The following is a 57,671-nucleotide window of genomic DNA, read 5'->3' as shown; positions in this document are numbered from 1 at the left end:
TTTAATGATTGTTAGTCCTGAAGGGAATGCAATTAAATATTTTAATGGCTATACAATGACAGATGAACAAATTAATGAATTAGTGCAATTTATTAAACCTATGCTATAAAGGAGTCTATTATAGACTCTTTTTTTACACCAACTAAGGGGATGTAATTTACTTTCTAATTTTTTATTGAAAGTGTGCAAGCTTTAAGATACTATGAATTTAAAGATACTTTGTAAGAAAGGAGGAATGAAAATGACAAACACAGACACCCTGTCACTGCAGGAAATAGCAAAAGCACTATATACAGTGAATCGTCATGCAAAAACTGCACCAGAACCACAGCATCTATACTATATAAAAAAAGAAACGATAAAGCGTTTATTACTTGAAAAACGGGCAAAAAAAATCGGTTTACATTTCTCTGAGCATCCAAAGTTAAGCAATCAACATTCTACCCTGTTAGTTCAGGTGGATAATTATTACTTTCATATTCCTCCATCAAAAGAAGACTTCCAGGAACTTAAACATTTAGGAGCACTCGATCAAAATTATCGAAATCCCCAAACGAAAATGTCTTTATCACTCGCAAAGAAAATTATTTATCAATATATAGATTATAAACCAGATCATAAGAAGCCAAGAAAGAGACAATTCAACTCTTCCTATTACACCCCTTCTTCACTTGGTAAAATGGATTGGCCCCCCCGTAAAACTTATCGCTAACTAAAAAGTTGCACCCAATTGTTGGACAAATTCTTATACAAGGGTGCAATTTTTTATGCTTTTTTTATCATTCTAATTACATATTCAATCAATTGAATTACACATAACAATAGACCAAACAAGGCTAATCCTTGTAATGCAACTTTTAGCAGTTGATACGTAAGGTACTGAATTTCCCCAAAAATCATAACGAATAAAAAAAATAAAACAATAAAAACTAATCCACTTAATAAGTAACTGATTAATCTTTCAGATTGTATTGACAGTAATATAGAAGTCACTGGTCGTAACAAACAATAACTACCAACTATCCCAATAAAGATTATTATAATAAATAAAGCCTCTTTTGATATTCCAATAGACTCCAATTGTAAGAGTCTTATATTTTCAATAAAATAGATCATCGCCTTCAAAACCGCCCCTTTAATGACATATATTATCCATCTTAAACAGTAAAACGACAACCTATACTTTAAATATAAATTTAACTTATTTTTCGTTATATTTGCTATAATTAATAAAGGTAATTAGAGGGGGGTTTTGAAATGAACCGTTCATTTCTATTGATAATGCTTGGAGCAGCACTATGGGGGACAATCGGTTGGTTTGTTAAAAATTTATATTATTACGGATTTACACCAATGGAGGTAGTAACACTCCGAGTTACCTTTACTTCTATTATTATGATAACTTATCTATTATTTACTTCACCTAAAACTTTAAAATTAATACGATTTATCGATGTGAGGTATTTCATAGGAACTGGAATTCTAAGTATCATTTTTTTTAATTTTTGTATGTTTACTACAATAGAATTATCGACCATTCCAATCGCAACCGCGTTATTATATACTGCACCTGCATTCGTATCCATATTATCGTACTTCTTGTTTAAAGAATCGTTCACTAAGATAAAAGTAATTGCACTAGGCGGAACACTTATTGGCTCTTGTTTAGTTGTTGGCATAATTCCATTAGATCTAAACAATATACCAACCGTGAGTATTATTTTTGGATTAGGTTCTGGACTCGGCTATGCTTTATATAGTATCTTTAGTAAATATGCATTACGAAAATATAACAGTATGAGTATCACTGCTTTTACTTTTATTGTAGCTACTGTGACTTTATTACCTTTCTTTCCATATTCGGAAAAATTATCTTTACTCTTCAATATTGAAGTATTATTTTATGCAGTAGGATTAGGGCTGTTTCCTACTGCTATCGCATATATTGTTTATACATATGGATTAAAACATACAGAAGCCTCCAAAGCTTCCATATTGTCCACTATCGAGCCTGTTGTAGCAACAATAATTGGTATTTTTGTTTTTCATGAAGCATTTACGATAATACAAATGATAGGAATGGCATTAATTATTAGTGCAGTTATATTAATGCAGTATAAAAAGAAAGAAAGTATTCCAAGAAAAATGGCTGTGAATGATTAAATATCCTATGGAATATTTATAACAACTGATTTAATGAATATCAAATTTATGCTTATAATAAATTAGTATTTCCATCATTAATTAAATCTTAAGTTTAACCTAGTTATCATTTGGGCTAAACTGAAGAATATCAAACAAATTATTAAATTGAGATGAGAAAAAGTTTAAGTTTAAAAAATGTAATAGTGACTGGGACATATTCATTCAATAGCATTTTACCGACTTTAACAATAAAGAAATAACCTAATTTGAATACGGCTAGAGGATTTGTTATGTCCCACTCTACTATTACTATTGAAACTTATCTAAATAGCCTATTACTATGTGATTTTATTTATCTTTTTTGATTCTCATATATATTTAATAATCGATCTAATTCCTGACTCAATAATATAGATTCTGGACTAGTTATCCCTTCAGACAATGCAATAGAACTCATTTTTTTACGTAAGTATTCTATCTCTTTAAGGAGCTTGTCAGTATCATTCATAAATGTATAAGGTTACCCCCTTTTTTATATTTCTATTAATTTAGCATAAATTAAAGTTTTTTGACAAATATTCTACTAATATTATTATTAAAATTTCACCTTATCAATTCCTATTATTGATATAATATAATTACCTTATGAACTTACTCGAAGAAAGGAATGTCTTCTTTGACTAAAGCAAAAGAAAAAAATGAATGGGTAGAATGGGGAAAAGCAATTGTTATCGCCATCATTCTAGCATATCTATTACGAACTTTTATATTCGCGACATCGATAGTTGAAGGTGACAGTATGGACCCTACTCTTCAAGATGGAGAACGTGTAATCTTTAATAAGATTGTATATTTAATTGATAAACCAGAAAGAGGAGACATTGTCATTATTCACCGACCTGAAAAAAACTTTGTCAAACGAGTAATTGGTCTTCCTGGAGAAACAATTGAAATAAAAAATCATCAATTGTACATTAACAACTCACTATATGATCAAAACTTTTTGACTGAAGATGCTAAAAATCACACTGGAAACTTTGGTCCTATATCGATACCAAAGGGAAGGTATTTTGTAATGGGAGATAATCGCTCCATTAGCAAGGACTCTAGAAACGGACTTGGATTTATCATGGAGGATGAAATTATTGGTAGGTCTGAATTCATTTTCTACCCCTTTAGTGAAGTAGGTAAAACTAGGTAAAGAATGGTTGTCTTTTTTATATATAAAAGACAACCATTTTTTTATTGGATAGATTATTTTTCATTATCTAAAACTAAACTACCAATAAAGTATATAAGTATGACAAAACAAAGAACCCCTAGTGCTGTTTCCATTAAACTACACCTCCTGAGAACTATTATATGTATGAAGTTATCATTTTAATAAAAACCTCTAACCATAAATCATCATACCATATCCCCCACCCAAATGAAGAGAAATATGTTAAGATATAGTTAAATTTATTGGAGAATTTCATCGAATATTAGGGAAGTAGGTGGTGAATTGTTACACTGTCCTTATTGTGGATCAATTGTTAAAGTAGAAGAGAAATATTGTGTAAGTTGTGGTGAAGTACTTCCAGAAGACATACACTTACGTTCACATATAAAGAAAAAATTTAATCGGTATTGGATATACCCTTTTGTTACATTCATTTTGATACTGTTTTTAGTTATTTTATTTGATAAGTTTCTCGAAAACCAAACGAGTAAAGCTTTAAAGAATTATACCTTGGGAGAACAGCAAATAGAGGACGGTAATTATGAGGCAGCTGAAGAGTATTTTCTAACAGCACTAAACCAAAAACCAAATTTCAATCAAGCAGAGACTGGTCTTGAATTTACAAAAATAACGGTCATGATAAATGAGTTAATTGAAAAATCCAATACAGAGTTAAACCAAAATAACTTTCAGCCAGCTCTATCCCTTATAAAAGAGGCAGAAAATTTATTGAATAACTTTGATGGAGCAGCAACATCAACATTAGTCGATAAAATCGTATCACAGCAAGATAAAGTAAAAATTGAACAATTAAAGAGTCTATTGACAGAAAGCCCATCTATTGAAGAACTAAAGGTATTACTCTGGGAAGCAGATGCAATTAAAAATAATGAGGCTGATGATATTACCAATAATATACGTAGTCAAATTGTTGATTTCATATTTTCAAAAGCTAGTGAGCAATTATCAAAAAAACAATTTAATGATGCTTTGCTCATTGTGGAAGATGGTTTAAAGTATGCCCCACAATCGGAAAAGCTTCAAAGCTTGAAAACTACTATTGAAAAGGAGAAAGTATCCTTTGAAATAACTCAAGAACAACGTATTCAACAAGCAATCGATACTGCTTTAGAAGAACAAGAACTAAATGAAACTGATGCAATTGAGGTTGTTTCTGTCAAACTAGAGAATGATAAGCAAGGAAATTTAGTCGTCAAAGGAGAAGTTAAGAGCGTTGCAACTATACCTATAAGTTCTGTTCTTATTGAATATTCATTGTTAATGAATGACACTGAGTTTCTAACAAATGATATTTATGTTTATCCTGATACTCTCTATCCAAATGAAAAAGGTAATTTTGAGTTTACTCATTATGATATCGATCAAGTAGAAAAAGATATAGAGATTGTCATCAATAGAGTTACCTGGTATACAAATTATTAAGTATTATATCGGAGTGAAAGCATGGTAAAAACAAAAAGAAAAATCCCGTTATTTATTACTGTTGTTATAATTATTTTGGGATTAGTCAGTATGATATATCTATATTTTGCTTGGAAATCTGAAAGTATAACTGTTAGCAATCCAATAATTAAAAAAATTGAAACAGATAATACAGCTGTAAATTTAAAAACAATCATTCATGAAACAGAAAAATTTGTTGTTCAAATTGAAACTCAAAATGAGTATGAAACATTGACCGGATCAGGTTTCCTATATAATGATAAAGGGGATATTATTACTAATGCACATGTTGTAAAAGATGCAGAAACTATTTACGTCCGTACAGCAAATGCACAAGTGTACCCTGCTGCAATTATCGGTATTGGAGAAGAGACAGATGTAGCAGTTATACGAGTTCCCCAACTCGCAGGTGAAGGTGGACTTCAAATAGACAAAGAATCTTTTGCAGAAATTGGCGATGAAGTAATTGCATTAGGAAGTCCCCATGGATTTCAAAATACAGTAACTTTAGGGATTATTTCTGGGACCGAAAGAGACTTTTCAGTCAATACTTATAACTATAACAATGTTTATCAAATATCTGCTCTTATCACCCACGGAAATAGTGGTGGGCCGCTAATTAATCGAGAAACTGGATTAGTAATCGGAATAAATTCTGTTGGAACTAATGATGGAACCATTGGTTTCAGTATTCCGATTCTAGACGTTCTTCAAGAAGTAGAAACTTGGTCAAAGGAAGCTCAAAATAGTCAATTAACATTTACTAATACCGATCACATACTCAATTCCATTGACTCTGAACAATTTACATTGGATGCAGAATATGTAATGGAATATTTCTTAGATAGCATCATCATTCGAGATTATGTTGCTGCATACTCTTTATTTGGTGATTCTATACAGTCTGAAGTATCTTATACCAATTTTAGAGAGAATTATATTCAAGTGGTTGATATTATATATGACCATCACTCAACTTCTATAGTAAATAATAATCATGCATCAATCTTAGTCGATGTACAATTGACGAAAAATAATCCAAACAAGGAAGAAAATATCGAAGAAAAAATCCAATATGAATTTCTAGTTGGCTATGAGAATGACCAGCTTAAGATTATTGGTATAGAATATTTAGAGGATTAATGAAGAAGGGACTTACCTACAATATATGGTAAGTCCCTTCTATATCATTTATTAATACAATCATTTTACACTAAAAACTTTAATAGTCTATCAGCTGGTAATGGTTTGCTAAATAAAAATCCTTGCATTTCATCACATTGTTCCCTCGTTAGGAAAGCTAATTGCTCATCTGTTTCTACACCTTCTGCAATTACTTTTAGATTAAGTGAATGTGACATGTGAATAATTGACTTAACAATTGCTCTATTTTCTTTTTGCATATCATCTAAAAACATTTTATCTATTTTTAATTTGGTGACTGGAAATACACTCAAATATTTAAACGATGAATACCCTGTACCAAAATCATCAATGGAAACTAACACTCCTAGACTCCTTAATTCATATAACGTTTTTAATATTTCTTCTTCATTGGACATTGCCATACTTTCTGTAATTTCTAATTCTAAGAAACGTGCTTGCAACCCAGTTTTCTGTAAAACATTCTTAATTTTCTCTACTAAATTTGGTTGGTAAAATTGCCTAGCTGATAAATTGACACTTACGGTTAGAGGCTTTAGCCCCCTCTCCTGCCATTCCTTGTTTTGCCTACAAGCTTCTAATAATACCCAATCACCTATTTCAATAATTAGTCCTGTCTTTTCAGCTAGTGGAATGAATTCAGCAGGACTTATATATCCTTTTTCTGGATGCTTCCACCTTAGTAATGCTTCTAAACCTACCACTCTACCATTTGCTAAATCTTTTTGTGGTTGATAATGTAATTCAAAATGATTTTCTCTTAATGCCTTTCTCAATTCAGCTTCCATCGTCAACATAATCTTAAAGTTCTCAGAAATGGATGATTCAAACAAATTATAGTAATTTCGATGTTTCCCTTTAATTACATACATTGCAGAATCTGCATGTTTAATTAAATCAGAAGCACTTTTGCCGTTTTCCGGATACATACTTATCCCAATACTAATCGTCGTATATATTTCATAATCTTTTATACTAAATGGTTTTTCGAATTCAGAAATAAGATTTTCTGCTAATGTAATAGCCTCTTCTTTTGTAGTTTGACGCTGAAGTATTAAAAATTCATCTCCGCTCATTCTTGCAATAAACGTATCCATTTGTTGGAATGATTTTAATCGATCAGCACAGGCCTTTAATAACTTATCTCCAAATGCGTATCCCATCGTATCGTTTATCTCTTTAAAATAATCTATATCGAGGAAAAATACTGCAAGTTTTTCATTTGACTCATCTGCTTGTTCAATTGCATTACTTAGGACTTTACTAAAGAAATTACGGTTTGGTAAATCAGTTAATTCATCATAATAAGCCATATATTCAATCTTATTTTCATTTTCTATACGTGCAGAAATATCCTTTATACTTGCAGCTCGTATAACTTTACCACTTTTATAGTAAGGATACACAACCATCTCTATAAAAAATAATGATCCATCTTTTCTAATACCTTTTAATTCTAATACACCAGAGAATGTATCTTGTTCCATTATTTTTTTTATACTTTTAGAATCAAACAGCCGCTCAAATACGAGATCCTTTACTTCATCTCTCGTGTAGCCAAACATTGTACTAAACGTATCATCACAGTCAATGATTTTAGTTTTTTCAAACAAAACAATACCTTCTGACAAACCATTTGAAAACTTGTGAATGGAACGCCGTATTTTTTCTGCTTTATTTTGAATAGTAAGTTCACTAAAATGCAGACAATATAAATTATCATTAATTTTTAAAGATTTAACTTCCAAAAGGTAACCTTGTTTTTGTTTCACTTCCATTAGTTGATGGGCCAGTTCAGCTTCTTTTATTAAATTAAGATCAAGCAAATGAACGATGGAATTACCTATTGATGTTTGTAATAATTGGAACGCCTCTTCACTCCCTTGAATAATTAACCCATCATTACGAACAAACAACACAGGTTCATTAATAAAATCCATCAGTTGACTACTTAACGGTAAGGTTATAATAGGATCACTATTCATAATGTTTCTCCTCACTTAGATATCTGCTTTATCCAATACTAATTCGTTCTTTTGGATAACGATAATCCCCGGATCTCTTTGTTTTTTTAAACATAAATAGGAACGTAATAATTCCAACTCTTCCAATAAACATTAAAAACATTAGAATTATCTTCGTAGTTGTTGATAGTTCTGGTGTAATTCCTAAAGATAATCCAACAGTTCCAAAAGCAGAAGTAACTTCAAATAATATCTCTGTTATCGAAAAAGGCTCGTAAGTAGTAATAAACAAAATAGAGATGAAGACCATTAGCAATGCCATTAACGTAACTGTCACAGCCTTCATCAAATCTTCCTCATGTACTTCCCTTCTAAATATTCGGATACTATTTCCACCACGAGCATATGTAATAATAAAAATAACAACTAGAGCAAATGTTGTCGTTCTAATTCCACCACCTGCGCTACTAGGAGAAGCACCAATAAACATTAAAAACGATAACCATAGATGGTTTGGCTCTGTTAGTTGGCTAACATCCATCGTTGATAATCCTCCACTTCTTGTAGTTACAGAATGAAATAAAGAATAAAATATACGTTCATGCCAACTTTTCTCTACAAAAAAATGCATCATATCTAATAAATAAATTCCTATAGCACCTACAACAATTAATACAAAAAATGTAAACGATGTAACTTTAGTAAACAAGCTAAAGTGCATAAACATCCGCTTATTCTTTTTTGAAAATAAATAATTTTTCACTTCAATTAAGACTGGAAAACCAATTGCACCGAAAATGATTAGGAGCATATTTACAAATTGGATAAAATAGTCATGCTTATATGGAATTAGCGACTCTCCAGTAATATCAAAGCCACCATTTGTAACCGCACTTATCGTACTAAAGAATCCATGAAAGAATGCTTCTTTCGGAGTATCAAAGTACTTAAGAAAATATGTTCCAAGAATTAATATAGAAATTATTTCTACGGTCAACAATACGATAAATATTTGCTTAATTAAACGAACCATACCTTCAAAATTTGTTTGGTTTTGATCAGTCATTATTAATTGACGTTCTTTAAGCCCTATTTTCTTTCCAATAAGTAACCAAATAAAGGTACCAATTGCCATTACCCCAACTGCACCAAGTTGTAAAATAAATGCCAAGATAATAATTCCGATCGGACTTAATGTTTCAGATATAGTAATAGTACTTAATCCTGTTACACTTAACGCACTCACAGCAGTGAACACGACGTCAACTAACGGTATACTAACCCCTTCTTGATATGCAGCTGGTATGCATAATAAGATAGTTGAAATTACCGCAGCTATAAAATAAAAAAATAAAATAATTCGAACTGGGGATAACGAATTAATCCACCGTAATATAGACTTTCTTATCGTCATAGTCAAAAACTCCTTAGACTACCTAATTATGGTAATCATTCTTAATTATTATAGCACGACTCCATTCCTTTTCCTCTTTTTTCGACAACTTTTCATAATCCCTTTACAATATAGACATGAATGTTCAAAAAATTATATCGAAAATATACATATTTGAAAAGTACTATTAATTATATGGAGGCAATTACAATGAAACTAACGAAAGATTTAGGTCAAAAGATCATTAAAGAAACGACCAAACTAATTAATGAACACATTATTATTGTAAATGAAAATGCAATAATAATTGCAAGTACAGATTCGTCTAGAATTGGTGATTTTCATGAAGGAGCACTTCTTACAATTAAAAATAATTGTACTACAGTACTAACGACAGAACATGTTCCTAAAATGCAAGGAATCAAGCCAGGGGTAAATTTACCGATAACAATTAATGATAATGTTATTGGAGTAATCGGAATAACAGGTAATCCTGATGAGATAATTCCCTTTGCGTCGTTGATGAAAAAAATGACAGAATTACTAATTAATGAAAGCATATACATTCAACAAAAGGAATGGCACCGAAGAGCGATAGAGGCATATTTTTTCGACTGGGTGCAAAAGAAGGAAATATCAGAAGAATTCTCTAATCGAGCTGAAATATTAGGAATTAATCTCTCTCCACCACTACGATGCTCAATCATCGAAATAAAACATGTAAATAACAATCTTGAGACGATAGATCAAATTATTCAATTACTATCATTAAAGATGGATTGTATACCTATCCGCTGGGGTGACAAGCGGATATTGTTTCTAACAGAAGATATTAAATATAACTTATCCCAACTAAAAATAGAGATGCAATCATTGCAAAATTATATACTAACTAAATTAAGTATTCCACTTACAATTGGAATAGGAACAATTACTAATACATATTGCATTAAAGAATCGTATGAGAACGGAGTTAATGCACTCACAATTGGTGAGAAAGATGGAATTAATGTATATGAAGACCTTTTATTGGAAGTATGTTTCAGTGCGATAGATAAGAATATTAGCAAAGATTTCATTTCGAAAGTGTTCAGAAACCTTCCATTCGAGGAGGAGTTATTTCATACATTAAGAATTTATTTAATTAACAATATGAACGTCAAAAAAACTTCTGAGGAACTACATATCCATATTAATACACTCCATTATCGTTTAAATCGTATTGAAACAATAACAGGTCACAATCCAAGAAACGCTTATTCGATTGCAATATTTTATATCGCTCTTTACTTATTAGATAAAGATACAAATTAACAGCAATATTTCTATCTTTTTTTGGATAAAAACACATAGAATTAAAGTGATTTCTTTCCTAAAATAATATTAAAAACTAGGAGAATGCCAATGTTAGATGAACATTTGAAAAATACTTTAATTGAAATTGTCGGGAATGAAAACTATCAAGATTCTAAGACTAGTCTACTAACCTATTCATATGATGCTACACCCGGCTTCCAGTCACTTCCAGAAGCAGTAATCTCACCAAGAAATACTTCTGAAGTATCACAAATTGTTAAACTATGTAACCAACATCGTATCCCTATTGTACCAAGAGGGTCAGGTACGAATTTAAGTGCTGGTACTACTCCACTCCACGGGGGAATTGTTCTGTTAATGAAACATTTTAATAGTATATTAGAAATTGATGAAGAAAATCTAACTGTACGTGCACAACCAGGTGTCATAACCCAAACACTAATCGAAGCAATAGAAGAAAAAGGGCTGTTTTATCCCCCAGACCCTAGTTCCATGAAAATTTCACAAATTGGAGGAAATATAAATGAAAATTCTGGAGGACTAAGGGGACTAAAGTATGGAGTTACTCGTGACTATGTTCTTGGATTAGAAGTTGTATTACCAAACGGAGAAATAATAAAAACCGGTGGGAAATTAGCAAAAGATGTTGCAGGTTACGATTTAACTAGATTATTCGTCGGTTCGGAAGGAACTCTTGGAATCATAACAGAAGCGTTATTAAAACTAATTCCAAAACCTGAAACAAAGCAAACGATTCTAGCACTCTATCAAAATTTAGAGGCTGCTGCAAAATCAGTTTCTGCAATTATTGCTAATCACATTATACCGGCAACACTTGAATTTTTAGATCAACCAACATTAAAAGCTGTTGAGGATTTCGCTCAAATAGGATTACCGACAAATGTTAAAGCCGTATTATTAATTGAACAAGACGGACCAGAAGATATCGTTAAGAAGGATATTGAAAAAATCACGAAAATTTGTCTAGCTAATAATGCAATTAGTGTTAATTCAGCTAATACAGAAGAAGAAAAAGAGGCTCTAACAGCTGCAAGAAGAGCCGCACTATCAGCATTAGCGCGACTAAGACCAACAACTATTCTCGAAGACGCAACAGTTCCACGCTCTGAAATAGCAAACATGGTTAATGCAATCCAAGAGATTGCCAAAAAATATGATGTAACTATTTGTACCTTTGGACACGCTGGTGATGGCAACCTCCACCCTACTTGTTTAACTGATATACGAAATCAAGAAGAAATGAGTAGAGTAGAAAAAGCGTTTGAAGAAATCTTCCATAAAGCAATTGAACTCGGTGGAACAATAACTGGAGAGCATGGTGTAGGAGCTATGAAGCTTCCCTATCTTCATTTAAAAGTTGGTGAAGCAGGAATGGACATTATGCAAAATATTAAAGAAGCCTTTGATCCAAACAATATTATGAATCCTGGTAAAATGTTTCCAATAGAGCGAAAAAGAGTGGTGGTTGAAGAATGACAAGTACACTCAAAAAAGATAGAATTGCTGAAAATTTCCGAGAAAAAATGGATTATGATGAATTATTAAACTGTATGCGCTGTGGATTCTGTTTACCTAGTTGTCCTACCTATATTGAATCTGGTATGGATGAATCCCAATCACCAAGAGGTAGAATTGCTTTGATGAAGGCCGTAGTTGATGGTGAAATAGAACCAGATGACGATGTAAAACGTTCACTTGATTTATGCTTAGGATGTCGTGCATGTGAACCAGTTTGTCCATCTGGCGTTAACTATGGCCATCTATTAGAACAAGCTAGAGATATTATTTATCAAAACAAGAAAAAATCTGTAGGAGAAAAGGTAGTTCGTGGCGTCGTATTTAAGCAACTATTTCCTCACCAAGATCGAATGATTAATGCTGCAAGTTTACTTGGCTTTTACCAACGGTCTGGTTTACAAAAAGTTGCCAGATATAGCGGAATAATGAACTTTTTCCCTGATACACTTAGAACAATGGAAAAAGTATTACCAACTGTACCAAAAAGAAGAAGTATGAAAAATCGAGCAGAATATATGCCAGCGATTGGTATACAAAAGAAAAAAGTTGCCTTCTTCTCTGGTTGTTTAATGGATACGGTATTTATGAAGACAAATGATGCCACTATTAAACTTCTTCAATATGCAGGCTGTGAAATTGTTATACCAAAAACGCAAAACTGTTGTGGAGCATTACACGGCCATAGTGGTGAAAGAGAAAAAGCAAAAGAAATGGCAAAAAGAAATATCGAAGCTTTTGAAAATATTGGTGCGGATTATATTATTTCTAATGCAGGTGGCTGTGGCGCATTTCTAGTGGATTATAATTATTTATTGAAAGATGACCCTGTATGGTCTGAACGTGCACTACAATTTTCTAAGAAGATTAAAGATATTAGTAGTATCCTTGTTGACTTACGATTTCATAAGAAGGAAATGAAATTAGAAAATCAGATCGTTACCTATCAAGATTCTTGTCATTTGAAGAACGGTCAAAAGACATTCATGGAACCTCGTGTACTACTTGAATCATTACAAGGAATTAAGTATGTAGAGATGAAAGATGCAGGGAGGTGCTGTGGGTCTGCAGGGATATATAATATTGTTGAGTCAGAGATGTCCATGCAAATATTAGATTATAAAATGAAACAAACGAAAAACACGAATGCAAAAACAATTGTTACAGCAAATCCAGGTTGCTTACTTCAAATGCAACTTGGTATTGAAAGAGAAGGCCTCACGGGCAAAATGCAAGCCGTTCATATCGTTGACTTACTTTTAGAAGCATACGAGAACGCAAATAAAACAAATTAATAATCTGAAGGCTAGCCAGCTTTTTCGGTCTAGCCTTCTTTATATGAGCTTCTTAAATGTCTCTAATAACTCTTCACCCTCATACCCCTTCTCAATCAACTTTTCAAGCATCTCTTCAATTTTACTTTTTCTTTTATCAACGATTGTTCCTGTAAAAATAACATTAATATGTTCCCCTACATTATTAATACTATCGATAGATGTAATAAATGTAGCTGGTGCATTTGAATCTTTTGTTATTTTCACTTCAATCATAATTTGATCCTGTTGTTGGCTAATCTTATCAAAGTAATTAAAATAACTATTATTAACATATGCCTCAATTAACCATGTATTTTTGTCATCTTCACGATTAATAATAAGACCATCTAATAATTCTATATCAGTCTTAACGATTTCTTCATTGTTACTTTCTATAATTTGTAATGCTTTTAGTACAAATGTCTTCATAATTCTTCCCCCCCTTAAATAATATTGTTACGTTCAGTTTACCAAAATATTGAATCAATTGATAACTATTTATAAAATGTTATATTTTCTAATTACGATTAATGGAGGAAGACACTATGGTAAGTGTGTTTATTACAATAATTACCTTATTAATTCTCATTATTTTATTAGCGATTCGTGCCAATTCATTAAATGATGGTATCCAATATGAAGAAATACAGAAAACAGATGATAATGACATAAACTAAATCCAAGTAATAAGTTATAATAGTGGTAGTTACACAATTAGTTAACAGGAGTGTCCATATCCAATGAAAAAATTACTTGGAATCATTTTATTCTTAATCTTACTTGCAGCTTGTTCCAACAGTGAACCGGTAATAGTAAAGGTCGATCGACAACCAAATGAAGAACAAAGTGAACCCGAACTAGTGGAGGAGATTCGGGATGAGGAAGTAGATGAATTTATTGAATTCTCATTAGAAGATGAATTACTTCGAGTTAATCTGAAACAAATCCCCATATTAGATGCTTTTTTACAAGGAAGTGAGAATCGCCAAGAAATTATTGAAGAGATGAACCTAGAACGTATTCTTAATCGAGAGGATAATGATGTCTATTTGCTGGAGTTTTCTTGTAACAATGACCAATGTTCCTATTTATTATTAAGTCAGAATACCGATAATACTGGTCATCTTGTAGCAGACTTAGCAACTTTTGCAAATTTTAGTATATCTCCAGATGAATCTAAATTGTTACTAAGATTTACAAGAAATTCCAAGGAACAGTATCCACTATCTAATATTATTGTAATCGATATTGATAAATGGACGATACTTACATTACATAATGAAACGATAACAAACAACATATTTGACTTCAATTGGCCCATTATCTCTGCAAGCTGGATAGATGAGGAAACAATTACTATCTCTGTACCTGACGGAATACATTTTGAATCAAATAATCAGGAGACTGACAATGTGAATGAAGTACAAGAAATACAATTTTATGTAAAATAAATAATTACCACTTTTTAACGTCGTATTTACTTTCTCAATTGTAAAATACTACAGTTGAGGCTGACGATTCAGATAGGTCAGACCCCCTTTAGCATGTGAGCCAAATAAGGAGTCTGGCCTTTTATAGTTACCTCGACTTTTCTTAATTGGCAACACCTTACAAGTATATTTCATCTCTATTTCAAGATGATAATATTGAGAGTTTATTTCTAGGGAGGAAAAAACGATGACAGTAGGTACCCAAGTTAAACAAGCTGTAGCAGGATTGAAAAGTGTTCAAGCTAGCTTCGAGCAATTTGCATTACAAACTCAAAACAAACAGGCAAAACAAATGTATGAACAAGCTGCTCAAGATGCGCTTAATATATTACAAACAATTGAACCTCGTGTACAACAACTTGAGCAAGAAGAACCACAATATAAAGGTTTTTAAAATAAGGGGAGGTCCTCTCCCCTATTTATAAATTTAGAATTAGGTGATGAATATGGGTATTAATAAGCTTGTAGTTCTAATTAGCATCTCAGCAATAATTTTACTAACTGGATGTAATAAAAATGACGACAGCGCTATTTCCAACAACGACTCATTCATTAACATAACTCAAATTTCATCTGAACAAATTTATGATCAAAAATATGCAAATGAAGCAAAACAATTGTTGTCACAAAAAGATAGTATTAAAAAAGTTCTAGCAGTAAATTCAGATGATCTACTTATCATTGGTATTGAAATTCCACACCACGAGCGATTTAACTTAGCAAAGATCAATAAGGAACTTTCAAAAGAAATGGATGAACATTTTAAGGATGACGAGCTTAATGTAGAGTTAGCTACAGATAAAAAAATAATTCTTGAACTTGAAAAATTAGAAAACAAATTAATGAATAACAATATTACACGTGAAAAACTAAATAAGGAACTTAAACATATCAGTAAGCTACTAAAAGAACAAACATAACAGAAAGTAGGAATGGAAATGGCAGATAAGAAGAAAAAAAATCTACCACCAATTGCGCAAAATTATCAAGCGTTTCAAGATAAAAGAGAAGTAAAACGACCTATTGTAAAAAATTGTATAAAAGCATTTTTAGTCGGTGGATTTATTTGTTTTATCGGTCAGCTTATTTCCACATTTTATATTTATTTCTTTGATTTTACGGAGCAAACAGCTGGTAACCCAACGACCGCCACTTTAATTTTTATTACGATGCTACTAACTGGTTTTGGTGTATATGATCGAATTGGCCAATTTGCAGGTGCTGGTTCCGCAGTACCCGTAACCGGATTTGGGAATGCAGTTATTTCTGCGGCTATTGAGCATCGGACAGAAGGGTTTGTTCTTGGAGTAGGCGGTAATATGTTTAAATTAGCTGGATCTGTTATCCTATTTGGTGTCTTTTCTGCATTTGTCGTTGCTTTAATAAAAACAATAATAATTACTTGGGGTGGATTCTAAATGTTGACCGGTCATCGCACTTGGATATTCGAAAATAACCCTGTTATCATCTCTACAGGAACTGTTGGAGGACCTTTTGAAGCAAACGGAAAAATTCCACATGCTTTTAATATCTTACATGATGATATGTGGTTAGAACAAGCATCCTTTGAAAAAGCACAACAGATGATGATGGAAGAAGCAAGTCAATATGCCATTAAAAATAGTCCTATAGATAAAGAACAAGTCTCCTTCTTTATTAGTGGAGATTTAATAAATCAGATTACCCCATCTACATTTGCAGCAAAGACGATTGGGTCACCCTATTTTGGTTTATTTAGTGCTTGTGCAACATCCATGGAAAGCCTGGCACTTGCAGCATTCATTATTAACGGAAATGGTGCAGACTACATTTTAAGTGGTACATCTAGTCATAATGCAGCAGCAGAAAAACAATTTCGATATCCAACAGAATATGGTGGTCAAAAACCTCCAACAGCACAATGGACTGTAACTGGTGCAGGTTGTGCTTTAGTTGCTAAGGAGGGTAATGGACCAAGAGTAACATCTGCTACTATTGGAAAAATAGTAGATATGGGAATGACTGATCCTTTTAATATGGGTGGCGCAATGGCTCCAGCAGCAGTTGATACGATTATGACACACCTAAAGGAACGAAATATAGACATTTCTTATTACGACCTTGTTATAACAGGAGATTTAGCACATATTGGACGAGAAGTTGCATTAGATTTATTACACAAAAATGATATTAATCTTCCAGAAGAAAAATTTGTTGACTGTGGACTAGAGATTTATCGCGAGGACCAACCTGTGCTTGCAGGTGGTAGTGGACCGGCTTGTTCCGCAGTTGTAACATATGGTCATTTTTTAGATTTAATGAAAAAGGAAGAACTGGACAAAATATTAGTTGTAGCAACAGGAGCACTTCACTCCCCACTAAGTGTAAACCAAAAAGATCCAATTCCATGTATTGCCCATGCAGTATCAATTGAAGCTGGGAGTGAGATGAAATGATATTTTTCTGGGCTTTTGTTGTTGGTGGTATCATTTGTGTCATTGGACAAATTATGTTTGATGTTTTTAAATTAAGTCCCGGCCACACACTAAGTATTCTTGTCGTGTCTGGTGCAATATTAGACGGACTAGGCTTGTATGAGCCATTAATTGATTTTGCCGGTGCGGGAGCAACTGTACCCATTACTAGTTTCGGAAATTCTTTAGTACATGGTGCAATGCAAGAAGCAGAAAAACATGGAATTATTGGAGTAATAACAGGGATGTTTGAAGTGACTAGCTCCGGCATATCTGCAGCTATTATTTTTGGTATGATAGGTGCATTAATATTTAAACCTAAAGGATAATGTTCTAAGGAGGTTGTCAAAATTGACCGTCGGATCTCAAGTAAGAACATGTTATGCAAGTATTAAAAGTATTGAGGCTACGTTATCTATACTTAGTAATCAAACTAATGAATTAACAGCTAGAGAAGCATATAAAGAAGTAGAGAGTATAATTAAAGAAATTAAAGAAGATCTTAATAAGCAATTGCTCTTATTAGCAAGAGAAGAACCACAATATAATCAATAGAGAGGATTTTAACTATGCCAGATTGGATTCAAATAACTATTCGTGCTGTTTCATTACTAGTTATTTTATTTTTCTTCACCAAATGGCTAGGTATGAAACAATTATCACAGCTTAACATTTTTGAATATATAACTGGCATTGTTCTAGGAGGAATTGTTGCTATACATGTAAGCACTCTCGACAGTCCGATATATTTTGCGGTTATTTCAATGTTTATATGGTTCATTATTCCCTATCTTGTTGAACAACTCTCTTTAAAGAGCAAAACCTTCCGCGATTTCACACAAGGGAAAAGCAGAGTTGTCATTCAGAACGGGAAAATATTAGAAGACAATCTAAAGAAAGAGCATTTCAATACAGATGACCTGTTAGAAAGTCTCAGGGAAAAGAATATCTTTAAAGTAGCAGACGTAGAATTTGCTGTCTTAGAACCGAACGGAAAACTAAACGTGCTTCCTAAAAGAGAGAACAGGCCAATTACAGCTAAAGATTTAGGATTAGATATAGCACCTGATCGTGAAACTCAAACAGTGATAATGGATGGAAAACCACTACTTGAACCACTGGCAAATATCTCTTTAAATCCGACGTGGCTCGAGGCAGAACTAGATAAAATGAATGTTAGTATAGAAAATGTATTTTTAGGTCAAGTCGATAGCGACGGACAATTAACGGTCGATTTATACGATGATACATTGGCTGTACCTAGCCCTACTCAAAAACCATTATTATTAGCTACGATGAAAAAGTGCCAAGCAGATTTAGAATTATTTGCTCTCTCTACAGAAAATGAACAATCCAAACAATTATATAAACGAAATAGTGAAAAATTGCAAAAGGCGATTGACCAAATTTCTCCATATTTACGTTAAAATCCTACTTCAATAAAGTAGGATTTTACGTATTATACATAATTTCACCAATCCCATGGAAACGTAAGAAATGAAGGGTTGTGCTAATTATATGCTAAGGAGTAGATTTCAAAAAGTAATTAAGGACAATACATCTATTAAAGAACAATCATCTCAGAAGGATATAAGTATTAAGGAATCGCCTATTCTTCCTGATTTGAACAAGACGATTGAAACCTTTAAATCGATATATTCCTATACAATTAATCAAGACGTAATCATTAGACACATACATATTTCTGGACTTAATAAACAAGCTGCAATCTTATTTATTGATACAATTACAAAGACCCAACATATTGAAGATGTAATTATTAAGCCTTTACTTTCTAACAAAGATGCTAATAGACAGATTATTGATATTATCTCAAATAATTCTATAAAAACAAAAAAAGTAATCAAGGATGTTCTTGTAGAAATCAATAAAGGAAATGTTGCCTTATTCATTCATGGTGAAAGTGAAGTTTATGTATTAAATGCTGCCCAATTTGAAGGACGAAATTAGAAAAAGCTGAAAATGAAACAGTTGTAAAAGGGCCAAAGGAAGCATTTAATGAAAAGGCCTCTACAAATATATCACTTATAAGAAAAAAGATAAGAAACGAAAATCTGGTAGTTGAGTCTGTAACGGTTTCTAAACGTTCACATAATGAATTATATATACTTTATCAACAAGATTTAGTGAGCGATAAACTATTAAATAACATTCGAAATCGACTCAAATCCCTTGATGTTGATGCAATCCAAAACCTTGGACTATTGGAACAACAAATAGAAGTACGAAAATATTCCATATTTCCTACTATTTTATATACGGAGCGTCCAGACCGAGCTTCCTCTTTTATAGAAGATGGTCATATTGTCTTACTTATGGATAATTCACCAGCTTCTTTAGTTCTTCCAGCAACATTTTGGTCATTTTATCACAATTCAGAAGACCATTATTTACGATTTCCTTATGGAAATTTCACTAGGATTTTACGGTTTTTGGCGTTATTTACAACATTGTTTACATCAGCAATGTATGTTGCTGTTGTTACATTCCATTCAGAGATGATCCCACCAGATCTTTTATTAGCTATAGCTGCTACTCGAGAAAAAGTACCTTTCCCAGCTGCAATTGAGGTATTTATTATGGAAATTGCATTTGAGTTGATACGAGAAGCAGGATTAAGGGTGCCGAGTCCAATTGGACCAACAATAGGTATTGTTGGTCCACTTATCCTAGGACAAGCAGCAGTCCAAGCAAATATAGTAAGTCCTATTGTTGTTATTATAGTTGCGTTAGGTGGATTAAGTTCCTTTGCAATCGGGGATATTAGTTTAAATTTTTCTATTCGAATAAGCAGATTCTTATTGCTATTAAGTGCAAGTCTCTTTGGACTTTATGGCATTAGTGCATTCTTTACAGCTGGAATGTTTTATCTTGTTTCTATAAAGTCATTTGGGGTACCGTATCTTTCACCAATGACACCTAGTTATGTATCTTCAGGTGATACAGTTTTCCGAAAGCTACTAAAACATGTAGTCTTTAGACCTGGCTATTTAAAACCTAAAGATATGAAAAAAAGATAGGAAGATTTGAATGGAGCAATCTGCGGGGAAAATTGGATTAAAAGAATATATTGCACTAGCGATCATCATGATTAGTCCAAAAGTAGTTGACGATACTCCAGCAATTTTATTTGAATCACTATTTAATGCTGCGTGGATGACACCATTACTTAATGGGATTTTCGTTATCTTACCAATATATTTGTTAATTCGTGTAGTAACAAACTCAAAACAAAATAATTTATTTGATATCTTCGACTCCTTATTTGGAAGTTTTTAAGCTGGATTATATTATTCATACTATGGATCTTTTTAATATCTGCTTTAATAATCGATACCGCAATTTATGCAGATATCATTGGAACCATGTATTTTACTAAAACTCCAACTATAATTGTATACGGAATTTTAATGGTCATTTGTGCATATGGAGCAAAAAGAGGGCTTGAACAAATAGGTTCTGTCGCTTGGTTATCCTTTCCTTATATTCAGTTCTCCTTTTTTGTTGCTTTATTACTAACTATGGGACAAGGTAATGCTAACTTTCTATTTCCGATTTTTGGTCCTGGAGCATGGGAAATAGTTAAAGAAAGTTCATTAAAGTTATCGATATTTGGGGACTTTGTATTTTTGTTTTTTATAATCCCCTATGTAAAAAATACAAATGTTTTCAAAAAAGGTACATGGATTGCTCTATTCGTTATTGTGGCTAATATGGTAATAGGTATGATTAGTTACGTGTTTTTATTTGATTACACTACTGTAATGCAATTAAATTATCCATTTCATGAGGTGATCCGAACGATATCGGTAGGATTTTTAGCTAACTTGGAAACATTTTTCTTTCCCTTTTGGATTATTGAGTCTATCGTCCGATTCGCTGCCTATCTTTTCCTAACTGCACTACTTTTTGGACATCTTTTTCACATTAAACATTTTGAATATATTATCCCATCGCTAGCGACTATAGTAGTATTTATTGGAATTTTACCAGAAACGCCATCAGATACAATATTTGTTTTGAGGGAAGGACTACTATGGGGGGCATCTCCTATATTATTCCTTTTACCTTTCTTAATATGGGTTATTGCAAAGGTTAAAGGAGTACTCAAAAATGAATAAGATAAAAGCTATCCATTTACTTATTATGCTATTATCTCTTCTCTTCCTTCTTGCTGGCTGCTGGGATCAAAGAGAGAGTGAAGAACAGGCCTATGTCATTGCAATTGGATTAGATAAAGCGGAAGAAGATGAACAGCGAGTGAAAGTTTCCTATCTTATTGCAAATCCGGAAGCCGGCTCAGCAGCTCAAGGTGGAAATACAGATGAGCCGCCCCGAGAGATTATTTCATTTATTGCAGATGATTTCGTCACGTCACGAAATTTAGCTAATGTAGTTATAGCTAAACAAGTGACATATGATATTTTGAAACTAATTATAGTTTCAGAGGAATTTGCCCGTGATGAGAAATTTATTAGATGGATTTACGATGCGACAAAAGAAATGGAAATAAGAAGAGATACGAAATTTTTGATTACGAAGGAGAGTACTGCAACCTTTTTACAAAATAATCAACCGAGGCTTGAAACAAGACCTCATCGCTATTTTGATCTAATGTTCGAACGTGGAAAAGAAACTGGTATGTTACCTCCTTCTGATTTAAATACATTTTTTCGAATTACAGAAGCTGATGCTGATTTATATCTCGGTATTTATGGTACAACTGAAAAAAGTGACAAAACACGAAAAGGGACAGAAATTGATCAAATTGTTGCAGGTGAATTTGACTATGAAGGAGAAACTAATCCAACTCAATTTGCTGGTTCTGCCGTATTTAAAGAAGGAAAAATGATTGATACACTAACTATTGAAGAAACTCAACTAGCATTTTTATTAAATCCCACATTAGACGCACAACAAATACTAGCTACCTTTCCGGACCCATTTGACGAAAATTACCGGGTAACAACTAAGGTGATGTTAGATGGCAAAGTTGATGTTAAGATGAAGCTAAAAAAAGACCCTCCACAGATAGATGTTATAGTGCCATTACTAATAGAAGTTCTTTCAAATCACTCTATGACAGATTATCAGTTAAATCCGGAGAAGAAAGTGGAACTAAAGAATCAATTTAAAAAAGTACTACAAGAAAAAATAGATGCATTAGTAACAAAAACACAAGAAGAATATGAAACAGAGCCTTTTGGATGGTCCACGATTGCGCGTAAAAAATTTCTTACGATACCACAGTGGGTGGAATTTGATTGGATGAAAACATATCCAGATATGAAAATAGATGTTTCAGTAGACATCAAACTCGGAAAGTTTGGAAGGCAGGGTGATTTACCGAGTTTTGAGGAGGTTAGGGATTAAGGTGACAATTGTTATCGTGACTGTCATATTAATCATGTTCTTTTACACACTTGGGTTTTCCATCACACTTTGGAATGAGAAAAATAAAATTGGGTCGATTACTGTCTTTATTTTAGCGGTTGCTATAATGGTTATCCCCTTCTCTACTTTTCTAAAGTTTTAAAAGATGAGGTTTTGACATAATTCGATCGAGGATAATATAAGACGAACAAGCTCTACATTAGCCCCCGGAAATATACAGAGACTCCTGCAGGAAGAAAGGCATAGGTGAGACCCCGAGAATGCACCTGCGTCTGCGAGTAAAGCTACGCAGAAGGCTTCCTCGGTGCAAGGCAGCAAGGAAGCAAACTCGTTGTAGTAGCCTGGCTCACCAGCCGCCCGCGGCAAGGTAGACACTGCGACGGTTTTGTCGAGCAGATGTCGCCCCTGTACTCGAAAGTGAAAGCGAAGTATATTTCCGGGGGCGGGTTATATGCACATTCAATAATGTTCGGTTTTACCTTTGATAGAACTACTTTTGTCCTAACATCATCGTTATTTAATATAGTTTCCCTTGTCTATATAAAATCGTGGATAGCTTCATCACAGCATGAATATAACAATTTGCTCGTAATGGAAAATCATCACCAAAGAACTGCGGGTATACGGAGTCAAATGTATGCTTCATTTTTTCAAATTGCTTTTTAAATACTTGTTCTTCACTATAAAATTGTGTCTCTCTACCTTGAAGCCATTCTAAATATGAAACAATAACCCCTCCAGCATTCGCTAAAATATCTGGTATGATGATAATGCCTTTTTCGCTTAAATAACGATCCGCATCAGTGGTTACAGGTGCATTGGCCCCTTCTACAATAATTTTTGCTTGGATTTCTTTCATATTCTCTTGGTGAACTTGATTTTCAAGGGCAGCTAGAAACAGTACATCCACTTCTAAAGTGAGGATTTCCTCTCGACTTAAAATAGTGGCCTTTATATCTGCATCAAGTAATTGTTCTTCTGATGTCGGAAGGTCACCTTTATTGTTAGCTACAAAGCTTACCAATCCAGGTATATCCAGTCCATCTGAATTATATAATGTGACATTCCGATCACTAACAGCAACAACTTTATTATTTAAATGGTTGCATTGGTAAGCAGACAAAGCCGCAACAGATCCTACGTTACCAAATCCCTGAACAGCTAGCTTTAATGACTTATCCTTTAAGGATAGTGCTGTTTTAGCAAATATATTATTTCTATCTGTTAACCATTTCTCCTGTGTTCGCATGAAATCATATAGAAGATACCGGAATGTATAATATACCCCTTTTCCTGTAGCTTCCCTTCTTCCAAGAGACCCACCATTGATAACACTTTTCCCTGTGAAACTACCACGATATGATTCTCCCGGACGAATACTCTTATATTCAGCCATCATCCAATCCATTTCTCTTTCACCAGTTCCTACATCAGGTGCGGGGATGTCTTTATCAGGACCAAGTATATCACTAAAATATTGGACATATTTTTTACAAATGACATATAGGTCCCTCTCACTATATTCTCTTGGATTAATGACAACGCCACCCTTTCCGCCCCCAAAAGGTACTTCATGTAATGCATTTTTTAGCGTCATTAACGCAGCTAAATTTACTACTTCATCTTCATTGACCGATTCGTGGAATCGTATCCCTCCCTTATAAGGGCCCAGAACATTATTATGTTGTACCCGAAAAGAAGGAACTCGGACAACCTGACCATTCTCAAGAGCAATCCTCAAATATGATTTGTTCACATGATCAGGAGTAGAGAGAATAGAAAGCAATGACGTAAATGCTTTTTTTCTCCCCTCTCCATTTAACTCAGGTAAAAATGATTTGTCTTCAATCAATGCTTTTAATGAATTTTTAACGATATCAACAGTTTGATTTGCCAAAACATTACCCCCAATATTTACTCATTAGTAATATTGTAACAAACTCAACGTATGATACCAATGAATAATTTTCTAAATTTACAGAATAAACACTACTGCCAACGTCATGACGATTAACCCTACAATAACTGGGATGAAGTTTTTCCGTACTAAATCCATTACCGATACCCCACAAAAACCTGCAATCGCAATTAAAGAAGACCATGCTATAATAGTTCCTCCACCTGTCCATATAGCTCCCATTTGCCCAATTGCTGCAAGAGTTGCAGCGTCCATCCCTGTTGTTTCTAAGGAAGCAGCAAGGGCACCAGTTAATGGAAGGCCAGAGAATCCTGAACCATCTAATCCGGTAATGATCCCAATGATAAGAAGACTAAATGCGGATAATAATGCACTCTGTGGTAAAAATTCTTGCGTAGCTTCTACTAGCCCAAATAATAAGGATGGTCCTTCTTCAACCCCTAAAATGCTTCCAGCAAAATCGCCACTACCTAAAAAGAAAAATCCAGCAATTGGTATCACAGGCCCCATCGCTTTAAACGCAAATACAAAACCGTCAGTAATATGATTCGTAATATAATCAAGGGCGTGATGTTTCCCAAATGCTACAGTGGATAGTAGTAATAAAATTACTGCAACACCGCCAACAAATGCAGCGCCATCCCCTCCTACTAAGCCACCGCTACTTGTAAACAATTTATTATACATCATATAAATAACAACTATTAATAAGGAGAGTGGAACAAAAACTGCAAATATTTTACTCCATCTTGTTAGATTACTAGTTTTCGCCTTATTATCACTACTTTCAGCAGCATTTAACGTCTTCAGTTCTGTAATATTTTTCGGATCATCTTTAGAACGAATGGATTTTCGATACATAAAATAAGCAAGTACTATAGCAACTCCACCAGCAATTATTGACATGATTAATGCTTTATCTGCAACTAAACCTGCATCTACGCCCACAGATGTTGCCGATAATCCTGGGGCTACTTGAACAATATAATCGGAAGATAAAGCCATTCCTTGACCAGCTAGTGCAATTGCTACCGCTGCCGTTATTGGTGGGAGACCCGCTCTTACTGCTGCTGGGACAAGTAGTGCACAAATTAATGGTACAGCTGGCGTTGGCCAAAAGAATAAAGAAATGACATAGGTAGTAGCTACTAAAACAAAGAATGATATATGACCATTTACCATTACCTTTTGAATTGGCTGAATCATTCTGACATCAGCACCTAAATCCTTCAAAGAATTGAGTAAAGCTAACATAAAGGTGATGATTAAGAATATATTAAATAACTCTTGTGCTGCAATAAGATTGGCATTAAAAATAGCTGTAAATCCATCTACTATATTCCCCTTATACACCCATGCGATTACAAACGTACCGAGTAAAGTTGGAAGGACAACCCCTTTTCGGAATATCATCGTAATAATAATCGCAAGGGTAAAAAACCCATATAACCAATGTGCAAACGTCAGTTCCACATTCATCTTCCTTTCATCCGTTGTGCTATAGCCTATGCCGACTTAAACCATGCGGTGAAGGAAGAATAACAAAAAATAGGAATAAAGTTCTAATTGCTTTTAAACCCAAAAAAAGAGTAACCTCCAATGAGATTACTCTTTTGTGAGCGGAATAAACTCTTTTTATGCAGATTGTAATAACGTTCTTGGTTGCTTGATAAACAAGAAAAATACGACTATGGATGATAATATAAATGATGGTAACATATAAGAACCGTTATAGATTAATGAATATAGCCATACCGGTTGACCTTCTGGTGCATAACTACCCCAGAATACAATTCCAGCATAAAAATGTGCAAGGAAACGTAGAGCAGAACCGATAAATACGCCTAGTGTAATATACGTAAATCTTTTGAACAATTTTCCATCCTTAAGAGTTTGTTGAATCGGTTTTGCAAAGATTCCTGCAACCCCAAGAACTGTAAAAGCAAATCCATATTCAATAAGTGCCTGAAAAAGGTTAAAAATGGATGGTCCAAAAGCTAATTGAAGTAATCCCCATAACAACCCCGATAGTAGACCTCCTTTTAACCCCCATCTAAAAGCAACAATAAATACAGGTATCATTGCAAATGAGATTGATCCACCATTAGGCATCTTAAAAGCTGGTAGAAGATCTAAGACTAAAGCTAAGGCTGTGAATATAGCTACTTCAACCATAAATAACGTTTTTTTCGAACTCATGTTTTACTTCCTCCCCAAATGTATTCAAAAACCTAATTAAATAGATTTTTAGATACAAAAAAAGCAGTGCCAAGGGGAAGCTTCCTGATGGGGAATTCCGCTCACACTACTTTTAATTCCATCAAAAAAGCCACCATCCCTACGCTAGTACTAACTAACAGGTTCAAAGGGTCAGAACAAATTGTTCACTCTCAGCAATACGCTCCCCTTGTGGACTTAATATTCGCTTTTTTTGTTACTTGTATTGTAGCCCATGAAGCAATTTTTAGCAAATAATACTAATTAGAGAGAAATAAACTCTTCCACATCTTTTACACAAAGTGCAATTGCTTCTTCCCAAAAGTCAGGCTTTGTAAGATCAACTTGTAAATGTTTCATTGCTAATTCTTCGACATCCATCCGGCCTGTATCTTGTAACAAAGCAATATATTCATCTTCAAAACCACTCTCACTCTTTTTCGCATAAGCATAGATTCCCAAACTAAACAAATAGCCAAATGTATATGGGAAATTATAGAAAGGAGTTCCCGTAATATGGAAGTGTAGTTTAGATGACCAGAAATTCGGATCATATTCATCTAATGCATTACAATACGCTTCCTTTTGAGCCTCAACTATTAATTCATTCAAACGATTTACTGATACCATACCACTTTTTCTTTCCTCATAGAACCTTGTTTCAAAGAGAAATCTTGCATGAATATTCATAAAGAATGCTACACTTCGTTGGATTTTATCTTCCAACAGCTCCAATTTTTCCTCTTTAGTTTCTGCACTTTTAACAGATGCATCGGCAACAATCATTTCCGCAAATGTTGATGCAGTCTCTGCTACGTTCATTGCATATCCTTGATTCATCCCGTGAACATTATTCATGACATGTTGATGATAGGCATGTCCTAATTCATGTGCCAGTGTTGATATGTTTGATGCAGTTCCAGAATAAGTCATAAAAATACGGGTTTGTTCACTATCCGGAAAACTAGTACAAAATCCACCAGGTCGTTTGCCTGCCCGATCCTCTGCTTCAATCCATCTCTTTTCAAAAGCCATTTGGGCAAATGATGCCATTTTGGGACTAAATTTCTCAAAGTTTTGAATGATAAATTGTGCGCCTTCCGAATAAGGTACTGTTTTTACTGATTTAGATAATGGAGCACCAATATCATACATACTTAATTTTTCTTTACCGAGTAGTTCTGCTTTTTTATTCAAGTATCTCACAAAATGTTTTTTATTATTTGTAATAGCATTCCACATCGCATCTAATGTTTCCTGCTTCATACGGTTAATTTTTAATGGCTCTTTTAATACATTTTCCCAACCTCGATGCTTATATTTCTGCAAGCGAAAACCTGCTAAATGATTTAATGTTTGACCAAATAAGTCAGCATTTTCAGCCCATGCTTTCGATAGTTGTTCGAAGACATATTTACGATAGTTTGCATTAGGATTACTTAGTTTATTTGCAGCTTGACCAACTGAGTAATACTTTACTTCACCGTCTTCCTCAATTTCCACAGACATCTTACCTACAACAGTTTGATACATCTGTCCCCATGCATGATATCCATCTACCGCAAGGTCATTAATTAGAATTTCTTGTTCCGTTGATAGCAGTTCTCTTGCTGAATTTCTCGTTTCATTTAAAACAAAGGCAACCTCTTTAAGTGGCTCACTTTTAATAATTTCCTGCCATTTTTCATCGGGAACAGATACTAATTTCTCATTTAGGACTGTACGTATTCCACCCATTTTAGCACCTAAAGAGCTCCGGCGACCAACTAATAGATTTGCATCTTCATCCTTCACATTTTGTGCGCTTAAACAACTTATAAAAGCAAAAGATTCACGAAGTTTTTTTGTAGTTGTTTCTAATGTATTAATAATCATAGTTAATGGTTTAACTAGATTTTGTTGTTCATTCGGATTAAAACTGTGAACTAATTGTGATAGTCCTTCCATTTCTTTTTCTACATTTGTAAGATAGTCTTGAAAAACTTTTGATTTGCTTCCTCCTGGAAAAATAACGTTCAAATCCCATGTTTTTTCATATTCTGTAAGATGCTGCATCCAATCTCTCCCTTTATTTAAAAATTAAAATATATTCCTATTTTATCAATAATCACTACAGATTTCATCAAAAATATTTTGATATCCGAAATATTCTAATACCGAAATAAAATACAAGGAAAATTTATTAGTAAATTTTCCTCGTATTTCGATAGTTTACTAGCTATTAGAGATAGTAGCTCCTGTATTCGGGTGTGCATATATTTGCACTCGGCCAAAGTCTTGGGTTTCAATAATATATACGTGAGATTGGGTATTACCTTGTATCTTATATTTTAATCCACCAAATTTCTTTGGATTTAAAAATCCACTTTCATTTCCTTTTATTGGAGCTTTATTTAACGGATAAACCCTCCATGAACTTGATGATGCAGGTAAATTTAAGAATTTATCCCCAGTACCTTGTAATGTGGAAGGAGATACTCGGCGATCATCATCACTAATAGTAGCACCCGTATTTGGATGGGCATAGATTTGCACTCTGCCAAAATCGCTTGTTTGGATAATATAAACATGGGATTGCGTACTCCCTAACACTTCATATGTTAATCCACCAAACTTTTTAGGGTTTAAAAAACCTACTTCATTTCCTTTAACAGGCGATACACCTAATGGATAAACTCTCCACGAACTCGCTGAAGATGGAAGATGAAGATGTTTATTTGTAGGATCTGCCGTTCCACTAGAGGGCTTTGGGTTACTATTATTGTTTCCACTATTCTTATTTATCTTCGCACCAGTGCTTGGATGGCCATAAATTTGTACTCTCCCGAAATCACTTGTTTTTATAATATACACATGAGATTGTGGGTTTCCTAATATTTCATATGTTAACCCACCAAACTTTGCTGGATTTAAAAACCCTTTTTCATTTCCCTTAACAGGTGCTACGTTTAGCGGATATACTCGCCAAGAATTCTCCGTAGCCGGTAAATGAATATATTGCCCTGTAGAATTATCTTCGTTATTTGTTGGTGGGTTGATTGGATTATCGACATTTCCAGCTCCACCGTCTGTCGATCGATACGTATAGCCAGCAAAATCACAAAATGCTTTAACAACCACTTCTGCATACAGTAAATGATTAGTACGTAATTGTTCTACATCATCCCCTGGTGAATCTGCAAATCCATATTCGATAATGTTCGTTATGACGGTACCTGTTTCACGAATCATAAAATAATAATCCAATCCACTATTACCAGGTAATGTCCTTGTAAATATTCTTCTTACATTTTGCCCTACTCTCCTAAATTCTTGGGCGATACGTTCAGCCATATCTTTACCATCATAAATAGAATGGATTACTTCTGCACCATCTCCACCACCAGCATTAATATGATTCGAATGGCAATATCTCGCTCCACTTTCTCTTACAATTCTCGTCCTTTCATCAGGAGACAGAGTAATATCCGTTGTTCTAGTAATTGCAACTGGTACTCCTAATTCCTTATAGCGATTATATTGATATAAAGAAATTTTTAATACTAGGTCTTTTTCCTTCCAAAATCGATTACTACCACCGCCAGGATCATTCCCTCCATGACCGGGATCAATGATTAAGATTGGTTTTACCATTTGATTTTCGCTCCTTCACTTTAATTAATCCCTTTTCTCGTAAAGCTTCCCTCTGGTCTTTTCCTCTCTTAGTTATATAATTATTTTTAAACCACGTAATTAGTGCAGTAATTGTTGTAAAAATTGCTGATACTACTTGTTCAATAATTTCGCTATCAATTGGTAATGGTGATTTACCAAAAATGACCAGTAATTGATTTATTAATGCAACAAACAAAATGGAAGTCCGTATAACTGTACCTTTGTCCATTCTTTCTTCACCTCCAAATTAGGGGTATATAATAATATGTGTATTAAACACTGCGTACGTAACGGCATTTATCCGTAAAACATCCTCATTCTATAACTACAATCGATAAATACCACTAGTAAGGGTTACTTAAAATTATCTCGAATTTGAAATTATTTAATTTAAGTATATTGACTTACATATAATTTAACGCTATAATGGTTACGTAAAGTAAGTTGAATATGAATCATAACTAATTGGAGGAGAATTTTATGACAAAAGCAGTTTGGCAAGTTGATAAAAGTCACAGTGCATTAGAATTTACTGTAAAACATATGATGATTTCTAAAGTAAGAGGAGCATTCAATAATTTTGATGCAACTGTAGAGGCAGATCCAAATGATTTAACTGATGCAAAGATTGAATTTTCAGTAGAGCTAAATAGTATTGATACAAGAAATGAAGATAGAGATAATCATTTACGTTCCAATGATTTCTTTGATATTGCCAATCATCCTAAGATGACATTTGTTGCAACTGACATTAAGAAAAAATCTGATGACAATTATGATGTTACAGGGGACTTTACACTTCGAGGTGTAACTAAACCAGTTACTTTCGATGTTACTGTTGAAGGTGTTGGAAAAGACCCTTGGGGAAATGAAGTTGCTGGTTTTAGTGGTTCAACTAAACTTAACCGTAAAGATTTCGGCCTTGTATGGAATGCTGCACTAGAAACTGGCGGTGTACTTGTAGGAGAAGAAGTTAAAATTAACATTGAATTAGAAGCACATAAACAAGCATAAGAAAAAAGAGGAGCTCTACGATTTGAGCTCCTCTTTTTTTTGAACAGAATCTGATGTAAAAATTCTAATAATCATTTTACCTTCCATTGCTTGCGCACGAATTAATATCGGATGACTTAACTCGTTTCTAAAAACAAAATCTGGCCCCCACCAACTCACCGTCGCATCTTTCCCAGGTGGTACATAAGGAACATCACGGCTATGGGAATATCTTTCGACAATTTTGATACCATTGAATAATAGGGCATTAAATAACGTTGAGGATACTTGACATATTCCTCCACCAATATCTTCAGATAGTTCTCCTTTTACAATTACTGGTGCACGTTTATATCCTTTTTCAATTGTACGTTTTCCTACAACATGATTAAATGAAAATGTTTCTCCTGGAAAAACTACATGATTATCAATAGCATCTGCTGCCAATTTAATATTATGTGATCGCTCCTTATTAGCTTGTCGATAATAGGTAACATAATTACCAATTTCATTCATTCGAATATCTGCTAATAATTCACTATCCACCTTTGGGTATTCCTCTTTCATTGGCAACTTTATCTGGAATGATACATCACTATAAAAATAATTATAAAAGAATTGCTTAAATCTCTTCTTATCCAAAGCTTGTCCATTTTTCCCTGGAATAATAGACCACGATTCATCTAGCTTTGCATTTATTGGAGGCTCATATACCTGTTCCTCTATTCTCTTCATTAATAAATCTAATTTATCTTCATTAATAAACAACGGGGTGCTTGTATGTAGTGCAAAATCTTCTCGTATAATCGTTTCATTTACATTGTTATGAGATATGATTAGTTGATTAGCGTTTACAGTGATTAAAGGAATTAATAAAAATAATATAAATAGCACAAATTTCTTCATCATAACACCTCTTTCCATTAGTATTGGAAGAATAACTACTTTTCATGTAAAGTAGAAAAAGCCACCTTACTTTATTTAGCAAGGTGGCAACTATTACCGAAAATCTCTTTTATCTTCCATTGCACGACTAGCAAGCATATAACCAACCATGGCGGAAAAAATAATAATGAACCATTTAAGTAAACTTCTCACAAAATACCCCTCTCTTCAACAATTTAAAAAGGACGTACTTTCCCTTTCTTTAATAATAACTTCAATCCACCAAGTAGAAATAAGTAACGATCATCGACAACCTTTTTCATAGCAGCTGCTGGTTTCCCGAATAATTTTGTATCTTTAATAACTTTGCCCATCCCATCTGTGACTCCTAAACTTGCCACAGTACCTTTGTCACTAAATACAAATTCTTCTAAAGGTTCATTATGAAGAATTGCTCGTATGTTATTCGCACATGTAGATGCATGCTGCATAGCAGCTTGTGCGGTTGGAGGATATGGACGATTATCTTCCTTATTCATCACCCAAGCACAATCACCTAAGATAAATATATTGTCATGACCAGCTACACGCAAATCATTATTTACCGTAACTCTTCCTTTAGTAATTTCAAAACCTGCTTTTCCTAATATGGAACTTCCTTTTACTCCACCTGTCCAAACGATAGTACCAGCCTTAATTAGTTCATTATTATCCCCAACTAGAAATCCTTCTTCTGTACACTCATTAATTCTTGTTCCTTCAAGTATTTCTGCACCACGTTCCTGTAATGACTTTCTACCATAATCCACTAAATCTTTATCAAAGGTTGGCAATATTGATGGAGCTGCTTCAACATTAATTATCTTCGCTTTTCCTCTGTCTATATCATATTTTTTACATAGTTTAGGTACTTTTTCTACTAGTTCACCAACAAACTCGATTCCTGTAAAACCTCCACCACCTACAAGAATGGTCAGACTGGATTCGTCCGCTTCAGGGTCATTTTTAAACTTCGCAAATTGATATTCAATATGTTCACGAATTAGTTGACAGGACTCAAAATCCTCAATAAAGAAGGCATGTTTCTCCATCCCTTTAATACCAAATGTGTTCGTCTCATACCCTAATGCTATAACTAAATAATCATACGTTAATTCGCTATTCTCTAAAATAACTGTTTTATTTTCTTTATCAATATTCACTACAGTATCGTATATTAAACGAACTCGATTGGGATTTATAATATCTTTAATCATAATCCTTACTTGGTTTTGATTAATTGTTCCAGCTGCTACTTCGTGTAACCATGTTGTTTGATAATGATAGTTATGTTTATTAACTAGAATAATTTCTGCTTCCTCTGGTGACAATTTTTTCATTAACTTTTTCGTCGTCATCATACCAGCGTATCCTGCGCCTAATACTACAATTCTAGGTTTCGTACTCAAGCTAGTTCACCCTTTTCACTAAGATTCATTCTCATTCTTTTTAGTAATATGCCTAATTAGGTTTTTATATCCTATATACCGAAATATGTAATATATTTTGTAACATCAAAAATTTTTTAGTGAAATAATACTAATTGGACTTGCATATATTGGTTTAGGGGGGAATATTTATGCCTTTTGAAACTATTAACAATCTGTCAGCAGATACTACCAACCTTTTAAAAGAAGGAATAAAGAAAAAAGGAAAAAAAGATTATTATGAAGGGATGCGTAATAAATCTGTTATTACGGGATTCATTGTGTTAAGTATTTTAGTGATTTCTATCTACATAGAAGGAATTGTTTCCACACCAGATCCATTTTTAGCATTATCAAAAATGTTGTCTAATAAGTTTCATTTAACATTAATCTTGGTGGCTGCAGTTTTGTTTGGATACTTTTTTTATTTTCAGAAGAAATTTAAAAAGGAAAAAGATAAGTTAAATAATCTACGTAAAGAAATAATTGACCATTTGAATGATACAACAAATATCAATTTACAAGATAAAGCCCCCATTATTAAAGAAGAAATGAAGGAAAAGTATGATATAAATCTATATATTAAAAATAAATAAGAGGCTAGTAATTAATCACCTCTTATAAAGAGGTAAACCAATTACAAAAACCACAGATATGATAAGCCCTGGAACTTTAAACGCTTTACTATGGATTCAGGAGCGATTCGTAGTATTGCATACAAATATAAAGTGGTTTTCGTTCTCACTTTATTCCAGGGCTACATTGGTGGTTGTTCTTAATTGTAGTTTACTAACTTTTTATTTTAACGTTTCATGAGATACATCCATTATTTTAGTACCTGGATAGTAGAACTCAATTATCTCTCGATATGTTTTTCCTTGTTCGCCCATGAAGTGTGCACCCCACTGGCTCATCCCTACTCCGTGGCCAAAACCTCGTCCCTTCATTGTATATACTTCGTTTTCTAACTTTAAAGAATCAATTAAGTAACTCTTAAATATCGTGCCACCAATCATCGGGCGAATTCGATTCAGATTTACGTCTATTAATTCTACTTGTTCAAAAAGGACCAATCCTTCAATTAATCGCCTCATGAAAGTGACGGTAATAGATCCTTGAACACTTCTCTCTGAAGCAAGCTTATCCCCTTTTAACTCGAAAACAGGAATTGATAATATTTTTATATCTCCAGGATAACCATTTCGATTAAGCCAGCTTTTAATCGTTTGTATAATTTCTGTATCCTTTTCAACTGTATCTTCCCACCAATTTGGATTATTAAAATTAATGGAATCGTAATCAATTTGGGTTCGATTCAACTTATATTCCCATGGATGGGTTGGATCAAATGGGTCATTTTTTATTGGAAAATATTGTAGCGGTTGCCCTCCCCAAACATTGGCATTGTTTTCGGTTTTTCCACCATTACTAGCAGAATAAAATGTTTCAACAAGGCGATTATTAAATGTAATTACCTCTCCCTTTGTTTCTTCCACTGCTTTCGTCGTATTTACATCCCACTCATAACCTCCATAGACTTGGTAACTAACCGTATCATCTATCACTTGATCTATTTTAGAAACTGCATAAGTTCTTGCAGCTAATGTTTGAGCTTTTAATGTTTCCGGTCCCCAAGAAGAAAATACCTCAAATGGGACAACTCCTTTTAAATAGTCTTCTAATGGTAATTGATTAATTGGACGAATTACTCGACCATCTTCAATAACAAACTCCATTGCACCTAAATATGGGCGCTCATTAATATAAATAGTATGGTTGTAATCATACTGTTTTGGAACTAAAACTAATCCACCTTGTAGTTCTTGTTTTTCTTCTCCTTTCTGTATATGTAATATACCTTTTTCTAATATTAATTCGTATTTCACCCCTTCTTGTAGCTCCAGCGTAGGATCAAAACTTAGAAAGTCTCCTTTTATCTGGATAGTAATATTATCCGAATGTCCGACATAATTTTTCAGTTTAACCGTTACCATGTTTTCTGCATAAATACTTGTAGGTACTAGTAATATAACGAGTAGTGGTAGTAGAAAAGTTATATATCTCATGGGTATATTTTTTCATTGTCTACACGGAATATACATAATATATTTCTTCCTTTACATAAAAATAGATTGACTAATTTATGTATTTTGTGTACTATCATAATAAGTTCATACGGTTACCTTTAATTCAGTCCCGTGAGACTGGCAAGGTGTTATTAGACAGAATGTTTGTCTATTAATGTGGAAATGGTGTGTCCATTTCTATATTTCTATGCGTTAAGCACCTTGCCTTATTAGGCAAGGTGCTTTTTCTATTAATCTCTCGGTAACTGTTGAACAATTTACAAAAGGGAGAGATTCATTATGGCAAAGTATGACGAGATACAAGTCGACCAACGATTACCATTTTTACAAAGTTTACCATTAAGCTTCCAGCACTTATTCGCAATGTTTGGTTCTACCGTTTTAGTACCAATAATTTTTGGGGTAAACCCAGCTACAATTCTTTTAATGAATGGTATCGGAACTTTATTATACATCTTTATTACAAAAGGAAAAATTCCAGCTTATTTAGGCTCTAGTTTTGCATTTCTTGCACCAGTCGGAATTGTCATTGATCAATTCGGATACGGATATGCATTAGGGGGATTTCTTGCAGTAGGTATTATCCTTACGCTAGTAGGTTTAATTGTAAGAGTAGCTGGTACAGGCTGGATTGATGTATTATTCCCACCTGCAGCAATGGGAGCAATTGTAGCAGTTATCGGTCTAGAGTTAGTACCAGTTGCTGCCGGTAATGCTGGGTTAATTGGAACAGATGCCGATTGGTCAATGGACTCAACAACTGTAACAGTAGCTTTACTAACACTAGGTATAACGGTTATCGGATGGGTAACGTTCCGTGGTTTCTTTAAAATTATTCCTATATTGATTGGGTTTGTTGCTGGCTATATTATTGCCGCTTTCTACGGACTAGTTGATTTTGAACCAGTCAAAGAAGCACCGTGGTTTCAAGTACCAACATTCTATACGATGCAATTTGATTGGACAGCAATTCTAATCATTATTCCTGCGGCATTGGTACTTATACCAGAACATATTGGACATTTATTCGTAACTTCTAATATTGTAAAAAAAGATTTAGCAAAAGATCCAGGTCTTGATCGTTCTCTAATGGGGAATGGTATTTCAACTATTCTTTCCAGTTTCGTAGGTTCTACACCAAATACAACGTACGGAGAAAACATTGGTGTACTCGCGATTACACGAGTTTATTCTACATGGATCATTGGTGGAGCAGCAATCATCTCCATATTGCTTTCCTTTATCGGTAAGTTATCCGCGCTGATTAACTCTGTACCTCCTGCAGTTCTTGGAGGAATTTCATTACTATTATTTGGGATCATCGCAGCAAGTGGTATTCGTATGTTAGTGGAAGCTAATGTTGATTATAATAAATCTCAAAATCTGATCCTAACGTGTGTCATCTTAGTAATTGGGATCAGTGGCGCATCCATTGAACTTGGGAATAGTGGAGTTGGCCTTTCAGGAATGGGGCTAGCAACTGTTGTCGGAATCCTACTTAGTATATTGTTTAAACTGTTCGACATTCTAAAATTATCCAATGAGAAAGATGATAAAAAAGAAAAGCTAGCCTCATGAGCTAGCTTTTCTTTTTTCAAATTCCATTGACCAAGAATAATAATCATTATTTGGATTTTTTTCATAGCTAAGGTATGCATTAAACTTTTTACCTTGTTTACTTGTTAATCCTTTGACAAATGCTTTCTGATTTTTAAGGATAGCCTTTACCATCGTTTTTGTTGGCTTTTTCTTTAAGGCTGCTAAATACTTATCATTTTTCCAAATAACAAATTTACAGCCTTTTTTCCAATTACTACAGCCGAATCCTTTCCGTCCTTCTATAATTTTTCCACCACAATTAGGGCATGCTCCCAACACTTCATTGGAGGACTTAGAAGAAGTACTTGAAACCTCATGGATGATTATATCTTTGTCTGCTTTAATCGTTTCGACAGCGTCGCTAGTAAAATTAAAGATTGTATTCAGAAACGAACTTTTTCTCTCTAACCCTTTTTGGATATCGGAAAGTGTCTTTTCTAAACGACCAGTAAACTCTAAATCAAATAATGGCTTGACTGGAAAAGTCTCTACTAACCTTCGACCTAGTTCCGTACTCGTAAGATTTTTTCCAGATGACGTGATATAACCAATGTCCTTAAGTTTCTTAATTGTTTCTGCACGAGTTGCTGGAGTACCAATACTAAATCCTGTTAATATACTTCCAATTATTTCTTCATTATCTTCTTCTTTCATACTTTTACCACAAGTCTCCATTACCCTTAGCAACGTCTTCTCTGTATGAGGTTTAGGCGGTTGGGTTTTATGACTTGATACTTCGGTCTTTTCTACAGTAACGACATCTTTTTCTTGTACAATGGGAAGGAACTTGTCCTTTGAGGTAATCTTTTCAACCTTTTTCCAACCTTCCACTAATTGTACCCTTCCTTTAGATTCAAATATTCCTTTTAAATCAACATCGAGAACTTTTGTCTTAATTTTTGTTTCTTCATATTCGGCAATAGGCATAAATTGTGCTATGAAACGATTTTTCACTGTTTCATATACAATTTGTTCATCTGCTGAAAGACGCTTCGGTTTCATGTAAGTTGGAATAATTGCACTATGACTTTCCACTTTTGCATTATTAAATAGTCGTTTCGTTTTAGTAAATTTGATTTCATTATTATATGGATGATCTTCAGAAAGAGTTTTTAATACTTTAGCAGTTTTTCCTACTAAACTCTCTTCGAGTGCTGTGCTTGATGTTCTTGGATACGTAATAAATTTCTTTTCATATAAAGATTGAGCAACCTTTAGAACTTTGTCTGAAGTCCACCCTCTGAATTTACTTGTAATGTACCCCTGCAAGTTTGATAGATTAAATAGAAAAGGTGGGAATTCTTTTTTCTTTTCTACTTTTTTATCAATTATTACTGCTTCTTTTTGAAGAATAATCTCTTGTATCTTGTCCAATTGATTTCTTTCTTTAAACTTATCTTCCTTATTTTCTACATAGATACCTTCATATGTTTCATTATTAGTAGTATTAAAACTTGCCGTTAGTTTAAAATAATCTTCTGGTACAAATTCTTCTATTTCTTTATCTCGATCATAAATAATCTTTAATGTCGGTAGTAATACTCGACCAATGTTTAATGCCTTCCCCTTCCCTTTTTGATATTTTAAAGTAGCAACTGATGTTAAATTTATACCTATTACCCAATCTGCCCACTGTCTGCTAACACCTGCATCTTGCAGTGGTCGTAGTTGCTCATTTGGCTTTAATGAATCTAATCCTCTTAATACCTCGTCTTTCGTCCATTCATTTAATAATAGTCGATAAACTGGTTTATTGGGCTTCGCTCTATAGATGATACTATCACCTATTAACTGCCCTTCCCGATCATAATCACAAGCAGAGATAATACTTTTGACATCCGTTCTTTTCATCAACGTATGTATCACCATTAGTTGCTTTTTTGCACCTTGGTCAGCCCATTGTCTATTTTTAGGATTACTTTTCACTTTATATTCAAACTTTTCGGGGATGAACGGAAAGTTCTCCATTTTCCATCTCGTCATTTTAGAATCATAATCTTTTGCATCAAATAATTGTAATAAGTGCCCGAAAGCCCATGTAACAATATATTGATTCCCTTCAAAATATCCATCTTTTTTATTCTTAATACCTAATGCATCAGCAATATTCTTAGCCACTGATGGTTTTTCGGCAATAATTAATTTCAAGTCTCACACCTGCTTTCATAATTGAAAAATTAGGAAAGAAAAATACGGTAATTAGTAGAGGAGAAAATGTGGGTGAATCTATTATACAATGAAATATACTTTTTTATAAGAGAGTTAACTGATAAAAAAACAAAACAATCAAGAAACGATTGTTTTGTTTTTAGCACTACATATAAATCGTACTATTTTATCAATTATTTTAGCACCATCTTCTTCATCTAACAAATTATTTAACATAATAGAGAAAATCAAATCTTCTCCTTCTTCTGTTTTGAAATACCCTGACAACGTACTTACTCCTTTAATTGTACCTGTTTTGGCATACACCTCTAAGCCATCAAGGCGATCATTTAATGTACCTCCAATCATCCTATCTAGTTCACCACCAACTGGAAGTGAACGATAAAAGCTATCAAACCATTTTTCCTTTTGTATTCGAAATAAGAATTTTGTAATTTCATTAGGAGGTATTAGTGTAACGTGGGAGATTCCAGACCCATCTCTAATGACAGTTTTAGATATATCTACACCTAATTTTTGGAGAGTTTCCTCTAAGACTAAGAGCCCTTCTTCCCAACTCCCTTCTCCATTAACTACTCTTCCTAACTCTTTAACTATAATTTCACCATGTCCATTATTACTTAACTTCATAAACGGGATGCATAAATCTTTAAGGGGAATGGAGTCTCTAATAAATAATTGCTTTGCATTTTCAGGTGTTTTACCAGTTAGAATCCTTCCTTTATACTGTACATCGTACTGTTTTAATGAACGACCAAATAGTTCCAACACAAATTCGGTCGGTTCCCATACAGCAACCCATTCATGTACTACAGGAGAGGACAATGGGATAGTACCTTCGACAATTACATTATTATTTCCATGCTCTCTAATCACGACAATATTAGTATCATCTTCTATGCTATTTGATTCAACGGTTCTAATTTTATTCGTTATGTTTATATAATTTGTAGTTGGTGTTAAAGCAATTGTTGCCTTCTCACCTAATTTCTTTCCAGGAGTAATGGTTAACATAATAGTTCCTGAATCGTAATCTTCATTTGGTGAAACAGTTAATGCAGATACTTGTGACCCGTAATAATAATGTTCATCATTCCAATTTAAATCTTGGGAGAGCCGGACATTATCATACCACGTATCATCGCCAACAACATTACCATTAATTATATTTATTCCTTCATTCTTGATTACTTTAGCTAATCTATCTATATCCGATTGTAATAGTGTCGGATCTCCTTTCCCTTTTAAATATAAATTTCCATGTAATATATTTTCCTCGATAATACCGTCAATCCACAATTCTGTTGAAAACCGATATTCCTCTCCTAACACAGCAAGTCCTACACTACTAGTAAAAATTTTCATGTTTGATGCGGGGTGTAGTCTAGTGTCTCCTAAATTATGAAATAATAATTTTCCAGAATCTCTCGAGCGTATACTGATACCTGCTAAAGCCCCCTTTAACTCTTTTTCCTCGTTTAATAATTTCTCCAAGCTCTCCCATCTTCCTGCCATATAACAAACTCCTTTACTTAATATTAATTAAATCTATTCACTAATGTTGATAATAATTAAGAAATATAACTTAATATATAGTTAGTTTCTCATTTTTAAATAAATTACTTCATTGAATATTTATACTTTATGTAGTATTCTAACTTGTTTTTATTTATAAGGAAAGCGACATCGAATTTTTAAATTAAAAAAGGATAAACCATTAACCGGTTTATCCTGAATTCTTTATAGTTTAAATTTATTGACGAGTTTATTTAAGTCAACAGCTACTTTTGCTAGATCGTTCGAACGTTTTGCCATTTCTTCCATTGAACTACTTGTTTGCTGTGTGGAGGCTGATGTTTCTTCAATACCTGCAGCAGATTCTTCAGATATAGCAGCAATCTCTTCTATTGATATATCCATTTCTTGTGTTGTTACTGCTATTTCCTTTAGATTCTGTTTGACAACTTGAATAGCATTAGCCATTTCCTTAATTGTTTGATTAATATCAGAAAATCTTTCTCTTGTGTAGGTAATTTGTTCTGTTCCCTTTCGTACTTCTTGGTACCCAGTTTCTAATGATTCTGTTACAGAATTTGTTTCCGTTTGAATCTGCTTCACAATATCAGATATATCTATTACTGATGCCGCTACTTGCTCAGAGAGCCTCCTAACTTCCGCGGCAACAACCGCAAAACCTTTTCCATGCTCTCCAGCACGTGCCGCTTCGATTGCAGCATTTAATGAAAGTAAATTAGTTTGATCAGCAATTTCACGAATAACTGATACAAGCTTTCCTATCTCTTTTGAATTATCATTTAATGTACGAACTTTGTTAACTGATTCCTTTACAATACTATTAATTTCTTCCATTTGCTTGCCTGATACATGCATTGCTTGATTTCCTCGACTAGCTAATTCTAATATGGAATCCGAAGTCTCTTTAATATGTTCGCCATTTTTATTTGCTTCTTGAACTTTATTGAAGAAGCTATGCATTTTTCTGGTTAATTCACTCGCACTATCTGCTTGCTTTTCTGACCCTGTTGACAATTCTTGCATTGTTAATGCTACTTGTTCTGCACCTGCTCGAACTTCATTTGCAGATTGTAATAATTCTTCACTTTGATAGGTGACTGTAGTTGATACATTAGATACTTGTCTAATAATGTCTTTTAAATAGTTATTCATCTTGCTTATTGAATGTGCAAGTTGTCCAATTTCATCATTACCTCTATATTGAATTTCAGATATAGACAAGTTTCCATCTGCAATTTCATTACTTACTCGGACTACTTTCCTTAAGTTTGAAGAAATAATTCTACTAATAATTGTTACTAATGTAATACCAGCAACAATAGAAATCAACAAGAAAACAATTTGTGTAATTAATGTTTGTTTTTGACTTTCACTTGCTCTATCAATTGCTTTCTTTCGTTCCATATCTACAGTTACTACTAAATCATCTAATAGATCAATTGTCTCGTCTCTCAGTGAACTTGCTTGTTCCAAAAAGGTCTCTGCAACCTCTATATTCCCATTATTCATTGCAGAAACAATGTAATTCATAAAAATACGATATAGCTCCTGATTATTTTTGACTACTTTATCAAAAATTTCTTTCTGCTCGTCTGAATTTAAGTTTATTTGTACTGTACTTGCTAACGTGTTGTATTCTCTTTGATTTTCTCTAAAAGATTCTATAAATCTATCATCTTGTTTTTGGTAAAAGGAGACCATGAAAATACTCATATTACGAGTTAATGAACCCATTTCTGATATATTCATTGCAATATCACCTTTTGCATCCAATTCATCAATATCTTTTCCAATACCTAGAATTGAAGTAGATACAAGTGTAGAAGAAATAATAAAAATGATTATAACAACTGCTAAAGTTAACCCATATTTCCAACCGATTCTAATGTTTCGAAATGTAAATTTTTTCCCCCGAGATAGTATTTTCATGCTTATCCTCCATCTTTGTATCAAAAAAGAGAATATTATATTTAAAAAAGTTTAATTATCTATACTCTCACATTTGTTTTGTCTATTAAATATAATAATCTATGAACCACCAAAATACAACAAATCTCGCAGTTTATACACACATAAGCAAACTGCCAGTCAGCTTATTACGACTGGCAGTTTCGCTTATATTTATTTCCATCTTAATGCTACGGTTTATGTAATTTGAATAATATTCCATTGCTAAACATGATTAAACGTCATATAATAAGAACAAACGTTCTATCGGTGGTGAATGTAAATGGATTATTCACAATTTCCACGTCATGATGTGCTTTGTATTGATATGCGTTCTTTTTATGCTAGTGTAGAAGCGGTTAAATTAGGGCTTGATCCAATGGAAACAATGCTTGCAGTTGTTGGGGATCCAAATCGTTCTGGCAGTATTGTTTTAGCCGCTTCACCAGCACTAAAAGAAAAATACGGAATTAGTAATGTTAGTCGATTCTTTGAATTGCCAAATGACCCTTCCATTCATATCGTACCAGCACATATGGCTGACTATCTTCAAGTTTCCGTTGAAATTACCCGCTTAATTAATCAATACGCACCTAAAGAAGCTATTCATCAATACTCGGTTGATGAAGTATGGGTTACATTGGATGGACTAGAAAAATTATTTGGAAAGCCTCTAGAAATTGCTAGACAAATCAAACAAGATATTATGGATAATTTTGGGATTACTTGCTCAATTGGGCTTGGAGATAACAAGTTTTTAGCAAAAGTTGTTATGGACTTGCACGCTAAGAAGGTTGGTATTGCTGAATGTCGCTATGAAGATGTAAAAGAAAAGCTTTGGCCTTTTCCCGTTGAAAAAATTTGGGGTATTGGAAGTAGGATGAAGAAAAATTTAAATCGAATGGGTATTGTGACTTTAGGTCAACTAGCAAGATTTGACTTAAATCATTTGAAAAAAAGATTTGGAGTTATGGGAGAACAACTCTATTGGCATGCTTGGGGAGTTGATTTGAGTCCTGTAATTGGTAACTTCGTTAAACATGAACAAAAAGGTTTTGGACATGGTATTGCCCTACTTCGAGACTATACAAAAGATGAAGTGGCTGTTTGTATTTTAGACCTTTGTGAAGAGGTTTGTCGAAGAGCACGTACAGCTGGAAAAACCGGAAAAACAATTCACCTTGGAATTGCTTATTCCAAAGAAACTGGTGGTGGATTTTCCCGCTCAAGATCCATCACAATTCCCACAAACGTTACAATGGATATGTACCATATTTGTATGCAACTTTTCTATGAATTTTATGATGGACACAGTAATGTCCGACATGTTTATGTAACACTCGGTAACTTATATGATAAAGCTGAAACGCAATTAAATTTATTTGAGAACCAAGCAAAGAAAACAGATATCGGCTATGTAATGGATGCTATTCGCGACAAATATGGCACCACTGCTATCCTCCGTGCAAGTAGCTTTACAAATGCTGGTATCACATTAGATAGAAGTAAAAAAATTGGCGGACATTATGCTTAAATTAGGCGAAGCAGAACCAACCTGCTTCGCTAATTATTTTTCTAATAATGCTCCAATTGCCCCAGCATGACTACCTTTTTCAAGAAAAATCGGGGTATATGTCATAATGTTCTGAAATCGTTCGAAAACATTCTTCAAAGTGGGATTATTTGTTACTGTACCTCCAACAAAAACGATTGTTGGCACTTGCTTACTTGTAGCAACTTGGTTTGCTAATAATAAAATAGTTTCACCTATTAATTGCATAACACTAGCAAGGTGGTCATCACTTGAAGCTTCTTTATTCAAATGTGCTTTTCCGAGATTTGCAGCAGTCAAATCGCCATAAATCGGTGGCTCTTTCGGATAATAAATGTCACGTACTAATAAATCACTATTACGTGCATCACCACGAGCAGCCATAGAAGTTAAGTTTTGAAAATCATGTGTTTTTGATATAAGGTAACCTAATCCCATTAAAGTTCCTCCACCAATTCCACTACCTAATACCCGTTCATAAGCATTTTCAGTCACATGAAAAATAGAAGTACCTGTCCCAATATTAACTAAAATAAATTCATCATTGTTTAGTTTGTTATCTTTTAATAAATATTTTGTACCAGTAGTAACTGCTTGAAACTCATCGATATAATGAACCTTCTGATTAGTCACATTTTCTAACATACTTGCTTTACCACCAGTAACAAATAATTCCGTATCCATTGACAAAACGGACAACCAATTTCCAATCTCAGCCAAATGTTGATTAGAAAAAGTTTTTGTATGTAATCTTCCTTGTTCAAAATATGCAAGTTTCACTAATGATCCCCCTGCATCAATACCAATTTTGTTAACCAACGTACTCCCCCCTATTCATTAAACATATCTACAATTTACATGAATAGGACTAAAATGAAAAGCATGTATACTTCTCATCCATAATAAAAGGTTGGGATAAAAACATACCCCAACCTCAATTATTATTAACAACAATTAATACTGTACAGAAGCATTCACATTGATTAATCCATGCTCCACTAAGTAACCTACACCATTCATATAGACGGCTGTATTTTCTATTGCTGAACGAACTTGTGAATTGCTTCTACCTTGACCAGTAAGTAATGCGGCCTGACCAGCGACATAAGGAGCAGCCATTGATGTACCTGACATGTAAACATAACGATTTCCAGGGTACGTAGAGGCAATATCAACCCCTGGAGCCATTACATCTACCCATGTACCCCAGTTTGAAAAGTTCGCCTTACGATTATTTGAATCCACAGCACCCACTGCAATAACATTCGGATAAGAAGCAGGTTCAAATGTTGTACTTACACCATCATTCCCGGCAGCAGCAATGACAACAACACCACGGTTCCAGGCGTAATTAACAGCATTTTCTAATGTTTGTGTTGCACAATCACAACCTAATGAAAGATTAATCACTTCTGCACCAGCATCTGTAGCATAAATAATGCCATCAGCAATATTTGCTAAAGAGCCACTTCCATTTGCATCAAGTACACGAACTGCTAAAATTTTAGTGTTTGGAGCCATACCTGCAATACCTACTCCATTATTAGTTTCAGCCGCAGCAATACCTGCTACGTGTGTACCGTGACCATTCGCATCACTAGGATACCAATCATTTTGTACAAAATCATATCCACGAATCACTTTTCCATCTAAGTCTGGATGATTATAATCTACTCCAGTATCAAGAACCGCAATCTCTTGACTCGAACTTCCTCTTGCAATATTCCATGCTAAATCAGCATCTGTATTAAAAAGTCCATATTGGTAGCTAGGGCTAAAATACGTATCATTTGGAGTCCAAGTAGCATTTAAAATGTAATTTGGTTCAGCATATTCAACATTAGGATTATTCTCTAATGCTTTCACAACCGCATCCACATTTCCAACTTCTAGTACTAAAAAAGGAGACTTTACTGCATCCACATCAGCTTTTATTTTTGCATTCAGATTCGCTAAAAGATTATTTTGTTGGTTAAGAGAAACTTTATCCTTAAATTTAACAATAACTTCCCCTTTAACATAGTTTGCTTGTGATGCAGATACAGAACTACTGGAAACCTCCTCTAGATCCCCTTTCTCCGCAGCAATCCCAAGCATTGGAAAAAGTAAAACAAATGCTGCACTAAGAAAAGTAATTACCCATGTTTTCTTCTTCATTCAAACTCCTCCTCTCGAATATACAATCAATTATATTGCGAGAAAAGAAGTTTCAGCCTAAGCTCTTTATCCCAAAAAAGTTGGGAAAGTAAACTGAGTCTATAAATAAAGTAGTGCGACTTTCATCTTAAAATAAAAACAGGGGTTTAATTTAACTTTATGTAAAGATTTGTCTATACTTTAACTATAAATTTATGGTGGTGAACAATTTTACCGATGGAATACAATCAAAAACATCTACAGCTTATGAATACAAATGTTTATTGTGAATATGTTCTACATGAAGATAAACCAACTATCTTTCTTATTCACGGTTTCGTTGCTTCTATGTATACATTTAATCGTTTAAAACCTTTACTTGCCAAAGATTATTCAGTAATAGCCATTGATTTACCTGGATTTGGGAAAAGTGAAAAGTCCATATCTTTTACCTATTCATTTGAGAACTACGCAAATCTTGTTATTGAATGCTTGGATTATTTTAAAATTGACAAAGCATCAATTGCAGGTCATTCAATGGGTGGACAAATTGCATTGTATACTGCAAAAAATGCACCAGATAGAATAAATAAATTAGTGTTATTCTGTAGCTCAGGTTACTTGCCTCGAGCGAAGAATTATCTAATATATTCTTCTTATATTCCGTTCTTCCACTTAATAGCAAGAAGAAAAATAAATTCACAAAGTGTTGTAAGGAACTTAAGAAATGTTTTCTACGACCATTCATTAATTACAAGTGATCAGATAGAGGAATATGGAAAGCCACTTGAAGATAAAAACTTTGCTAAATCATTAGTGAGATTACTTCGCCATCGGGAAGGTGATTTGCGGAGCGAACAATTAAAGGAAATTCTAACTCCCACATTAATACTCTGGGGTGAAGAAGACAAAGTAGTCCCATTAATAATTGGGAAAAGATTAGCTAACGATCTTCCAAATGCCAAGCTCATTAGTTTTGAAAAGGCTGGACATTTAATAACGGAAGAGAAACCAAAAGAATTGTTTTCGTATATGAAAGACTTTATAAATAGTTGAGTTTTGTTATTTGTATCCATAAGAGCCCACGACATATAACTAAGTGAATCATATTCTAATAATAAGAATTTAGTGATATGGAGTGAGCTAACATGTCTTTTAGAAAAAAAATACCTAGCCGCTTCGATATTGATATGAGCCCACTACATGATTTTATGAAAAATATGGACTCCTTTTTCAATCAATCCTTTAAACAAATGAACGAACATTTTCATCTTAAACCGTTCTGGATTGATGTTACAGAAGATGAAACTCAATTTCTAATTAGGGCAGAGCTACCAGATTATAATAAAGAACAAATCTTTATTGAAGTGGTTGGTAACAGAATTCGAATAAGTATTGAAGATCACCGTATTATTAATCAGGAAGATTTAGAAAAAGGTTATAAACAAAACAAACAAAGCTTGACTAAGAAAGAGAGAATTGTCACGTTACCTTTTGAAATTCCTAAGAGAAAAATAAAAGCCTCCTTCAAAGATGGGCTACTTTCAATAACAGTACCTAAACCTAAGGTAGACTACCATTATATTGAAATTGAAAATTCCTAGATTAATTGGATTCGGCGTGCTGTTTAGTCGAATCCAATTTTATCTTATTGGAAGGAGCTGATGAAATTGGCAGTACTACCAACAAACAAATGGCTTGAAGTCGCATATGATTCACCAGAGAAGATATACAATAAATTAGCCAAATATTTCCACAATCAAAGCACAAGAAAAATTGCAGACATATTAATAAGTAATGGAATGTATCAAAAATCAGAAAAAAATGGAGATAAACTTGTAAAACTTCTTCTCGAGAAAAATGTGTGGGGAATTATAAAACAAGAAGAGAATTATTTAAAACAAAAATGGAATGGAATAAATATCCCAATTTTTATATTTCCTTCCAATCCTTATAATAGAAAAATCACGGAACAGTACAACGGTAGGAATGGGCTTGCATTTTATGACAAGATTTTTTTATTTGTTTCTGAAACAACAACAGAAGAAGAGCTGAAAGCCCTCTTTACCCATGAATATAACCATGCGTGTCGACTCAAACATCATGGTAAAAAAGAAGATGAGTACACATTATTGGATCTTGTTGTTTTAGAAGGTCTAGCAGAGAATGCAGTCCAAGAGAGATTTGGTAAAGAGCAGCTTGCACCATGGACTAAATATTATTCAGAAAAAGAACTTAAAAACATTTGGAATAAATTCATATATCCAAATAAGGATTTATCTAAGTTTGATCAAAAGACTTCAAAGTTACTGTATGGAAATAGCTTTATTCCAAATATGGCAGGTTATTCAACAGGTTATTATATAGTTCGACAATTTATTATTCAAACTAGACTAAAAAGTCATGAATTACTAACACTCCCAACTGAGAATTTCACAGATATTAATTTATAGGCGAACACACAGTTTTCAATAAATCTAGGTATCTATCCCAGTCAATCTATCCCTATCTTCATATAGTATTAACAAACACTAATACAAAGTGTTTTTGGCAAGGAGTTCTCTCCTTGGTAATCTTGACAATGTGCGTTAGGAGGGATGTAGAATGTCATTCGGATACGGCTGTGGTGGTTATGGCTACGGCGGAGGAGGATATAGCAATAGCTTTGCTTTAATTGTTGTGTTATTTATCCTTCTAATCATCGTAGGTGCTGCTTGGCTATAATTAGGAATTTACAAACAAAACTACGAATAAGACGGGGCAATTTCCCCGTCCTAGGTAGTTTACTTGTTTAAAAACAACTATATTTCTTCTAGTTTGATGGCCATGAGGTGGGTCTAATTATAATAAAGAAAGAGGCTAATAATTTTTAGCCTCTTTTCTTTTTTGTGTAAATTGTAAAAACAACCACTAAATGGTAGTAATACCAGTAATATTTTTTCAACTTACATAGATATCCATGAAATCGACAAATCTTCTTGAACATTTTGTGAAGAGTCTCGCAAATGATTGTAATAAATTTCACAGCGTAATAAGATATGATAGCGGCACTTTGTGAACAAAAACACATGTTTGTCCAAATATAAATAGAGATAAGAAAGGAGTTCAAACATGAAAGTTAAGTTAGGTTTAATTCTAATAATGATGTTTATTTCGTCCATATTAGCTGGCTGTGAGCCATTGCTAGTTTTAAATCCAAAAGGTCCACAAGCAGAAACAACTGCAAATGTAATATGGATTTCCATTTTTACGATGGCTGTAATTGTTATTGTTGTCATCACACTACTAATCATTATGGTTTATAAATATCGTGCTTCAAAACAGTCTGAGGATTATGAGCCTCCTCATATTGAAGGGAATCCACTAGTTGAAACAATTATCGTTGCTATCCCAGTGATAATTGTAATCTTTCTTTCTATTGTTTCTGTAAAATCTACCTATGAAGTAGAAAGCGTTCCTGAAGGTTATGAAAACGAGGATCCACTAGTTATTTATGCTTCCTCCTCTAACTGGAAATGGCACTTCAGTTATCCTGAACAAGATATCGAAACTGTAAACTATGTAATTATGCCAACAAATCGTCCAATAGAATTTCGCTTATATTCTTACGGACCTATTACAAGCTTTTGGATACCACAACTTGCTGGTCAAAAATATGCGATGGCAGATATGGTAACAAAAATTAACTTGGTTGCTGAAACTCCTGGTGATTATCCAGGTAGAAACGCAAACTTTAGTGGTGAAGGTTTTGCAAAGAACTCATTTGTTGCAACAGCTTTAACTCCAGAGGAATTTGATAAGTGGATTGATGAAATTCATTCTACTGCCGAACCATTAACAGAAGAGGAATTTGATCAATTACTTGAACCAGGACATCTTGGTCAATTGACATTTACTGGAACACACTTAGAATTTGCACCAGCTCCAGAAGGTGAACATGCTGGACATCATCATGGAACGTCTGAAGATGATAATGATAATGAAAATCATTCTAATTCATTAATAATTAAGTAAAACAAATTAACTATTTATCCTTGAAAGGAGTCATATATATGGAGTTTTTTGAACGATTTGCTATCCCCCATCCAAGCCCATTGATTTATGCATCAATGGTTGGAATAGGACTTACTGTAATTGCAATCGTTATTGGGTTAACCTATTTTAAAAAATGGGGTTACTTATGGCGTGAATGGTTAACTACTGTCGATCATAAAAGAATCGGCTTAATGTATATAATTTCCGCAATCTTAATGCTTTTCCGCGGTGGCGTTGATGGCATTATGATGCGATTACAAACAGCAGTACCCGACAATACATTTTTAGATGCACAGCATTATAATGAGGTATTTACAACTCACGGAATAGTCATGATTATCTTCATGGCGATGGCTTTTATTATCGGGATGATGAACTTTGTCGTTCCATTACAAATCGGAGCACGCGATGTTGCATTTCCACGACTTAATGCTATAAGCTTCTGGCTTTATTTTGCAGGTGCAATGTTATTTAATATTTCATTTGTAATCGGTGGATCTCCTGATGCAGGTTGGACCAACTACTTCCCTCTTGCAGGAACAGATTTTAGTCAATCGGTTGGTGTGAACTATTATATGTGGGCACTCCAAATATCTGGTCTTGGAACATTAATGACTGGAATTAACTTTATTGTAACGATTTTAAAAATGCGTGCACCAGGTATGACCTTAATGAAAATGCCAATGTTTACTTGGTCTGCACTAATTACAAACGTAATTATTGTATTTGCTTTTCCTGTCTTAACTATCGCACTATTAATGGGGACATTTGACCGCCAATTCGGAACACATTTCTTCGCTTCGACAAACGGTGGAATGGATATGCTTTGGGCAAACCTATTCTGGGTTTGGGGACATCCAGAAGTATATATATTAATTCTCCCTGCATTCGGTGTTTATAGTGAAGTAATTGCTACTTTCTCCAGCCGTAATCTATATGGTTATAAATCAATGGTCGGTTCTATGGTTCTAATTTCATTTATGTCATTCTTAGTATGGGTACACCACTTCTTTACAATGGGACACGGCCCACTAGTAAATGGAATTTTCTCTGTTACTACAATGGCAATAGCTGTACCAACTGGGATAAAAATATTCAACTGGTTACTCACGATGTGGAAAGGAAAAATTCGATTTACCGTACCAATGCTTTATTCAATCGGATTTATTCCGTTATTTACTATAGGTGGGGTAACTGGGGTAATGCTTGCTATCGCAAGTGCAGACTATCAGTATCACAATACAATGTTCCTTGTGGCACATTTCCATAATGTAATTATCCCTGGTGTCGTATTTGCTATGCTTGCAGGATTGACATACTGGTGGCCGAAAATGTTTGGCTTTATGCTTAATGAACGTATCGGTAAATGGGGATTCTGGTTCTTATCCATTGGATTCTGTTTAGCATTCTTCCCAATGTATATTACTGGACTAGATGGGCAAGCACGTCGTATGTTTACGTACTCTGCAGAAACTGGATTCGGTCCATTAAATATGGTTTCATTTATCGGTGCAGCATTAATGGCAATAGCCTTTATTCTAATTGTGTATAACGTATATTATAGTTTCCGTTATGCTCCTAGAAATGTAGGTCAAGATCCATGGGATGCTCGTTCATTAGAGTGGGCTACTCATAATCCTGTTCCAGAATACAACTTTGCTGTAACACCAGAAGTAAATTCATCACAAGCATTCTGGGATTCTAAGAAAAATAATCATCAATTATTTAAAGAAAAACGTAGTAAGATTCATATGCCTAATAATAGTGGTGTTCCAGTCATTATGGCCGGATTCTTCTTTGTATTTGGCTTCAGCTTTGTCTTTAGCATATGGATTGGTGTAATTATTGCAGCACTAGGTATTTTCGCTTGTATGGCATATCGAACATTCGAAAATGACCATGGTCGTTATATATCCTTAAAGGAAATAGAAGAAACTGAGAAAAAATATGGAGGTGCTAAGTAATGAAACTAGATAAAACTGGACCTCTTGAATATAGCACACAACAAAATCAAATGAATATCCTAGGTTTTTGGATATTCTTAGGTGCAGAAATCATGCTTTTCGGAACATTATTTGCTTCCTATTTCACTCTGGAAAATGGTGTTGGAAATGGTCCCACCGGAGCTGAGATATTTGAAATAGCACCGGTAATTTGGGAAACTATTATTCTCTTAACTAGTAGTTTCACCATTGGGTTAGCAGTTCATGCAATGCGAATCAACCGTAAGAATGCTACCCTTACTTTCCTTGCAATCACATTAGTATTAGGTCTTGCCTTTTTAGGTATAGAAATATATGAATTTACTCATTACTATCATGTTGGAGCAACCTTACAAACAAGTGCATTTACAGCAATTTTATTAACTACACTTGGAACCCATGGTGCCCACGTTACATTTGGTTTATTCTGGGGAGCATTTATCTTCCTTCAAATTAAGAAGCGTGGATTTACACCAGAAACAACTAATAAATCCTTTATCTTTTCTCTTTACTGGCACTTTCTAGATGTTGTTTGGATCTTTATCTTTAGCTTCATCTACTTGAAAGGACTGATGTAATGATGAAAGAATTATTTCCAATAAAACAAGTAATGGGATTTGTATTTTCACTAGTTCTTACTGCGGTTGCATTAGCAGTATACTTTCTTGATATGTCGTTTCAATTAGGAATGACGATTCTTTTAGTAACAGCTTTTATTCAAGCAGCACTACAACTTGTCTTTTTTATGCATGCTGGTGAATCAAACGATAAAAATGCAATTTATACTAATGTCTATTATGCTATAGCCATCGCATTAGTAACTGTCTTTGGTACGTTGCTAACGTTAATTTGGGGTTATATGTAATATAAAAGACGAAGCTGATTAATCCAGCTTCGTCTTTTTTTTCTCAATCAATTCGTCTATTTTTATCAACTATCTCTTCCGTTGCAACTAAGAATATCCCCATAATAAAAATGAATACTCCCCCAATGATTACACCAATGCCAATCCCTGTGATTACACTATATTCCATACTAAAATACCCGTATAAAAAGAATATTGTCCCAATTAAGATTAACATACTGCAAAGAATACTCACTGCCCTGATCAACTTTACAGAATAAGGCATAATATCCCCTCCTTTGTTATTTATATTATTCTATTCGTTCACAAATTTGTCAAACTTTCCGCATTACTAATCATATTTCTTTAACTTTATAAATAGTATTTTAATTTAAGTTTTTCAGAAAATGTTTGTATTTTGTGAAACCTACGATACAATAGATACGTAGAATAGGTAATCGGAATTATTAAGTCTTTAGATAGGATGATGCTTATGACAATTTTTGGGATTGATATTCAGACAATTTATTTAACAACACTTATAATCTCTGGATGTCTTATCGTGCTTTACCTATTTTTCGGAGATGTATTAGATGCAGTTGGTGAGGGTGTTCCATTTCTAAATCCAACACTAATATTAGCTTTTATTGTATTCTTATCATCATCTGGCTACGTATTAGAATTGGTAACTCCACTTTCTAGTCTATTCATTCTTCTAATTTCAATTGGATTTGCCCTAGTAATGGATGTTTTATTAAATTTCTTTATATTAATTCCATTATCTTCAGCAGAGGAGTCATTAGCCTTTACCGAAGAATCTCTAAAGGGAAGAGTTGGAAAGATAATTATTTCTATCCCTAAAGATGGATTCGGTGAGATTGTTATTGACGGGAAAAGCGGAATGATTTCAAGACCTGCAAAAAGTTATGAGAACGTATCCATCTCTGAAGGAACAGAAGTATTAGTCTTAGAAATTATTGACGGTGTAATGTATGTCATCCCATATGATTTAGATTCCGAGATGTCATATTCTTAGTAATGTAACAATAAGGTATTAATTAAATTATTTAAGGGGGAAATTAAATGGATTTTGGTGGATTATTTGGTGGATTTACGATACTTATAGCTGTTGCCGTATTTCTCGTTATTACACTAATTGCAGTATTTGTTAAAAAGTATCGTACAGCAGGACCTGATGAAGCACTAATTGTTACAGGTAGCTATTTAGGTAATGGAAAAACCGTACATACGGATGAATCAGGAAATAAAATTAAAATTATTCGTGGTGGGGGTACATTTATACTGCCTGTATTCCAACAAGCTGAGCCATTAAGCTTACTATCTAGTAAACTTGATGTAACAACTCCAGAGGTTTATACAGAACAAGGTGTACCTGTTATGGCTGATGGAACCGCAATTATTAAAATTGGTGGTACAGTTAATGAAATTGCAACTGCTGCTGAACAATTTTTAGGAAAGTCTAAAGCTGATCGAGAAAATGAAGCGAAAGAAGTTCTTGAAGGACATTTACGTTCTATTCTTGGTTCCATGACTGTTGAAGAGATATACAAGAACCGCGACAAGTTCTCCCAAGAAGTACAACGAGTTGCTTCCCAAGACTTAGCTAAAATGGGGCTAAACATTGTATCATTTACTATTAAAGATGTTCGAGATAAGAATGGTTATCTTGATTCATTAGGTAAACCACGTATTGCTCAAGTTAAGCGTGATGCTGATATTGCAACTGCAGAAGCAGATAAAGAAACACGCATTAAGCAAGCAGAGGCTGCCAAAGAAGCAAAGAAAGCAGAGCTTGAGCGTGCAACCGAAATTGCTGAAGCAGAAAAGGAAAATCAACTAAAGACAGCAGAGTATCGCCGTGAACAAGATATCGCAAAAGCTCGTGCAGACCAAGCATATGACCTTGAGACAGCCCGAGCACAACAGGAAGTTACAGAACAAGAAATGCAAATTAAGATTATTGAACGTCAAAAGCAAATTGAACTAGAAGAAAAAGAAATCTTGCGTCGTGAAAAGCAATACGACTCGGAAGTTAAGAAGAAAGCTGATGCTGACCGTTATGCTGTCGAGCAAGCAGCTATAGCAGAAAAAGCAAAACAAATTGCAGCTGCTGATGCTAATCAGTACCGTATTGAATCGGAAGCCAAGGCACAAGCCGAAAAAATCAGAGTTGATGGTCTTGCTAAGGCAGAAGCAGAACGAGCACAAGGGGAATCAGAAGCAGAAATTATTCGTCTTAAAGGTCTTGCTGAGGCCGAGGCAAAACGTAAGATTGCTGAAGCATTTGAACAATACGGTCAAGCAGCGATCCTTGATATGGTTATTCGCATGATTCCTGAATACGCTCGAGAAGTCGCTAGTCCATTAAGTAATATTGATAAGATTACTGTAGTTGATACTGGAGGTAATGGCAAGGATGGTGGCGGTGCCAATAAGGTAACTGGCTATGCCACAGATTTAATGGCATCTTTACAAGAAACACTAAAAGCATCTTCTGGTATTGACGTAAAAGAATTACTTGAAGGATTAGTTGGTACAAATAAATTAACAAGTTCTGATCGAGATGGCTTATCTTTTGAACTGAAAGGTTCTGAAGAAGTATCTGAGAAAACTGAAGAAAAAGTATCTAAATAATTATTTATAGTTAGGAAGCAAGTTGAATTTCAACTTGCTTCTTTTCTTATCTTGTTTGTTAGAATTATTATTTGAGTTTATGCTTTTGCTTTAGTTTTTGTACCTTTAGATTTGGATTATGTGTCCGATCTTCTTTGCTTTCTACCCTTGGTTTTGGATTATGTGCCCGTTCTTCTTTGCTTTCTACCCTTGGTTTTGGATTATGTGCCCGTTCTTCTGTGCTATCTCCCCTTGGTTTTGAACTATGTGCCCGTTCTTCTTTGCTTTCTGCCCTTGGTTTTGAACTATGTGCCCTTTTTTCTGTGCTTTCTACCCTTGGTTTTGAGCTATGTGCCCTTTTTTCTGTGCTTTCTACCCTTGGTTTTGAACTATGTGCCCTTTTTTCTGTGCTTTCTACCCTTGGTTTTGAGCTATGTGCCCTTTTTTCTGTGCTTTCTACCCTTGGTTTTGAACTATGTGCCGGTTCTTCTGTGCTATCTCCCCTTGGTTTTGGATTATGTGCCCGTTCTTCTGTGCTATCTCCCCTTGGTTTTGAACTATGTGCCCGTTCTTCTTTGCTTTCTGCCCTTGGTTTTGATTTATGTGCCCTTTCTTCTTTGCTATCTCCCCTTCTATTTATCTATGATCCCTCTTTTGAAGATTATCTTCCTAAAAATTAAAATTATAAATCTGGCCATATCATAAAGTTAATCATCACTTTATATCCTTTATCTAATCAATAAGATATCAAGGTTTTGCTTATTCCATCTGTTATCGACAAAAAAAGCCAAGAAACGATTTAATCGTCTCTTGGCTTTTTTTGTTTTGCCTGGCAACGTCCTACTCTCACAAGGGCAATGCCCTAACTACCATCGGCGCTGAGAAGCTTAACTTCTGTGTTCGGTATGGAAACAGGTGTGACCTTCTCGCCTTCATCACCAGACATAATATAAATTAATCACAAGATATATTATATTCATTCGTTTATAAAAACTCAAGAATATTATACCCTGAAAACTAAATAAGAGTAAACAAACGACAATCAAATAAGTTAGTTAAGTCCTCGATCTATTAGTATCCGTCAGCTCCACGTGTCACCACGCTTCCACCTCGGACCTATCAACCTCATAGTCTCTAA

57 protein-coding genes, 2 rRNA genes, 1 pseudogene and 1 riboswitch (1 of these 61 running past the window's edge) are annotated in these 57,671 nt (G+C 34.0%); of the genes and pseudogenes, 38 read left to right on the top strand and 22 right to left on the bottom strand.

What is annotated here, in order from left to right; translation table 11 throughout:
• Positions 1-109 carry the final stretch of an SCO family protein gene (locus IEV35_RS16655; protein WP_188385797.1) on the top strand. The gene continues 470 nt to the left of window position 1, outside the view, so 109 of the gene's 579 nt are visible here — the last part of the coding sequence; its start codon lies beyond the left edge, outside the window; the stop codon is at positions 107-109.
• 126 nt (positions 110-235) lie between these two features.
• Positions 236-712 (top strand): YkyB family protein, encoded by a 477-nt coding sequence (locus tag IEV35_RS16650; RefSeq protein WP_444543941.1) that lies wholly within the window; start codon positions 236-238, stop codon positions 710-712.
• Positions 713-765: 53 nt separating this feature from the next.
• On the opposite strand, the gene IEV35_RS16645 is transcribed toward IEV35_RS16650, so the two are convergent.
• A complete protein-coding gene (locus IEV35_RS16645) occupies positions 766-1,125 on the bottom strand; it encodes a hypothetical protein (RefSeq protein WP_188385795.1) in 360 nt (119 codons plus the stop codon).
• Between the two features lie 132 nt (positions 1,126-1,257).
• On the opposite strand from IEV35_RS16645, the gene IEV35_RS16640 reads away from it, so the two are divergent.
• On the top strand, positions 1,258-2,163 hold the full coding sequence (locus IEV35_RS16640) for a DMT family transporter (protein ID WP_188385794.1): 906 nt from the start codon (positions 1,258-1,260) through the stop codon (positions 2,161-2,163).
• A 334-nt stretch (positions 2,164-2,497) separates the two neighbouring features.
• Here IEV35_RS16640 and IEV35_RS16635 read toward each other — a convergent pair whose 3' ends face one another.
• Complete coding sequence (locus IEV35_RS16635) at positions 2,498-2,653, bottom strand: aspartyl-phosphate phosphatase Spo0E family protein (RefSeq protein WP_188385793.1); 156 nt, start codon at positions 2,651-2,653, stop codon at positions 2,498-2,500.
• Between the two features lie 168 nt (positions 2,654-2,821).
• Between IEV35_RS16635 and lepB the strand changes: the two genes are divergently transcribed.
• The 3 genes from lepB (at position 2,822) to IEV35_RS16620 (ending at position 5,974) form a co-directional block, all read left to right on the top strand.
• The gene (gene lepB / locus IEV35_RS16630; protein WP_229740785.1) at positions 2,822-3,346 is read left to right on the top strand and encodes a signal peptidase I; all 525 of its coding nucleotides are present in this window, start codon (positions 2,822-2,824) and stop codon (positions 3,344-3,346) included.
• A 303-nt stretch (positions 3,347-3,649) separates the two neighbouring features.
• A complete protein-coding gene (locus IEV35_RS16625; RefSeq protein ID WP_188385791.1) occupies positions 3,650-4,810 on the top strand; it encodes a zinc ribbon domain-containing protein in 1,161 nt (386 codons plus the stop codon).
• A 21-nt stretch (positions 4,811-4,831) separates the two neighbouring features.
• Positions 4,832-5,974, top strand: a complete 1,143-nt coding sequence (locus IEV35_RS16620) for a S1C family serine protease (RefSeq protein WP_188385790.1) — start codon at positions 4,832-4,834, stop codon at positions 5,972-5,974.
• Positions 5,975-6,039: 65 nt separating this feature from the next.
• On the opposite strand, the gene IEV35_RS16615 is transcribed toward IEV35_RS16620, so the two are convergent.
• Both IEV35_RS16615 and IEV35_RS16610 read right to left on the bottom strand, forming a co-directional pair.
• Entirely contained in the window at positions 6,040-7,980 is a 1,941-nt protein-coding gene (locus IEV35_RS16615) for a GGDEF and EAL domain-containing protein (RefSeq protein WP_188385789.1), read from the bottom strand.
• A 28-nt stretch (positions 7,981-8,008) separates the two neighbouring features.
• Positions 8,009-9,373, bottom strand: a complete 1,365-nt coding sequence (locus tag IEV35_RS16610) for a TrkH family potassium uptake protein (protein ID WP_188385788.1) — start codon at positions 9,371-9,373, stop codon at positions 8,009-8,011.
• A gap of 189 nt (positions 9,374-9,562) precedes the next feature.
• Between IEV35_RS16610 and IEV35_RS16605 the strand changes: the two genes are divergently transcribed.
• The 3 genes from IEV35_RS16605 to IEV35_RS16595 all read left to right on the top strand — a co-directional run bounded on the left by IEV35_RS16605 (position 9,563) and on the right by IEV35_RS16595 (position 13,500).
• Positions 9,563-10,666: a CdaR family transcriptional regulator gene (locus IEV35_RS16605; protein WP_188385787.1), complete on the top strand. Its 1,104-nt coding sequence runs from the start codon at positions 9,563-9,565 to the stop codon at positions 10,664-10,666.
• A gap of 90 nt (positions 10,667-10,756) precedes the next feature.
• A complete protein-coding gene (glcD, locus tag IEV35_RS16600) occupies positions 10,757-12,166 on the top strand; it encodes a glycolate oxidase subunit GlcD (RefSeq protein ID WP_188385786.1) in 1,410 nt (469 codons plus the stop codon).
• Positions 12,163-13,500, top strand: a complete 1,338-nt coding sequence (locus IEV35_RS16595; protein ID WP_188385785.1) for a (Fe-S)-binding protein — start codon at positions 12,163-12,165, stop codon at positions 13,498-13,500. The genes glcD and IEV35_RS16595 overlap by 4 nt, the downstream gene beginning before the upstream one ends.
• Positions 13,501-13,539: 39 nt before the next feature.
• On the opposite strand, the gene IEV35_RS16590 is transcribed toward IEV35_RS16595, so the two are convergent.
• On the bottom strand, positions 13,540-13,950 hold the full coding sequence (locus tag IEV35_RS16590) for a YwpF family protein (RefSeq protein ID WP_188385784.1): 411 nt from the start codon (positions 13,948-13,950) through the stop codon (positions 13,540-13,542).
• 116 nt (positions 13,951-14,066) lie between these two features.
• Between IEV35_RS16590 and IEV35_RS20345 the strand changes: the two genes are divergently transcribed.
• The 14 genes and pseudogenes from IEV35_RS20345 (at position 14,067) to IEV35_RS16525 (ending at position 23,021) form a co-directional block, all read left to right on the top strand.
• Positions 14,067-14,198 carry a hypothetical protein gene (locus IEV35_RS20345; protein ID WP_268237936.1) on the top strand — a complete coding sequence of 44 codons (132 nt, stop codon included), beginning with the start codon at positions 14,067-14,069 and terminating at the stop codon, positions 14,196-14,198.
• A 63-nt stretch (positions 14,199-14,261) separates the two neighbouring features.
• Positions 14,262-14,972: a hypothetical protein gene (locus tag IEV35_RS16585; RefSeq protein ID WP_188385783.1), complete on the top strand. Its 711-nt coding sequence runs from the start codon at positions 14,262-14,264 to the stop codon at positions 14,970-14,972.
• A 226-nt stretch (positions 14,973-15,198) separates the two neighbouring features.
• The gene (locus IEV35_RS16580) at positions 15,199-15,405 is read left to right on the top strand and encodes a DUF1657 domain-containing protein (protein ID WP_188385782.1); all 207 of its coding nucleotides are present in this window, start codon (positions 15,199-15,201) and stop codon (positions 15,403-15,405) included.
• 43 nt (positions 15,406-15,448) lie between these two features.
• The gene (locus IEV35_RS16575; protein ID WP_229740784.1) at positions 15,449-15,931 is read left to right on the top strand and encodes a hypothetical protein; all 483 of its coding nucleotides are present in this window, start codon (positions 15,449-15,451) and stop codon (positions 15,929-15,931) included.
• An 18-nt stretch (positions 15,932-15,949) separates the two neighbouring features.
• Positions 15,950-16,429, top strand: coding sequence for a stage V sporulation protein AC (gene spoVAC, locus IEV35_RS16570; protein WP_188385780.1), 480 nt, complete (start codon positions 15,950-15,952; stop codon positions 16,427-16,429).
• Positions 16,430-17,446: a stage V sporulation protein AD gene (gene spoVAD, locus IEV35_RS16565; protein WP_188385779.1), complete on the top strand. Its 1,017-nt coding sequence runs from the start codon at positions 16,430-16,432 to the stop codon at positions 17,444-17,446.
• Entirely contained in the window at positions 17,443-17,793 is a 351-nt protein-coding gene (gene spoVAE / locus IEV35_RS16560; protein WP_188385778.1) for a stage V sporulation protein AE, read from the top strand. The genes spoVAD and spoVAE overlap by 4 nt, the downstream gene beginning before the upstream one ends.
• 22 nt (positions 17,794-17,815) lie before the next feature.
• On the top strand, positions 17,816-18,019 hold the full coding sequence (locus tag IEV35_RS16555; protein WP_188385777.1) for a DUF1657 domain-containing protein: 204 nt from the start codon (positions 17,816-17,818) through the stop codon (positions 18,017-18,019).
• A 14-nt stretch (positions 18,020-18,033) separates the two neighbouring features.
• Positions 18,034-18,891: a DUF421 domain-containing protein gene (locus IEV35_RS16550; protein ID WP_188385776.1), complete on the top strand. Its 858-nt coding sequence runs from the start codon at positions 18,034-18,036 to the stop codon at positions 18,889-18,891.
• 70 nt (positions 18,892-18,961) lie between these two features.
• Positions 18,962-20,505 (top strand): annotated as a pseudogene (locus IEV35_RS16545) (spore germination protein).
• A gap of 10 nt (positions 20,506-20,515) precedes the next feature.
• A complete protein-coding gene (locus tag IEV35_RS16540; RefSeq protein WP_188385775.1) occupies positions 20,516-20,764 on the top strand; it encodes a hypothetical protein in 249 nt (82 codons plus the stop codon).
• A complete protein-coding gene (locus IEV35_RS16535) occupies positions 20,749-21,606 on the top strand; it encodes a GerAB/ArcD/ProY family transporter (RefSeq protein WP_188385810.1) in 858 nt (285 codons plus the stop codon). Before IEV35_RS16540 ends, IEV35_RS16535 begins: the two co-directional genes overlap by 16 nt.
• A complete protein-coding gene (locus tag IEV35_RS16530; protein ID WP_188385774.1) occupies positions 21,599-22,858 on the top strand; it encodes a Ger(x)C family spore germination protein in 1,260 nt (419 codons plus the stop codon). The genes IEV35_RS16535 and IEV35_RS16530 overlap by 8 nt, the downstream gene beginning before the upstream one ends.
• A 1-nt stretch (position 22,859) precedes the next feature.
• Positions 22,860-23,021 (top strand): hypothetical protein, encoded by a 162-nt coding sequence (locus IEV35_RS16525; protein ID WP_188385773.1) that lies wholly within the window; start codon positions 22,860-22,862, stop codon positions 23,019-23,021.
• Between the two features lie 375 nt (positions 23,022-23,396).
• Here the strand turns inward: IEV35_RS16525 and IEV35_RS16520 are convergent, their stop codons facing one another.
• From IEV35_RS16520 to IEV35_RS16495, 6 genes are all read right to left on the bottom strand, one after another.
• Entirely contained in the window at positions 23,397-24,776 is a 1,380-nt protein-coding gene (locus IEV35_RS16520) for a Glu/Leu/Phe/Val family dehydrogenase (RefSeq protein WP_188385772.1), read from the bottom strand.
• A 78-nt stretch (positions 24,777-24,854) separates the two neighbouring features.
• Positions 24,855-26,270, bottom strand: coding sequence for a hypothetical protein (locus IEV35_RS16515; protein ID WP_188385809.1), 1,416 nt, complete (start codon positions 26,268-26,270; stop codon positions 24,855-24,857).
• Positions 26,271-26,432: 162 nt separating this feature from the next.
• On the bottom strand, positions 26,433-26,996 hold the full coding sequence (thiT, locus tag IEV35_RS16510; protein ID WP_188385771.1) for an energy-coupled thiamine transporter ThiT: 564 nt from the start codon (positions 26,994-26,996) through the stop codon (positions 26,433-26,435).
• A gap of 118 nt (positions 26,997-27,114) precedes the next feature.
• Positions 27,115-27,215: riboswitch (TPP riboswitch) on the bottom strand.
• A gap of 63 nt (positions 27,216-27,278) precedes the next feature.
• Positions 27,279-29,069, bottom strand: coding sequence for a M3 family oligoendopeptidase (locus IEV35_RS16505; protein WP_188385770.1), 1,791 nt, complete (start codon positions 29,067-29,069; stop codon positions 27,279-27,281).
• A 159-nt stretch (positions 29,070-29,228) separates the two neighbouring features.
• Positions 29,229-30,647 (bottom strand): N-acetylmuramoyl-L-alanine amidase family protein, encoded by a 1,419-nt coding sequence (locus IEV35_RS20230; RefSeq protein WP_229740783.1) that lies wholly within the window; start codon positions 30,645-30,647, stop codon positions 29,229-29,231.
• Positions 30,622-30,897: a phage holin gene (locus IEV35_RS16495; RefSeq protein WP_188385769.1), complete on the bottom strand. Its 276-nt coding sequence runs from the start codon at positions 30,895-30,897 to the stop codon at positions 30,622-30,624. Before IEV35_RS16495 ends, IEV35_RS20230 begins: the two co-directional genes overlap by 26 nt.
• A 251-nt stretch (positions 30,898-31,148) precedes the next feature.
• Here IEV35_RS16495 and IEV35_RS16490 point away from each other — a divergent pair, with 251 nt between their 5' ends.
• A complete protein-coding gene (locus IEV35_RS16490; protein ID WP_188385768.1) occupies positions 31,149-31,682 on the top strand; it encodes a YceI family protein in 534 nt (177 codons plus the stop codon).
• A 15-nt stretch (positions 31,683-31,697) separates the two neighbouring features.
• Here IEV35_RS16490 and IEV35_RS16485 read toward each other — a convergent pair whose 3' ends face one another.
• Positions 31,698-32,567: a VanW family protein gene (locus IEV35_RS16485; RefSeq protein WP_188385767.1), complete on the bottom strand. Its 870-nt coding sequence runs from the start codon at positions 32,565-32,567 to the stop codon at positions 31,698-31,700.
• A 215-nt stretch (positions 32,568-32,782) separates the two neighbouring features.
• Positions 32,783-33,994, bottom strand: coding sequence for an NAD(P)/FAD-dependent oxidoreductase (locus IEV35_RS16480; RefSeq protein WP_188385766.1), 1,212 nt, complete (start codon positions 33,992-33,994; stop codon positions 32,783-32,785).
• A 170-nt stretch (positions 33,995-34,164) separates the two neighbouring features.
• Between IEV35_RS16480 and IEV35_RS16475 the strand changes: the two genes are divergently transcribed.
• Positions 34,165-34,608, top strand: a complete 444-nt coding sequence (locus IEV35_RS16475; protein WP_188385765.1) for a DUF2663 family protein — start codon at positions 34,165-34,167, stop codon at positions 34,606-34,608.
• A 201-nt stretch (positions 34,609-34,809) separates the two neighbouring features.
• Here the strand turns inward: IEV35_RS16475 and IEV35_RS16470 are convergent, their stop codons facing one another.
• Positions 34,810-36,078, bottom strand: a complete 1,269-nt coding sequence (locus IEV35_RS16470) for a SpoIID/LytB domain-containing protein (RefSeq protein ID WP_188385764.1) — start codon at positions 36,076-36,078, stop codon at positions 34,810-34,812.
• Between the two features lie 300 nt (positions 36,079-36,378).
• Between IEV35_RS16470 and uraA the strand changes: the two genes are divergently transcribed.
• On the top strand, positions 36,379-37,677 hold the full coding sequence (gene uraA, locus IEV35_RS16465; RefSeq protein WP_188385763.1) for a uracil permease: 1,299 nt from the start codon (positions 36,379-36,381) through the stop codon (positions 37,675-37,677).
• Here the strand turns inward: uraA and IEV35_RS16460 are convergent.
• The 3 genes from IEV35_RS16460 to IEV35_RS16450 all read right to left on the bottom strand — a co-directional run bounded on the left by IEV35_RS16460 (position 37,672) and on the right by IEV35_RS16450 (position 43,332).
• Positions 37,672-39,846, bottom strand: coding sequence for a type IA DNA topoisomerase (locus IEV35_RS16460; protein ID WP_188385762.1), 2,175 nt, complete (start codon positions 39,844-39,846; stop codon positions 37,672-37,674). The two genes, uraA and IEV35_RS16460, sit on opposite strands and share 6 nt — an antisense overlap.
• 138 nt (positions 39,847-39,984) lie before the next feature.
• Positions 39,985-41,382 (bottom strand): D-alanyl-D-alanine carboxypeptidase/D-alanyl-D-alanine endopeptidase, encoded by a 1,398-nt coding sequence (gene dacB / locus IEV35_RS16455; protein ID WP_188385761.1) that lies wholly within the window; start codon positions 41,380-41,382, stop codon positions 39,985-39,987.
• A 225-nt stretch (positions 41,383-41,607) separates the two neighbouring features.
• Positions 41,608-43,332 (bottom strand): methyl-accepting chemotaxis protein, encoded by a 1,725-nt coding sequence (locus IEV35_RS16450; RefSeq protein ID WP_188385760.1) that lies wholly within the window; start codon positions 43,330-43,332, stop codon positions 41,608-41,610.
• Between the two features lie 301 nt (positions 43,333-43,633).
• Here IEV35_RS16450 and IEV35_RS16445 point away from each other — a divergent pair, with 301 nt between their 5' ends.
• The gene (locus IEV35_RS16445; RefSeq protein ID WP_188385759.1) at positions 43,634-44,884 is read left to right on the top strand and encodes a DNA polymerase IV; all 1,251 of its coding nucleotides are present in this window, start codon (positions 43,634-43,636) and stop codon (positions 44,882-44,884) included.
• 33 nt (positions 44,885-44,917) lie between these two features.
• Here IEV35_RS16445 and coaW read toward each other — a convergent pair whose 3' ends face one another.
• Both coaW and IEV35_RS16435 read right to left on the bottom strand, forming a co-directional pair.
• Positions 44,918-45,721: a type II pantothenate kinase gene (coaW, locus tag IEV35_RS16440; RefSeq protein ID WP_188385758.1), complete on the bottom strand. Its 804-nt coding sequence runs from the start codon at positions 45,719-45,721 to the stop codon at positions 44,918-44,920.
• Between the two features lie 135 nt (positions 45,722-45,856).
• Positions 45,857-47,059 (bottom strand): S8 family peptidase, encoded by a 1,203-nt coding sequence (locus IEV35_RS16435; protein WP_188385757.1) that lies wholly within the window; start codon positions 47,057-47,059, stop codon positions 45,857-45,859.
• A 246-nt stretch (positions 47,060-47,305) separates the two neighbouring features.
• Here IEV35_RS16435 and IEV35_RS16430 point away from each other — a divergent pair, with 246 nt between their 5' ends.
• The 8 genes from IEV35_RS16430 (at position 47,306) to qoxD (ending at position 53,920) form a co-directional block, all read left to right on the top strand.
• On the top strand, positions 47,306-48,094 hold the full coding sequence (locus IEV35_RS16430) for an alpha/beta fold hydrolase (protein ID WP_229740782.1): 789 nt from the start codon (positions 47,306-47,308) through the stop codon (positions 48,092-48,094).
• A gap of 92 nt (positions 48,095-48,186) precedes the next feature.
• Entirely contained in the window at positions 48,187-48,642 is a 456-nt protein-coding gene (locus tag IEV35_RS16425) for an Hsp20/alpha crystallin family protein (protein WP_188385755.1), read from the top strand.
• Positions 48,643-48,708: 66 nt separating this feature from the next.
• Complete coding sequence (locus IEV35_RS16420) at positions 48,709-49,491, top strand: DUF2268 domain-containing putative Zn-dependent protease (RefSeq protein ID WP_188385754.1); 783 nt, start codon at positions 48,709-48,711, stop codon at positions 49,489-49,491.
• A 151-nt stretch (positions 49,492-49,642) separates the two neighbouring features.
• Positions 49,643-49,762: a YjcZ family sporulation protein gene (locus IEV35_RS16415; RefSeq protein WP_188385753.1), complete on the top strand. Its 120-nt coding sequence runs from the start codon at positions 49,643-49,645 to the stop codon at positions 49,760-49,762.
• A 387-nt stretch (positions 49,763-50,149) separates the two neighbouring features.
• Positions 50,150-51,052 (top strand): cytochrome aa3 quinol oxidase subunit II, encoded by a 903-nt coding sequence (qoxA, locus tag IEV35_RS16410; protein WP_188385752.1) that lies wholly within the window; start codon positions 50,150-50,152, stop codon positions 51,050-51,052.
• Positions 51,053-51,090: 38 nt separating this feature from the next.
• The gene (gene qoxB / locus IEV35_RS16405) at positions 51,091-53,037 is read left to right on the top strand and encodes a cytochrome aa3 quinol oxidase subunit I (RefSeq protein WP_188385751.1); all 1,947 of its coding nucleotides are present in this window, start codon (positions 51,091-51,093) and stop codon (positions 53,035-53,037) included.
• Positions 53,037-53,633, top strand: coding sequence for a cytochrome (ubi)quinol oxidase subunit III (locus IEV35_RS16400; RefSeq protein WP_188385750.1), 597 nt, complete (start codon positions 53,037-53,039; stop codon positions 53,631-53,633). Before qoxB ends, IEV35_RS16400 begins: the two co-directional genes overlap by 1 nt.
• A 2-nt stretch (positions 53,634-53,635) precedes the next feature.
• Positions 53,636-53,920 (top strand): cytochrome aa3 quinol oxidase subunit IV, encoded by a 285-nt coding sequence (gene qoxD, locus IEV35_RS16395; protein ID WP_188385749.1) that lies wholly within the window; start codon positions 53,636-53,638, stop codon positions 53,918-53,920.
• A 43-nt stretch (positions 53,921-53,963) separates the two neighbouring features.
• On the opposite strand, the gene IEV35_RS16390 is transcribed toward qoxD, so the two are convergent.
• The gene (locus IEV35_RS16390; RefSeq protein WP_188385748.1) at positions 53,964-54,185 is read right to left on the bottom strand and encodes a hypothetical protein; all 222 of its coding nucleotides are present in this window, start codon (positions 54,183-54,185) and stop codon (positions 53,964-53,966) included.
• A 207-nt stretch (positions 54,186-54,392) separates the two neighbouring features.
• Here IEV35_RS16390 and IEV35_RS16385 point away from each other — a divergent pair, with 207 nt between their 5' ends.
• The 3 genes from IEV35_RS16385 (at position 54,393) to IEV35_RS16375 (ending at position 57,213) form a co-directional block, all read left to right on the top strand.
• Positions 54,393-54,935 (top strand): NfeD family membrane protein, encoded by a 543-nt coding sequence (locus IEV35_RS16385; protein WP_188385747.1) that lies wholly within the window; start codon positions 54,393-54,395, stop codon positions 54,933-54,935.
• Between the two features lie 47 nt (positions 54,936-54,982).
• Positions 54,983-56,554: a flotillin lipid rafts scaffold protein FloT gene (gene floT / locus IEV35_RS16380; protein ID WP_188385746.1), complete on the top strand. Its 1,572-nt coding sequence runs from the start codon at positions 54,983-54,985 to the stop codon at positions 56,552-56,554.
• A gap of 134 nt (positions 56,555-56,688) precedes the next feature.
• On the top strand, positions 56,689-57,213 hold the full coding sequence (locus tag IEV35_RS16375; protein WP_188385745.1) for a hypothetical protein: 525 nt from the start codon (positions 56,689-56,691) through the stop codon (positions 57,211-57,213).
• A gap of 147 nt (positions 57,214-57,360) precedes the next feature.
• On the opposite strand, the gene rrf is transcribed toward IEV35_RS16375, so the two are convergent.
• Both rrf and IEV35_RS16365 read right to left on the bottom strand, forming a co-directional pair.
• Positions 57,361-57,476: ribosomal RNA gene (rrf, locus tag IEV35_RS16370) — 5S ribosomal RNA — on the bottom strand.
• Positions 57,477-57,584: 108 nt separating this feature from the next.
• Positions 57,585-57,671 (bottom strand): 23S ribosomal RNA (locus IEV35_RS16365); the annotation flags it as partial.

It is taken from the genome of Ornithinibacillus halotolerans (assembly GCF_014637405.1).
Lineage (GTDB): Bacteria > Bacillota > Bacilli > Bacillales > Amphibacillaceae > Ornithinibacillus > Ornithinibacillus halotolerans.
The sequence above is the reverse complement of the archived record's forward strand: the minus strand, read 5'-3'. Positions and strand labels throughout refer to the sequence as shown.

Bases quoted from the DNA above. Each gene is read 5' to 3' on its own strand.
- IEV35_RS16650 (WP_444543941.1), top strand. From the start codon at position 236: ATGAAAATGACAAACACAGACACCCTGTCACTGCAGGAAATAGCAAAA.
- IEV35_RS16640 (WP_188385794.1), top strand. From the start codon at position 1,258: ATGAACCGTTCATTTCTATTGATAATGCTTGGAGCAGCACTATGGGGG.
- IEV35_RS16635 (WP_188385793.1), bottom strand. From the start codon at position 2,653: ATGAATGATACTGACAAGCTCCTTAAAGAGATAGAATACTTACGTAAA.
- IEV35_RS16620 (WP_188385790.1), top strand. From the start codon at position 4,832: ATGGTAAAAACAAAAAGAAAAATCCCGTTATTTATTACTGTTGTTATA.
- IEV35_RS16615 (WP_188385789.1), bottom strand. From the start codon at position 7,980: ATGAATAGTGATCCTATTATAACCTTACCGTTAAGTAGTCAACTGATG.
- IEV35_RS16610 (WP_188385788.1), bottom strand. From the start codon at position 9,373: ATGACGATAAGAAAGTCTATATTACGGTGGATTAATTCGTTATCCCCA.
- IEV35_RS16605 (WP_188385787.1), top strand. From the start codon at position 9,563: ATGAAACTAACGAAAGATTTAGGTCAAAAGATCATTAAAGAAACGACC.
- glcD (WP_188385786.1), top strand. From the start codon at position 10,757: ATGTTAGATGAACATTTGAAAAATACTTTAATTGAAATTGTCGGGAAT.
- IEV35_RS16595 (WP_188385785.1), top strand. From the start codon at position 12,163: ATGACAAGTACACTCAAAAAAGATAGAATTGCTGAAAATTTCCGAGAA.
- IEV35_RS16590 (WP_188385784.1), bottom strand. From the start codon at position 13,950: ATGAAGACATTTGTACTAAAAGCATTACAAATTATAGAAAGTAACAAT.
- IEV35_RS20345 (WP_268237936.1), top strand. From the start codon at position 14,067: ATGGTAAGTGTGTTTATTACAATAATTACCTTATTAATTCTCATTATT.
- IEV35_RS16585 (WP_188385783.1), top strand. From the start codon at position 14,262: ATGAAAAAATTACTTGGAATCATTTTATTCTTAATCTTACTTGCAGCT.
- IEV35_RS16580 (WP_188385782.1), top strand. From the start codon at position 15,199: ATGACAGTAGGTACCCAAGTTAAACAAGCTGTAGCAGGATTGAAAAGT.
- spoVAC (WP_188385780.1), top strand. From the start codon at position 15,950: ATGGCAGATAAGAAGAAAAAAAATCTACCACCAATTGCGCAAAATTAT.
- spoVAD (WP_188385779.1), top strand. From the start codon at position 16,430: ATGTTGACCGGTCATCGCACTTGGATATTCGAAAATAACCCTGTTATC.
- spoVAE (WP_188385778.1), top strand. From the start codon at position 17,443: ATGATATTTTTCTGGGCTTTTGTTGTTGGTGGTATCATTTGTGTCATT.
- IEV35_RS16550 (WP_188385776.1), top strand. From the start codon at position 18,034: ATGCCAGATTGGATTCAAATAACTATTCGTGCTGTTTCATTACTAGTT.
- IEV35_RS16540 (WP_188385775.1), top strand. From the start codon at position 20,516: ATGGAGCAATCTGCGGGGAAAATTGGATTAAAAGAATATATTGCACTA.
- IEV35_RS16530 (WP_188385774.1), top strand. From the start codon at position 21,599: ATGAATAAGATAAAAGCTATCCATTTACTTATTATGCTATTATCTCTT.
- thiT (WP_188385771.1), bottom strand. From the start codon at position 26,996: ATGAGTTCGAAAAAAACGTTATTTATGGTTGAAGTAGCTATATTCACA.
- IEV35_RS16505 (WP_188385770.1), bottom strand. From the start codon at position 29,069: ATGCAGCATCTTACAGAATATGAAAAAACATGGGATTTGAACGTTATT.
- IEV35_RS20230 (WP_229740783.1), bottom strand. From the start codon at position 30,647: ATGGTAAAACCAATCTTAATCATTGATCCCGGTCATGGAGGGAATGAT.
- IEV35_RS16495 (WP_188385769.1), bottom strand. From the start codon at position 30,897: ATGGACAAAGGTACAGTTATACGGACTTCCATTTTGTTTGTTGCATTA.
- IEV35_RS16490 (WP_188385768.1), top strand. From the start codon at position 31,149: ATGACAAAAGCAGTTTGGCAAGTTGATAAAAGTCACAGTGCATTAGAA.
- IEV35_RS16485 (WP_188385767.1), bottom strand. From the start codon at position 32,567: ATGAAGAAATTTGTGCTATTTATATTATTTTTATTAATTCCTTTAATC.
- IEV35_RS16475 (WP_188385765.1), top strand. From the start codon at position 34,165: ATGCCTTTTGAAACTATTAACAATCTGTCAGCAGATACTACCAACCTT.
- IEV35_RS16470 (WP_188385764.1), bottom strand. From the start codon at position 36,078: ATGAGATATATAACTTTTCTACTACCACTACTCGTTATATTACTAGTA.
- uraA (WP_188385763.1), top strand. From the start codon at position 36,379: ATGGCAAAGTATGACGAGATACAAGTCGACCAACGATTACCATTTTTA.
- dacB (WP_188385761.1), bottom strand. From the start codon at position 41,382: ATGGCAGGAAGATGGGAGAGCTTGGAGAAATTATTAAACGAGGAAAAA.
- IEV35_RS16450 (WP_188385760.1), bottom strand. From the start codon at position 43,332: ATGAAAATACTATCTCGGGGGAAAAAATTTACATTTCGAAACATTAGA.
- IEV35_RS16445 (WP_188385759.1), top strand. From the start codon at position 43,634: ATGGATTATTCACAATTTCCACGTCATGATGTGCTTTGTATTGATATG.
- IEV35_RS16435 (WP_188385757.1), bottom strand. From the start codon at position 47,059: ATGAAGAAGAAAACATGGGTAATTACTTTTCTTAGTGCAGCATTTGTT.
- IEV35_RS16430 (WP_229740782.1), top strand. From the start codon at position 47,306: ATGAATACAAATGTTTATTGTGAATATGTTCTACATGAAGATAAACCA.
- IEV35_RS16425 (WP_188385755.1), top strand. From the start codon at position 48,187: ATGTCTTTTAGAAAAAAAATACCTAGCCGCTTCGATATTGATATGAGC.
- IEV35_RS16415 (WP_188385753.1), top strand. From the start codon at position 49,643: ATGTCATTCGGATACGGCTGTGGTGGTTATGGCTACGGCGGAGGAGGA.
- qoxA (WP_188385752.1), top strand. From the start codon at position 50,150: ATGAAAGTTAAGTTAGGTTTAATTCTAATAATGATGTTTATTTCGTCC.
- qoxB (WP_188385751.1), top strand. From the start codon at position 51,091: ATGGAGTTTTTTGAACGATTTGCTATCCCCCATCCAAGCCCATTGATT.
- IEV35_RS16400 (WP_188385750.1), top strand. From the start codon at position 53,037: ATGAAACTAGATAAAACTGGACCTCTTGAATATAGCACACAACAAAAT.
- qoxD (WP_188385749.1), top strand. From the start codon at position 53,636: ATGAAAGAATTATTTCCAATAAAACAAGTAATGGGATTTGTATTTTCA.
- IEV35_RS16390 (WP_188385748.1), bottom strand. From the start codon at position 54,185: ATGCCTTATTCTGTAAAGTTGATCAGGGCAGTGAGTATTCTTTGCAGT.
- IEV35_RS16385 (WP_188385747.1), top strand. From the start codon at position 54,393: ATGACAATTTTTGGGATTGATATTCAGACAATTTATTTAACAACACTT.
- floT (WP_188385746.1), top strand. From the start codon at position 54,983: ATGGATTTTGGTGGATTATTTGGTGGATTTACGATACTTATAGCTGTT.